The sequence below is a fragment of the Nostoc sp. DedQUE05 genome (genome assembly GCF_034530955.1).
Lineage (GTDB): Bacteria > Cyanobacteriota > Cyanobacteriia > Cyanobacteriales > Nostocaceae > Nostoc.
The window spans coordinates 1-57,671 of record NZ_JAVRCB010000022.1 but is presented as its reverse complement, the minus strand read 5'-3'; the positions used below and the strand labels follow the sequence as shown (position 1 = coordinate 57,671).

26 protein-coding genes and 2 pseudogenes (1 of these 28 running past the window's edge) are annotated in these 57,671 nt (G+C 40.6%); 7 read left to right on the top strand and 21 right to left on the bottom strand.

Annotation, left to right across the window (positions count from 1 at the left end):
* The 8 genes and pseudogenes from RMZ42_RS17710 to RMZ42_RS34740 all read right to left on the bottom strand — a co-directional run.
* Window positions 1-3,975 carry the 5' portion of an AAA family ATPase gene (locus RMZ42_RS17710; RefSeq protein ID WP_322672615.1) on the bottom strand. 1,809 nt of this gene lie to the left of the window's left edge, so 3,975 of the gene's 5,784 nt are visible here — the first part of the coding sequence; its start codon is at window positions 3,973-3,975; the stop codon falls past the left edge of the window.
* A 73-nt stretch (window positions 3,976-4,048) separates the two neighbouring features.
* Window positions 4,049-9,988 carry an AAA family ATPase gene (locus RMZ42_RS17705; RefSeq protein ID WP_322672614.1) on the bottom strand — a complete coding sequence of 1,980 codons (5,940 nt, stop codon included), beginning with the start codon at window positions 9,986-9,988 and terminating at the stop codon, window positions 4,049-4,051.
* Between the two features lie 158 nt (window positions 9,989-10,146).
* Window positions 10,147-16,047: an AAA family ATPase gene (locus tag RMZ42_RS17700; protein ID WP_322672613.1), complete on the bottom strand. Its 5,901-nt coding sequence runs from the start codon at window positions 16,045-16,047 to the stop codon at window positions 10,147-10,149.
* Window positions 16,048-16,120: 73 nt separating this feature from the next.
* On the bottom strand, window positions 16,121-21,985 hold the full coding sequence (locus RMZ42_RS17695) for an AAA family ATPase (protein ID WP_322672612.1): 5,865 nt from the start codon (window positions 21,983-21,985) through the stop codon (window positions 16,121-16,123).
* 75 nt (window positions 21,986-22,060) lie between these two features.
* Complete coding sequence (locus RMZ42_RS17690; protein WP_416211821.1) at window positions 22,061-26,404, bottom strand: ATP-binding protein; 4,344 nt, start codon at window positions 26,402-26,404, stop codon at window positions 22,061-22,063.
* Window positions 26,387-26,866 (bottom strand): annotated as a pseudogene (locus RMZ42_RS34750) (ATP-binding protein); the annotation flags it as partial. The pseudogene RMZ42_RS34750 and the gene RMZ42_RS17690, both read right to left, overlap by 18 nt.
* Window positions 26,857-27,054 carry a PAS domain S-box protein gene (locus RMZ42_RS34745; RefSeq protein ID WP_416211820.1) on the bottom strand — a complete coding sequence of 66 codons (198 nt, stop codon included), beginning with the start codon at window positions 27,052-27,054 and terminating at the stop codon, window positions 26,857-26,859. The pseudogene RMZ42_RS34750 and the gene RMZ42_RS34745, both read right to left, overlap by 10 nt.
* A 199-nt stretch (window positions 27,055-27,253) precedes the next feature.
* Window positions 27,254-27,547: pseudogene (locus RMZ42_RS34740) on the bottom strand (extracellular solute-binding protein); the annotation flags it as partial.
* A 355-nt stretch (window positions 27,548-27,902) separates the two neighbouring features.
* On the opposite strand from RMZ42_RS34740, the gene RMZ42_RS17685 reads away from it, so the two are divergent.
* The 3 genes from RMZ42_RS17685 to RMZ42_RS17675 are packed head-to-tail and all read left to right on the top strand — an operon-like array spanning window position 27,903 to window position 30,725.
* On the top strand, window positions 27,903-28,988 hold the full coding sequence (locus RMZ42_RS17685; protein WP_322672611.1) for a spermidine/putrescine ABC transporter substrate-binding protein: 1,086 nt from the start codon (window positions 27,903-27,905) through the stop codon (window positions 28,986-28,988).
* A 60-nt stretch (window positions 28,989-29,048) separates the two neighbouring features.
* Window positions 29,049-29,942 (top strand): ABC transporter permease, encoded by an 894-nt coding sequence (locus RMZ42_RS17680; protein WP_322672672.1) that lies wholly within the window; start codon window positions 29,049-29,051, stop codon window positions 29,940-29,942.
* Window positions 29,943-29,996: 54 nt separating this feature from the next.
* A complete protein-coding gene (locus RMZ42_RS17675; RefSeq protein WP_322672610.1) occupies window positions 29,997-30,725 on the top strand; it encodes a Uma2 family endonuclease in 729 nt (242 codons plus the stop codon).
* A gap of 54 nt (window positions 30,726-30,779) precedes the next feature.
* Here RMZ42_RS17675 and RMZ42_RS17670 read toward each other — a convergent pair whose 3' ends face one another.
* From RMZ42_RS17670 to RMZ42_RS17635, 8 genes are all read right to left on the bottom strand, one after another.
* A complete protein-coding gene (locus RMZ42_RS17670; RefSeq protein ID WP_322672609.1) occupies window positions 30,780-34,400 on the bottom strand; it encodes a response regulator in 3,621 nt (1,206 codons plus the stop codon).
* Between the two features lie 3 nt (window positions 34,401-34,403).
* The gene (locus RMZ42_RS17665) at window positions 34,404-34,784 is read right to left on the bottom strand and encodes a four helix bundle protein (RefSeq protein ID WP_322672608.1); all 381 of its coding nucleotides are present in this window, start codon (window positions 34,782-34,784) and stop codon (window positions 34,404-34,406) included.
* Between the two features lie 31 nt (window positions 34,785-34,815).
* Entirely contained in the window at window positions 34,816-38,124 is a 3,309-nt protein-coding gene (locus RMZ42_RS17660; protein WP_322672607.1) for a GAF domain-containing protein, read from the bottom strand.
* Between the two features lie 115 nt (window positions 38,125-38,239).
* Window positions 38,240-38,713, bottom strand: coding sequence for a chemotaxis protein CheW (locus RMZ42_RS17655; RefSeq protein ID WP_322672606.1), 474 nt, complete (start codon window positions 38,711-38,713; stop codon window positions 38,240-38,242).
* Window positions 38,714-38,837: 124 nt separating this feature from the next.
* A complete protein-coding gene (locus RMZ42_RS17650) occupies window positions 38,838-39,200 on the bottom strand; it encodes a response regulator transcription factor (protein ID WP_322664528.1) in 363 nt (120 codons plus the stop codon).
* A 494-nt stretch (window positions 39,201-39,694) separates the two neighbouring features.
* On the bottom strand, window positions 39,695-40,894 hold the full coding sequence (locus RMZ42_RS17645; RefSeq protein WP_322672605.1) for a response regulator: 1,200 nt from the start codon (window positions 40,892-40,894) through the stop codon (window positions 39,695-39,697).
* A 606-nt stretch (window positions 40,895-41,500) separates the two neighbouring features.
* Window positions 41,501-42,427, bottom strand: a complete 927-nt coding sequence (gene murQ / locus RMZ42_RS17640) for an N-acetylmuramic acid 6-phosphate etherase (protein WP_322672604.1) — start codon at window positions 42,425-42,427, stop codon at window positions 41,501-41,503.
* A gap of 156 nt (window positions 42,428-42,583) precedes the next feature.
* Window positions 42,584-43,030 carry a DUF3110 domain-containing protein gene (locus RMZ42_RS17635; RefSeq protein ID WP_322672603.1) on the bottom strand — a complete coding sequence of 149 codons (447 nt, stop codon included), beginning with the start codon at window positions 43,028-43,030 and terminating at the stop codon, window positions 42,584-42,586.
* 260 nt (window positions 43,031-43,290) lie between these two features.
* On the opposite strand from RMZ42_RS17635, the gene RMZ42_RS17630 reads away from it, so the two are divergent.
* Complete coding sequence (locus tag RMZ42_RS17630; RefSeq protein WP_322672602.1) at window positions 43,291-49,341, top strand: translocation/assembly module TamB domain-containing protein; 6,051 nt, start codon at window positions 43,291-43,293, stop codon at window positions 49,339-49,341.
* Between the two features lie 14 nt (window positions 49,342-49,355).
* Here RMZ42_RS17630 and RMZ42_RS17625 read toward each other — a convergent pair whose 3' ends face one another.
* Both RMZ42_RS17625 and RMZ42_RS17620 read right to left on the bottom strand, forming a co-directional pair.
* Window positions 49,356-50,183 (bottom strand): Rpn family recombination-promoting nuclease/putative transposase, encoded by an 828-nt coding sequence (locus RMZ42_RS17625; RefSeq protein WP_322672601.1) that lies wholly within the window; start codon window positions 50,181-50,183, stop codon window positions 49,356-49,358.
* 65 nt (window positions 50,184-50,248) lie between these two features.
* Window positions 50,249-51,175, bottom strand: a complete 927-nt coding sequence (locus RMZ42_RS17620; protein ID WP_322672600.1) for a sugar ABC transporter permease — start codon at window positions 51,173-51,175, stop codon at window positions 50,249-50,251.
* 171 nt (window positions 51,176-51,346) lie between these two features.
* On the opposite strand from RMZ42_RS17620, the gene RMZ42_RS17615 reads away from it, so the two are divergent.
* The 3 genes from RMZ42_RS17615 (at window position 51,347) to rtcA (ending at window position 54,740) form a co-directional block, all read left to right on the top strand.
* Complete coding sequence (locus RMZ42_RS17615; RefSeq protein ID WP_322672599.1) at window positions 51,347-52,009, top strand: GIY-YIG nuclease family protein; 663 nt, start codon at window positions 51,347-51,349, stop codon at window positions 52,007-52,009.
* Window positions 52,010-52,192: 183 nt separating this feature from the next.
* Window positions 52,193-53,539: an FAD-binding oxidoreductase gene (locus RMZ42_RS17610; RefSeq protein ID WP_322672598.1), complete on the top strand. Its 1,347-nt coding sequence runs from the start codon at window positions 52,193-52,195 to the stop codon at window positions 53,537-53,539.
* Window positions 53,540-53,684: 145 nt separating this feature from the next.
* Window positions 53,685-54,740 carry an RNA 3'-terminal phosphate cyclase gene (gene rtcA / locus RMZ42_RS17605; RefSeq protein WP_322672597.1) on the top strand — a complete coding sequence of 352 codons (1,056 nt, stop codon included), beginning with the start codon at window positions 53,685-53,687 and terminating at the stop codon, window positions 54,738-54,740.
* Here the strand turns inward: rtcA and RMZ42_RS17600 are convergent.
* From RMZ42_RS17600 to RMZ42_RS17590, 3 genes are all read right to left on the bottom strand, one after another.
* Window positions 54,737-55,534, bottom strand: a complete 798-nt coding sequence (locus tag RMZ42_RS17600) for a Rho termination factor (protein ID WP_322672596.1) — start codon at window positions 55,532-55,534, stop codon at window positions 54,737-54,739. The genes rtcA and RMZ42_RS17600 overlap by 4 nt on opposite strands.
* A complete protein-coding gene (locus RMZ42_RS17595; protein WP_322672595.1) occupies window positions 55,531-56,889 on the bottom strand; it encodes an AAA family ATPase in 1,359 nt (452 codons plus the stop codon). The genes RMZ42_RS17600 and RMZ42_RS17595 overlap by 4 nt, the downstream gene beginning before the upstream one ends.
* A 508-nt stretch (window positions 56,890-57,397) precedes the next feature.
* The coding region (locus tag RMZ42_RS17590) for a hypothetical protein (protein WP_322672594.1) at window positions 57,398-57,671 on the bottom strand (274 nt) is incomplete at its 5' end.

Sequence of the window (57,671 nt, the reverse complement as noted above, 5' to 3'; positions counted from 1 at the left end):
AATGCTGGAACTGATGGATGTAACATTTGCCAATGAGAACATTGTGTCTCTAGTGGAGAAGGGAGTATGGATTTGCTGGAGGATAGGGGCTAGCAGTTGCGGATAGTGTCTTTCCAGATCGGCAATTTTGGCTTTTGCACCCCATTTGGCGTAACAATAGTAAGCTTCTTGTATATAGCCTGCGGCGAATTTTTCTTTGCCCCATTCGAGGCAGAATTTGGCTGCAAGTTCGTTTGCTAAGGCTTTTTCTTGGAGGTAGCCATTGACTTCAGCACCAGAAATAGCGCGATCGAACAGTTCAATTGCTTCTGTTTTTTGTCCTGATAAAACGCTTAAAACTGCATTCACGAGATCGTACTTATGAGCGAAGTTTTCAGGACAACTAGCTGCCCATAGACTCAGTTGCGCTTGGTTTGATTTAACTTTTTGGATGTAACTATTGTTTAAACCTAGACAATGACTCCGGCAGTATTCAGCGATCGCAATAGATTGATAAAAATTGATCGCTGCAACCTGATATTTTCCAGTAATTGTACCAACGAGGTCTTCAGCCCCCTGAGCCGATGCCAATGCCTCCTCATAGCGCCCGTAAAAACAGAGAATTTTAGTTTTTAGGAGCAAATAGTGGCAAATTGCATAATCACTGTTGTTTATCCTACATGCTTCAAGATGCTGCTGTTCAGTCGGGATATCAAGAGCAGGACTAGCTGTAAGTTCAGCAAGCGCAATGTTTAATCCAGAGAGCGTATCCACAGAAAGCTGATAGTTAAGTTTCTTGGCACAAAATTCTAAATATTCAGGAAGATTTTGCTGAATTTCTAATAGATTTTCTCCTGCATAAAATGGATTGAGCAGCTTGTACATCAAAAGATTACCTGAGAAAACCATCTCCCCAGACTGTAGCCCAGCCACTAATCCGCGATCGAAAATCGGCCCTGAGCAACGCAAAGGATGCACCCAGGAAAGCAAATTATTCCCCAGCATATAACAAGCTTTGCATAGATTATCTGCTTGCTTAAATCGTTTGGCTAAACTTTCTGCAAGTACTCCAAATTCATAGCCAGATTGATAGTTGCTCTGATATCCGAGATACATTCCATAGGCGGAAAATCCGTTTCCTGATTCAGCGATTACGCCAAAATTGAGAGATACTGAAACCATCGATAACGCGACGACAAAGTATAGCTCTCCTTTTTGGAGAACATAAACGGGTACGATTAAATTATTCAAGATTTTGATAATCAGGCGTTTTTCTGGATCGGTGGCCTCTGGTTCATCGACGAGCTGCTCTATTGTGCGATCGCCTAATTTCAATTGAATCTCACGTTGGTAAGATTCAAGTTTTTCTGGTAAGTCTATTTCTGATAAATCAAAATTCAAGCAAGACAATGCCTTTTGTCCATAGTGAAGTGCTTGGAGGTATTGACCTTGCAATGTGAACATCAAAATTGCTAGGTTAAAGGCTTCAGCTCTTTCAATTTGTTGTCTTGTAAAGTTAGAGATCGTTTCAATAATGGCTAGAGAAGATTGAAAATCCCCAGACAAATACTTAACTTCTGCGAGATTGAAATAAACATCTAAGGACTTTTCATAACATTGCTGCCAACTATCTGGAGGTAATAAGCTCTCAGCTACCGTAAAGTAGTTAACAGCAACTCCATAGGCAGTAGACTCTTTAGCCTTTCTCCCGGCAATACAGTTTAGCTGTAAAAGTTCTGAACGTTCTTCCTGGGTTTGATGAAGTACAAAGCCCTCATTTAAGTGATTGACGATCGCAAAAATTTTGCTGCCTTGTTCTTCTGGCGAAACATTAGCAAGCAGAAGTTTACCAATTTGGAAATGGGTTGCTTGTCTCAAAGTCTCAGGAATGAGAGAGTAAGCGGCTTGCTGCACTCGATCGTGGAGAAACAGATAATTAACAGTAACGTTATCAACCGCTTCTACATCATGTCCCTTTCCTTGGAAAAACTTGTAGGTTGAGTTTTCTGGAATAACTAACCCATCTTGAAGCGATCGCCACAAGTCTGCTGCTACACTATCTTGAGTAGCTTCACAAACTACTGCTAATGTTTCTAAATCAAATCGATTACCAATGCACGCCGCTAGCTTTAATACTTGCTGTGTTGCTTCTGGTAGCCTCTGCAATCGTCGGATCGTAAATTCTACAACATCATCCGTCAGAGCTAACTGTGTCACCTGGGTTAATTTACACTGCCAATAGCCGGAGGAACGATTGAAAATAATACATTCTTCCTCGTGCAGTCCGTACAAAAACTGAATGGTGAAAAATGGATTTCCTTGAGTTTTTTGGTAGACTAAATGCGAAAGCGGCGCAGCGATATTATTTGAACACTGCAATGTATCGGCAACCAAACTGGTAATATCTAATTCGTTCAAAGCAGCCAACATCAGAGTATTGAGATTGACACCTTGTTTTCTAATCTCATTCAGGGTTAGCATCAACGGGTGGGCTGAAAAAACTTCATTATCCCGATAAGCTCCGAGTACGAGTAGATAGCCTGCTTCTGACTCGCTCATCAACAATTTCAAAAGGTTCAAAGAAGCAGAATCGGCCCACTGCAAATCATCGAGGAAAATCACTAAGGGATGTTCTTTTTTCGTAAATACCTGAATAAATTTGCCAAAGAGCAGATTAAACCGATTCTGAGATGCACTACCAACCAACTCGATTATCGGGGGTTGGGAACCAATAATGCATTCTAGTTCAGGAATGACTTCAATCAGAACTTGTCCGTTTTCACCAACAGCAGCAAGGATTTGCTCCTTCCAGCAAGCTAGTTCTATATCGGATGCGCTGAGGATTTGTCCCATCAAACTGCGAAAAGCTTGGACAAAGGCTGAAAACGGGATATTGCGATTGAACTGATCGTACTTTCCTTTGATGAAATAGCCGCACTGTCGGGTGATGGGTTTGTGGACTTCATTCACCACCGCAGTTTTGCCAATACCAGAGAAACCAGCCACCAGCATCAGTTCAGAACTACCGCTAGCAACACGCTCGAAGGCTTTGAGTAAAGACTGAACTTCATTTTTCCGTCCGTAGAGTTTATCGGGGATAATAAAGCGATCGCACACATCATGCTGTGCAATTTCAAAACTTTCAATCTTACCCGAAACTTGTAACTGATGCAGACAATTTTCTAAATCAAATTTTAGTCCTAAGGCATTCTGATATCTCTCTTCAGCATTCTTCGCCATCAATTTACTGACAATTTTTGATAGTACAGATGAAATGTCTGAATTAATTTCGTGTACTAATGGTGCGATTTTTGCAATATGGGAATGTACCAACTCCATTGGGTCGTTGGAGGCAAAAGGTAACTCTCCCGTGAGTAATTCGTAGAAAGTTACACCGAGTGAGTAGAAGTCTGTGCGATAGTCAATCCCCCGATTCATTCTGCCTGTTTGTTCGGGGGAAACATAAGCAAGTGTCCCTTCTAACACATTAGGATTTACGAGGGTTTGGGTTTCTCTTGGTAATAAAGATGCAATACTAAAGTCAATTAATTTAACTTGTTTGGTTGCGGGATTAATTAATATATTGCTAGGTTTGATATCTTTATGGATAATGCGCTCTTGGTAAAGTAAATCTAAGGTGTCGCACAGAGCGATCGCTATTTCTAAAAATTCTTGTAGAGATTGGAGATTTCCTCTTATTTTCCACTCACTGAGAGAAATTCCACCAAAATCTTCCATGACCAAAGCATAGCCATTTTGGTACGGTTCTAGGCTATAAGTTTGGACAATTAGAGGTGAGTTGAGATTTTTCGCAATGACATACTGATTGCGAAACGACAAGAGTTCGCTGAAATTTGGATAAGGATTTTTCAGCAGTTTGATTGCTACTCTTAAGGAGTCAGTTTCTCGAACTGCTCGATAAACCAGGGTTCTCGAACCGTTGTAGATTTCTTCGGTAATGTTATATCCGGGAATTCTCACAAAAGTGGCTACCATACTGCTGAAGAAGTGATGATTTACAGATATAGTGTTCCCAGATATATCAAGTGATTTATATAAAAGTAAATATTTACACCTTAATTTCGATGATAAATTCACTACCCTGACCAACAACAGAGTTACAACTCAATTTACCGCCGTGGGTTGATTCGACAATTTGACGGGCGATCGCTAATCCTAAACCCGTTCCTTTTCCCACAGATTTCGTTGTAAACAAATGGTCAAATATCTTTTGCTTGACTGTTTCATTCATGCCATTAGCATTATCAGCAATCGTTATTGTAACCCGATCGTCTTGCAATGATGTTTTAATTTTAATCTTGTTAGGATTTTCTTTAATTTCTGCAAAACTTTGCCCATTATTCGACTCATCTAAGGCATCAATGGCATTAGCGAGGATATTCATAAACACCTGGTTTAATTGTCCAGGAAAACATTCAACTTCAGGCAAATTGCCATAATCGGTTATTACTTCAATTGCTGGACGTTGATCGTTGGCTTTGAGACGATGTTTGAGAATTAAAATTGTACTTTCAATCCCTTCATGAATTTTAAATGCCACTTTGTAATCTTTATCAGCGCGGGAGAAAGTTCTTAAACTAGTACTGATATTTTTGAGGCGATCGCACGCCATCACCATTGAATCTATTACCTTTGGTAAATCTTCTAAACTATAATCTAAGTCAATTTCTTCTGCATGGTCAATAATTTCAGCACCCGGATTAGGTAAACTTTCTTGATAAAGTTTCAAGTGTTGCACAACATCAGCAATAGTGGGTTTAGTTTGTTTGAGACTTGCAGCAATAAAGCCCAAAGGATTATTCATTTCATGGGCTACACCAGCAACTAAATTACCCAGTGCAGACATTTTCTCACTTTGAACAATTTGTAATTGCGCTTGTTGTAAATCTTCTAAGGCTGTTCCGAGTGCCTGAGATTTTTCTGTAACTGCTGATTCAGCTTGTTTGCGATCGCTAATATTAATCGTTGTCCCAACTACGCGATAAACTTTGCCCGTCTCATCTTTTAAAGGGCTGAGTGTGGTTAAAAACCAAATTTTCTGGTCATTAAATGTTAAACATTCTTCATAGGTGATCGGTGTTCCAATTTGGAAACAATGCAGATATTTTTGCTCGATTGCTGCAACTTCATTAGGAGCCATTAATTCTTGCGGAGTTTTACCCAGCACTTGAGAAGCAGGTATACCAATCACTATTTCGCATGATTTACTCCATCCTGTGTACTCATACCTACCATTATCCCGGATATCAGTCACAAAAATAAGACAGCCAACACCTTCGTAAATACTACTGAGGAACTTTTCTCGCTCTTGGAGATGATTATATAACTGGGCATTCTCCAAAGAAATTGCGGCTTGAGTGCAGAGGAAATTTACAATAGAAAGGCGATCGCTAGTAAATACGCCTTGAGTCAGTTGATTTTCTAGGTAAAGAATCCCTACTAAACGCCCTTGATTAAGAATCGGGGTACATAATACACTCTGGGGTTGTGTTCGCTGCATATATTCCCCAATCAACCCAATGGTATCTGTTTTGCAATTGTCTATAACAACTGTTTGTTGGGTATTTTTGACGTAATTGATAATTTTTGCAGGAATCTCTTGACAATTAGCGAGTGATTGTGGCTCCAGAATGGTTTGTATTTGGTCATGATTGATAAAGGTAATTGCCCTAACTTGCCAATTATCACCAGATACTTTCTTCAATAAGGGTTCTCCCCGCACGGCAGTGTCCTCATCTTGGGGAAGAATTAGTACAACTTTCTTCGCGCCAGAGTTTTCTAGGATAATGTGGGTCAAGCTGGCAATGAGTCGATCTAATTCCAGAGAACCGGAGATAGCTTGAGCGGCTTTAAGAACAGAGGTAAAATCTAATGTCTGGGAAATACCAGTACTGCCAGTGGTAGAAGTGCGAGTAGATGAGGAAGTGCCGCGAAAGCTAATAGTTTCTAAGGTATTGAAGTTGATTCGTTGCTGTTGCAGAATCGATTGGAGTAGTTGGGGATAGCGTTTTTCTAAGTCTTCTATTTTGGCTTTTGCACCCCAACGAGCGTAGCAGTAGTATGCTTCTTGCATATATGCTTGGGCAACTCTTTCTTTACCCCAATCAAGGTAAAATTTTGCTGCTAGTTCGTTGCCAAGTGCTTCTTCGTTAATGTATTCGTTTTCTTTGGCGAGGGAGATGGCGCGATCGTAATGTTCAAGTGCTTCTGCTTTATTGCCCAACACTCGTTGTTTTTCAGCCTCAACTAAATGCCATTTATGTAGATGATTCATGGGAGCATTTTGCGCCCATTGGTGCAAAGTGGTTTGATGGGTTTCTACCAAAGCGAGAAATTCGGCTTGCTCCGGCTCTGGCTGTGCCAGCAAGAGCGCTAAATACGTCAGGGCTGCATAGAAATGAAAAATGGGAATAAAAATCATGCCTGATACTGCCATCAAATACTGTTTGGCTTGGGCGTTATGGTTTAGGGCAGCCGTGTAGTTACCAAAAAAGTAGGCAAGTATCAGTTTGTAAATATAAGCAATAGCGATCGCCGAGAGATCCTTGTCCTGATAGTGCTTAGGAAGCATTGCTGTTTCATTGTAGGCAGTGCCAATTAAGCAATCCGACAGAATACGGGCTTCCCTCAAGTTCTCCACAGTCTGCTGCATCATATCCAAATAAGTCAGGGCAGAATGTTGTTTTACCTGCACTAAGACAGCCCTGTAACCTGCTATTTCGGGTTCCCAAATGTCCAGTTCTACCCCAGCAAAAAGTTTGGCAATGAAGTAATTGAGCGAGTTGTAGCCAGCGTTGAGAAAATCACCAGTTTCCATACCAGTCGCATAGCCATCTTTCATTGTCAGCATCGTTGCCCTGAGAGATTCCTGATGATGTTGAATCCAGGCCGCAAACAGAAGTAGAATCTTACACTTGAATTCCCCGACATTAAATCGGTCAAGCAAATTCATTGCTAATCGCCCAAAGCTATAGCCTGTTTTCACTTCTGACAAAAAGGCACACAATACCATACCGTGAATCATATACCCCACCGTTGATGCAGGTGCATTCCCAAACTGGAGTGATAAACTCACCATCGTTGCGCTCAGTATGGGTAGTAATCCGGGCATTGCCTGTAGAATCGGTGAAAATAATATTCCTAAGAGTTGCATAGCTGCCTGAGTTTGGCGGTCGCTCATGATAGGTAGATCGACTAATTCTTCAATCCCTCTGCCGCTTTGAAGGCTGGCTACAGTCTGTAGCACTTTGCCAATTTTGGCTTCGTCAGGTGCAGTGGGGAGTTCAACTCCCAATTGAAAGAGTGCATCTCTGCCCACTGCGATCGCTTCTAATATTCTGGTCTGGGCAGTCTGGGCAGCAATTTGAATTTCGTAAATTTTAACTTTGTCTAAAATCGTCTGGGCTGATTTCAACACCTGTACTGCGATCTGTTCCATGCCATCAAAGTCAGCATTCAAGTAGGCGGCTTCGGTGGCGGCAACGTAGAGACTCAGGGTCAATTCATATTGTTCTTGCCAGCAATTCGCTGTAAGTAGCTCAATTCCAGTTTGTAAATAGGCTCTAGCAGCAGCGTAAGCGGTAGAATTTTTGGCTTTATCTCCTGCTGCGAAGTTAAGCCGAGCCAAGGCTTCTCGTTCGCTTAATTGAGTGATTAACTCTTGCCCTAAATTCAAATGTCCAACAATATCAAACAGTTTTTCTTCTTGTTCTATTTGAGAGGAATTTTGGAGAAGTAATTGACCAATTTTGAGATGAGTTGCTTGTTTTTGCCGATCGGGAATTAGAGAATAGGCAGCTTGTTGTACTCTGTCATGTAAAAATCTATAATAAGCTGTCCTTTGTCCTTTATCCTTTGTCATTCGTTCGCTCTTTTCTAATGACCCCTGACCACTCGCCCTGAGCGGAGCCGTACCCCTACGGGGAAGCAAGCTACGCGTAGCGTCTCGTAGAGAAGGAATGACCAATGACGAATCTTGATAAAACTTATAAACATCACTAATCGGTAAAATCAACCCTTCTTGTAAAGCTTTCCATAAACTAGCAGCCGTTTCAATTTCTGATTCTTGCGAAACAATTGCCAAAGTTGCTAAATCAAATTGATTGCCAATGCAAGCGGCTAACTGCAATACATTCTGAGTTGATTGAGGCAGTCTTTGTAATTGAAATATCATGAAATTCACAACATCATCTGTCACCGCTTGCTGATTGATTTGGGTGATATCACATTGCCAATATCCTGATTCAAAGTTAAATTCAATTAACCCATATTGGTGCAGTGCCTTGAGAAACTGGATGGCAAAAAACGGATTACCTTGAGTTTTCTTAAATACCAATTGAGAAACAGGTAATGCCGAATCTTTTGTACATTTCAGTGTATCAGCAACTAATTGATTTACTTGCGATTGACTCAGAGGCGCTAAAGTAATCGTATTAATTGTAGCTGCTGTTTTTTGGATATCATTCAAAGTCAACATTAATGGATGTGCTGAATTGATTTCGTTATCACGATAAGCACCAATTAAGAAAAGATGTTTGGTATCAGCCATTAATAACTGTATTAACATCAACGATGCTGAATCTGCCCATTGTAAATCATCTAAAAACATCACCAATGGATGTTTTTCACTGGTAAAGACTTGGGTAAATTTCTGAAATAATAAATTAAACCGATTTTGGGCGGCAGTTCCTGATAATTCTGTAACAGGTGGTTGCTGACCAATAATTCTTTCTAATTCCGGGATAACTTCAATAATTACCTGGCCATTATCACCTACAGCCGCTAAAATATTGGTTTTAAATTGCTGGATTTGAGCATCGCTTTCGGTTAATAATTGCCCGATTAAATCGCGGAAGGCTTGCACAAAAGCACTAAAGGGAATATTTCGTTGAAATTGGTCATATTTCCCTTTGATAAAATAACCGCGTTTTTTGACGATTGGTTTATGAACTTCGTTAACTACAACGGTTTTCCCAATACCCGAAAAACCAGCCACCAGCATCATTTCTGTCACACCTGTACTAACGCGCTCAAATGCTTGCAGGAGAGTTTCTACTTCTGTTTCTCGTCCATAAAGTTTATCAGGGATAATAAAGCGATCGCACAGATCCCGTTGAGCGATTGGAAAACTTTTAATTTCACCAGTTTCTTGGAGTTGAGATAAACAAGTTTCTAAATCAAATTTCAGTCCTAATGCACTCTGATAGCGGTCTTCAGCATTCTTTGCCATTAATTTCATGACAATATCTGACAATACTTGCGGAATCTCTTCATTTTTAACTTCTTGAAGGGATGGTGGAAGTTTTGCTAGATGACAATGTACCAACTCCATCGGATCGTTTGAATGGAACGGTAACTCACCTGTCAGTAGTTCATAAAAAGTGACACCTAAAGAATAGAAATCAGTCCGGTAATCAATCCCCCGATTCATTCTTCCTGTTTGTTCGGGAGAAATATAACTAAGTGTCCCTTCCAAGACATTGGGATTCATCAGTGTTTGAGTTTCCCGTGGTAGTAGGGATGCAATACTAAAGTCAATTAATTTAACTTGTTTGGTGTCTGGATTAATTAAAACATTGGCGGGTTTGATATCTTTATGAATAATCCGATCGCGATACAATATATCTAAGGTGTTGCACAGTGCGATCGCTATTTCTAAAAACTCCATCAAAGATTCTAAGTTTCTCCCCACTCCCCAATCCTTGAGAGAAATCCCCCCAAAATCTTCCATTACCAACGCATAACCATTTTGATACGGTTCTAGGCTATAAGTTTGGACGATCAGAGGTGAGTTGAGATTTTTCGCTATGGTGTACTGATTGCGAAACGACAAAAGTTCGCCGAAACTCGGATAAGGATTTTTCAGCAGTTTGATCGTTACGGGTAATGAGTCAGTCTCTCGATACCCTCGATAAACGATGGTTCTAGAACCATTGTAGAGTTCTTCGCTAACCTTATAGCCGGGAATATTGACTCTCGTACTAACCATACTGCTAAATCTTTAAGACTCCAGATATAGTGTTCCCAGATATCAAGCGAACCCGTCGCTCCCCGACTTGAAATTTTCAGGATTTAGACTCAAAGAAAATCGGCGCTAATCCCATCCATTCTTTACGAAACGCGGCGCGAACAAGGAGTATCCGAGATTCATACCGGAATTTCAATCGTAAATTCTGTACCCTGACTCAGAACCGAATTAAAACTTAATTTGCCACCGTGGGTTTCTTCAACGATTTGACGAGCGATCGCGAGTCCCAATCCTGTACCTTTACCAACAGCTTTCGTCGTAAATAAATGGTCAAATATTTTTTGTTTAACTGATTCGTTCATCCCTTTGCCATTATCAGTAATGGAAACTTTAATTAGATTATTTTCGACTGAGGTTGTAATTGTAATGCAGTTAGGATTGGCTTTAATTTCTTCAAAGCTGAGTCCATGATTAGATTCATCTAATGCATCAATAGCATTAGCGAAAATATTCATAAATACCTGATTTAATTGACCGGGAAAACATTCTACTTGAGGTAAATTACCGTAGTTTGCAACAACTTGAATCGCCGGACGTTGTTCATTGGCCTTGAGACGATGTTTGAGAATTAAAATTGTGCTATCAATGCCTTCGTGGATATTGAAAGGTACTTTGTAGTCTTGATCGGCACGAGAGAAAGTTCTCAAACTGGTGCTGATGTTCTTTAGCCTGTCACACGCCATAGACATAGAATCAATCATCTTGGGTAAGTCTTCTAAGCTATAATCCAAGTCGATTTCTTCGGCGTGGTCTTCGATTTCATCGCTTTTGTTGGGTAAACTTTCTTGATATAGTCTGAGATGTTCAACAATATCAGCGATAGTAGGTTTCGCTTGTTTGAGACTAGCAGCAATAAAACCAAGGGGATTATTCATTTCATGAGCTACACCAGCAACTAAGTTTCCGAGTGCAGACATTTTCTCAGTTTGCACCATTTGTAATTGTGCTTGTTGCAGGTTTTGTAAAGCAGTTTCTAGCTCTTGTGCTTTTTGTTGAAGTTGGACTTCAGCAACTTTGCGATCGCGTAGCGCAACTTGCTGTTCTGTAATATCATCTGCTAGGGAAGCAACTCCGATTGACTCGCCATCTGCATTTACAAGCGGATTATTATACCAAGCACAAATGATAATTTTACCATCCTTTGTCATATTTTCATTGATACTGTAATTGCCGCCCTCCTGCGATATAATTTCGACGCTGACTCGCTCCATTTCTGCTTGAATTATTTCAGGAATGATGAATTTGAATCCACAACCCAAAGCCTCTTGTTTGCTGTAGCCAAAGATTCTTTCTGCGCCTGGGTTCCAGTCAGTAACGTGATAATTGGTATCCCACTCGATGACTGCTAATGGAGTTTGCTGAACCAATAGCTGGAGTTTTTGCTGGGATGCTTGGAAGACAGACTGGGCGGCGCTTAACTCCTCAAGCGATCGCTCTAATTGTTGGGCATATTCTAAGGAACGCTCATAAAGTCGGGCATTTTCCAAAGAAATTGCCGCCTGAGTACACAGCAAGTTGAGCAGTTCGACGCGATCTTTTGTGAACGCCCCTGTTGCTAAATTATTTTCTAGATATAAAATGCCCATCAATTTACCTTGATGCAAAATCGGGCTACACAAGATACTTTTCGGCTGCTGACGCATGATATAGGGGTCGTTGGCTAAAGTTGGATCGGCACTCGCATCAAGTATCACAGCAGTCTGTCTATCGTGCTTCACTTTGTAAATCAGCTTTAGGGGAATATCTTGACTGTCCTCAACCAGAAGGCGTTGTAACACTACTGGCTGCATCCCCACGGTAATTGACCCTTTAATTAGCAGACGTTCACCTTTGGTATCGCCTAGCGAATCGTTTCGCAACAGCATAAACACGCATTTATCAGCCCCAGCATTTTCAATGACGATTTCAAGCAACGATGAAAGCAGTTTTTCAAATTCGATTTCGCCGGAAAGAGTGTGAGAGGCTTTGAGAATAGCAGCTAAATCTAAAGCAACAGAGACACTACTACTGTGGGAAGTGCCGGAATTCGTGGGTGTAACACTTGCCAATGAGAAGATTGTTTCGCTAGTGGAGAAGGGAGTATGGGTGTGCTGGAGGATAGGGGCTAGCAGTTGCGGATAGCGTCTTTCCAGATCGGCAACCTTGGCTTTTGCCCCCCAACGTGCGTAAGAGTAATATGCTTGTTGCATATATGCTTGGGCGAGTTTTTCTTTCCCCCAGTTGAAGTAAAATTTGCCAGCAAGTTCATTTGCTAGTGCTTCTTCTTGGATATATGTGTTTTCTTTTGCAGAGGCGATCGCGCGATCGTAGTAATCCATTGCTTCATACATCTGCCCCAATACCCGATACTGCTCTGCTTCAACCAAATAAAATTTGTGTAAATGGTTTGTGGGTGCATGGTTTGCCCATTGTTCCAGCTTCTTTTGGTTGTCAACAACTTGTTGGGGGAGGCATTCTTTACCTTGAGCGTTGGGTAACATCGCCAGGTGAGTCAATGAATCGTAAAAGTGAAACACCGGAACCATAAAACAGCCGGATACTCCACTTAAATATTGTTTGGCATCAGCCGCCACTTTGATAGCTTGTTCCCACTCATTAAACAAGTAACAAAGAATTAATTTATTGATATACAGTGTTCCCATTGCGTAAAGATCGTTTGCCTGCTGATGCAAGGGCAACATGATTTGTTCGTCATAGATTACACCTTGAATTTCCCAAGGACACTTGCTCTCGGCGAGTAAATTTAAAACGGATTGGTAAAAGACTCTCAAATAATTATGAGCAACTTCCTGTTTTAGTTGAGCCAATGCCTGATTGTAAACCTTCATCTCTGGTTCTAGGATTGATAAATCTTTTCCGAGAAAAAAGGAAAGCGAACAGTAATTGTAGGCACAGTAGGCAGCATATTCTAAAGTACCCATCTCCAGACCGCTATGGTATCCGTCGAGTAAAGGAGCGAGTGAATTTTGAATATGATGTTTCCAAGGTTTCACGAAGGGATAAACCATGTTAATCGTGCTGGCTTTAAATTCTCTACTTTGGAAGCGTGATAGTAGTCCCATTGCCAGTTCGCCAATGCGATCGCCTAAGTCTATTTCTCCAATAACACACAAAATTACTCCATACCAAGCATAAGCCTGTGCTGATACCGCAGCATTACCGTATTCTACTGATAACCTAATCTGCTTACACACGATTAATGGCAGTAATTCTGGAACCGCTTGATAGACTGCTGCTGTCACCGCCGCTAAAATTCTGATTGTTGCCAGGGCTTGGAGGTCTGTCATTTCCGGCAGTTCCAAGAAATCTTCTAAATGTTGTCCTTTTAATACATCTTGAGTCTGTTGCAAACTTTCAGTAATATCTGCGTCAGTCGGCTCTGGAAACAATACTCCAAATAATTCCAAAGTCGAAAGAGCGGTTTTAATAGCTTTGGGCTGTTGACTCTGGGCTACCTCGGCCAAAATTCTCACTTCATAGACCTTCACTTTGTCTAGTAATTGACGGGCATTTTGCACTACTTCGTCAACTATCTGCTCCATTTGCCTAAAATCACCGCTCAGACAGGCTACTTCTGCGGCTAAATCATGCAGAGCTAACGTTAGTTCATAGCATTGCTGCCAACAACTTGTTGGAAGAAGTTGTATACCTTTAGTGGCGTATTCAATTGCTGCGACGTAAGCGGTTGCAGATTTAGCTCTTTGGGCAGCAACTAGATTTAGCTTTGCTAATTCCTCACGTTCAGTTTCTACAACAATTAAATCGGCTCCTTTATTTAATTGATTGACAATTTCAAAGATTTTTTCCTCTTTTTCTGTCTCGCTCATTACACTTAAAAGCAATTGTCCAATTTTTAAGTGTGTCAGTTGTTTTTGGTCATCGGGAATCAGAGAATAAGCGGCTTGTTGGACGCGATCGTGTAAAAATCTGTAAGAAACTGTCATTTGTCCTTGGTCATTGGTCATTTGTTCGCTTTTGTCTAATGACAAATGACCAATGACTAATGACTCTTGTTGATAAAATTTATAAACATCACCATTAGGTAAAATCAACCCTTCTTGTAATGCTTTCCACAAAGCCGCAGCCGTTTCGATTTGAGATTGTTTAGAAACAATTGCCAAACTTGCTAAATCAAACTGATTCCCAATACAAGCAGCTAGCTGTAACATCTGTTGAGTTGATAGCGCTAGTTTTCGTAATTGAAAACCCATAAAGGCAACAACATCATCTGTAACGGCTTGAGTCATCACTTGGGTAATGTCACATTGCCAACAGCCTAACTCAATATCAAATTGAATCAGATTTTCTTGATGCAATGCTTTGAGAAACTGGATTGCAAAAAACGGATTTCCTTGAGTTTTCTGATAGATTAATTGAGAAAGAGTCCATGCCGAAGTTTCTGCACATTTAAGTGTGTCACCAACTAATTGATTAACTTTGAGTTGACTCAGTGGTACTAAAGTAATTGTATTAATCGTCGCTTTGTTTTTTTTAATTTCACTCAAAGCCAACATTAATGAATGTGCTGGATTTACTTCGTTATCACGGTACGCACCAATTAACAAAAGATGTTTTGTATCAGCCATTAATAGCTGCATTAACTTCAATGATGCCGAATCTGCCCATTGCAAGTCATCTAAAAACATCACTAATGGATGTTCGACACTGGTAAAAACTTGGGTAAATTGTTGAAATAATAAATTAAATCTATTTTGTGCTGCTGTTCCTGATAATTGTATGGCGGGTGGTTGTTCGCCAATAATTCTTGATAATTCGGGAATGACTTCAATAATTACCTGTCCATTTTCCCCAACAACATCTAAAATATTGCTTTTCCATTCCTGAATCTGTGCATCACTTTCGGTTAACAATTGCCCCATTAAATCCCGGAATGCTTGTACAAATGCACTAAAGGGAATATTCCGTTGAAATTGGTCATATTTGCCTTTGATAAAATAACCGCGTTGGCGAACAATCGGTTTATGAACTTCATTGACAACCGCAGTTTTTCCAATTCCTGAAAAACCTGCTACCAGCATCATTTCTGTTGCACCAAGACTGACTCTCTCAAAAGCTTGGAGTAAAGTTAATATTTCGGTTTCTCGTCCATAAAGTTTATCAGGAATGATGAAGCGATCGCACACATCACGCTGTGCAATTTCAAAATATTCATTCTTACTATAAACTTGTAGCTGAGACAAACATTTTTCTAAATCAAACTTCAGTCCCAAGGCACTTTGATATCGATCTTCGGCATTTTTTGCCATCAATTTCATCACAATATCGCAAATAACTTGGGGAATATCTTCTCTATTTTTTAAAATTTGTGGAAGTTTAGCAATATGACAATGCACCAATTCCATTGGCTCGTTTGATGCAAAAGGTAAATTTCCTGTAAGTAACTCGTAAAATGTCACACCCAAAGAATAAAAATCAGTTCGGTAGTCAATCCCCCGATTCATTCTTCCTGTTTGTTCTGGGGAAATATAAGCGAGTGTTCCTTCTAAGATATTGGGATTGACTAGCGTTTGGGTTTCTCGTGGTAGTAAAGATGCAATACTAAAGTCGATTAATTTAACTTGTTTGGTTTCGGGATTAATCAGAATATTGCTAGGTTTAATGTCTTTGTGAATAATCCGTTCGTGGTAGAGTATATCTAAGGTATTGCATAGTGCGATCGCAATTTCTAGAAACTCCTGTAGAGATTTTCCCCTTCCCTTGATTCCCCATTCCTTGAGGGAAATCCCCCCAAAGTCTTCCATCACTAGCGCATAGCCATTTTGATAGGGTTCTAGGCTATAAGTTTGGACTATTAGGGGTGAGTTGAGATTTTTAGCTATGGTGTACTGATTCCGAAAGGATAAGAGTTCGCCAAAACTCGGATGAGGATTTTTCAGTAGTTTAATAACTACAGGTAATGAGTCAGTCTCTCGATATCCTCGATAAACAATGGTTCTAGAACCATTGTAGAGTTCTTCGCTAACCTTGTATCCAGGAATATTGACAAGAGTGCTAACCATACTGCTAAATTTTTAAGATTTCCAGATTTAGTATTCCCAGATGTCTGAAGTTGTTTACTAAACGAGCCAAAAATTACACTGGAAATTCAATCACAAATTCTGTACCTTCACCAAGAACAGAGTTGCAACTCAATTTACCGCCGTGGGTTGATTCAACGATTTGTCGAGCGATCGCCAACCCCAACCCCGTACCTTTACCAACAGGTTTTGTAGTAAATAAATGGTCAAAAATCTTTTGTTTAACTGATTCGCTTATTCCTTTGCCATTATCAGCAATGGTAATTTTTACAACACTATTTGCCAGTGAAGTATTAATTGTAATGCAATTAATATTTGTTTGAATTTCCTGAAAACTGCGTCCAATATTCGACTCATCTATTGCATCAATAGCATTAGCAAGAATATTCATAAACACCTGATTTAATTGTCCAGGAAAACATTCAATTGGCGGTAAATTACCATAGTTAGTTATCACTTCAATAGCTGGACGTTGTTGGTTAGCTTTGAGGCGATGTTTGAGAATCAGAAGGGTGCTATCAATACCTTCGTGAATATTAAATAGCACTTTATAATCTCGATCGGCACGAGAAAAAGTACAGAGTGAAGTGCTGATTTTTTTCAGCCTGTTGCACGCCATCGTCATAGATTCAATTACCTTAGATACGTCTTCTAAGCTATATTCCAAATCAATTTGCTCGGCATGGTCAATAATTTCCTCACTGCTATTTGGGAAAGTTGTTTGATAGAGTTTCAGGTGTTCGGTAAAATCGGCAATGATGGGTTGAGTTTGTTGCAGACTAGCAGCAATAAAGCCCAAAGGATTATTCATTTCGTGAGCAACACCAGCAACTAAATTACCCAAAGCAGACATTTTCTCACTTTGGATCGTTTGTAATTGGGCGTTTTGCAAATCGGTTAGCGCCTGTTGTAATAAGAGCGATTTTTCCTCTAAAGCAAGTTCTACTTTTTGGCGTTCGCTAATATCCAACAAGAATCCATCCCAAACTATAGTTCCATCGGCTTTTTGTTCTATTCGGGCTTGGGAGTGAATCCATTTAATAATCCCAGATGGTGTAATAATTCGCCCTAACCAGTCAAAAGAAGTTAAGGTTTGCATTGAGTCAATAACAGACTGCTGGTAACTTGCGACATCATCTGGATGCATTCTCTCCAAGAGCAACTGCACATTAGCGATCGCTTGTTCGGCTGTAATTTCGTATAGTTCATAACATTCTCTACTCATATAGGTGAGAGACATTGCACCATTAGCAAATATCTGATACTGATAAACAACGCCAGGAACATTATCTACAAGTTTCTCAAAGCGAGAGTTACTCGCACTCAATTCGGCAAGCGATCGCTCTAACTGTTGGGCATATTCTAAGGAACGTTCATATAGTCGGGCATTTTCCAAAGAAATGGCAGCTTGAGCGCAGATTAAATTCAGCAGTTCGACGCGATCGCTGGTGAACGCTCCCATTGCTAAATTATTTTCTAGATATAAAATGCCCATCAACTTGCCTTGACGCAAAATCGGACTGCACAAGATACTTTTGGGCTGTTGACGAACAATATACGGATCGTTGGCTAAGGTGGGATCTGCTGTCGCATCCACCAGGACAACAGTCTGCCTGTTGTGCAAGACTTTGTAAATCAGCTTCAGGGGAATATCTTGGCTCTCTTCAATGGGAATGCGCTGCAATACAATTGGTTGTGACCCCTCAACAATTAACCCTTTGACCAACAAGCGATCGTCTCGCAACAACATCAACACGCATTTATCCGCCCCTGCATCTTCGATGACGATTCTAAGCAACGATGAAAGCAGTTTTTCAAGTTCGATTTGCTCTGAGAGAGTTTGGGAAGCTTTGAGAACAGCTGCTAAATCTAGGGAATCTGAACTGCTGCTAGAAGTGGCCGAACTGGTGTATGTAACGCTCCCCAAAGCGAAGATGGTTTCGTTAATGGAAAGGGGAGAACGGGTTTGCTGTAATATCGCAGCAAGTAGTTGAGGATAGCGTTTTTCTAAATCAGCAACCTTGGCTTTGGCTCCCCAACGAACATAGCCATAGTAGGCTTGAATCATATACTCCTGAGCAATCCGCTCCTTATCCCATTCCAGGTAAAACTTTGCTGCTAGTTCGTTGGCGAGTGCTTCAATTTGGCTAAAGTGATTTTCTTTGGCTGCGGTAATGGCGCGATCGTAACAGGCGATCGCATCTGCGTAATTACCAGAAACTCTTGCCATTTCAGCCCCAAGCAACAGCGATTGATGCAAAAAGTTCTCTGGACAAGTCTGTGTCCAGGTTTCTAGCAGCTGCCGATGCTGCTGCATTACATCCCAGTACTGCTGTTGATTCTCTGGGGTTGCTTGGAGATAAAGTGCAGCTAAACTAAGTGGGTAATAGAAGTGGAATAAAACGATCGGAAACAGACCAAGATTAGAAGCCAGGGTTTTTTCAGCAATTGCAGCAACTTCCAGGGCATCGGCATAGCGACCGTACAAGTACAATAGCTGGAGTTTCAAGAAGCAATACCAATTGATCCCAGCTTCAAAATTATTCTTTTGCCAAGCATCAAGACAGACAATCTGGCGATCGCCGCGATCGACTAGCAGATCGGGTTCTTCTAATAAACCTTGCAGGTGCAACAGAAATTGCTGCTGGAGGTTAAATGTCAGCGTCATGTTCGCGTTATTTACTTGTTGCACATAGCTCAAGTATTTCTCGGTTTCGGCATACACCTCTGATAAGCAATCGCCCTTCAGCAGCATTGTCCAAATCAGACATATTACTGCCCAGATGCCAAACCCAATGTCACCTGTTTCATAACTAATCTGAACAGATTGTTGGTAAACTGCGATGTTTTCCACTAGTGGTCTGTTGTAGGGATTGATTGTATGACCAAAAACGTTATTGGTTTTGGGAATGAACTTGGCGCTATTGAATTGGCGATCGAGCTTTCGCCCTAAAGTAGCGAACTCATAAGCACTTCGATAGTCTCCCTGAATTGTGAGCATCATCCCATACAAACAATAAGCGCAACCCGAACTTTCGGCATTGCCATAGGTGAATGAAGTCTGAACCATTAACAGGATGCTGAGAATTGTCAGCGCTTGATTGCCACCAACATAAGCAGCTCCCCATAAATCGGGGAGGATTGACATACATACTTTCTTCGCCAGATCGGTCATCGCAGGCAGATCGAATAAATCTGCGGGTTGCACAGTTGCCAGTTTGGAATGAATTTCCTGGAGTGTAGTTGCAATTAGCGCTTGCTGACCTGCATCGGTTGCCGGAATGCTCATACCCATAACACTCAAGCCACTCAGTGCAGCTTCATAAGCGGCGAGTAGATTCTCTCCCTGATTGGATCTCAGAGCTAGTTGCAGCCCATAAATGTCTGCTAGCTCGAATTTATTCTCGACGTACTGTAATGCCTGATGGAAGAGTCGTTCTGCCTCGTCAAAGCGTCCTGTGATGTATTCGCATTCTGCACATTCCCGATAAAGCTTAAAAGTCAGGTCGTAGGCAGTTTGCCAACTATCTTCGGGAAGCATTTCCATACCGATCGCACAGTATTTAATGGCTGCTTTATAAGCTGTGGAAACTTTTGCTTTTTTGCCAGCAATCAGATTCAACTGCGCTAACTGATATCGCTCCTCGATCCGATTTATCAAAGCAATTCCATTGTTCAACTGATTAACAATATCAAAAACATTCAGTTCTATAACTTCAGGTGCGGTATTTTGCAACAGCAATTGCCCAATTTTGAGATGAGTCGCTTGCTTTTGGTCGTCAGGAATCAGAGAATAAGCAGCTTGTTGGACGCGATCGTGCAGGAACCGATAGGTCGGATTAACTGTCTCCCCTTGGGACTTTTGGGCATCCTGAAAAAACTTGTAAATCTGACTCGTGGGTAAAATCAAGCCTTCCTGCAAAGCTTTCCACAATGCTGTGGCTGCATCGGTTGGCGATCGTTCTGAAACGATCGCCAATGTTTCCAGATCGAACTGTGCCCCCACACAAGCAGCCAGCTTCAGCATCTCTTGAGTGGTTTGTGGCAACTTTTGTAATTGCTGCGCCATGAATTCAACCACATCATCAGTAAGCGAGAGCAATTTCACCGACACCATATCGCATTGCCAGTGTCCAACTTGCAAGTTATATGTAACGTAGTTTTCCTGATGCAAAGCTCTGAGAAATTGGGTAGCAAAGAAGGGATTGCCTTTGGTTTTTTGATAAACTAACTCTGCCAGGGGTTGTGCTAGAACTGTGGAACAACTGAGGGTGTCGGCAACCAAACAATCGATCTGAGATTGATTTAACGGGGTGAGGGTAAGGGTACTGATAGTTGCCTCAGCTTTCTTCATCTCCTCCAGTGTCAGCATTAGCGGATGGCTGGGAAAGACTTCGTTATCTCGGTATGCCCCGATTGTTAGCAGGGAATCCACTTCGCTTTGACTCATCAACACTTGCATTAAACTCAGTGAAGCTGAATCTGCCCACTGCAAATCATCGAGGAACATCACTAACGGATGTTCTAGTGTAGCGAACGCAGCAATGAATTTTACAAATACCAACTTGAAGCGGTTTTGGGCGGCACTACCATTGAGTTCTGGGGCTGCTGGTTGTTTGCCGATAATCTGCTCTAGTTCGGGAATGACTTCAATTAGGACTTGCCCATTTTCACCTAAAGCACAGAGGATTTTGTCTTTCCACTGCGCTAGTTGCTCATCAGTTTCGCTTAACAATTGTTCCATTAAATCTCGGAATGCCTGTACAAAGGCACTCAACGGGATATTGCGGTTAAACTGGTCAAATTTGCCTTTGATAAAGTAGCCGCGTTGTCTGACAATCGGCTTATGCACTTCGTTGACAACAGCAGTTTTACCAATCCCCGAAAACCCAGCAACCAGCATCATTTCTGTTGCGCCAAGGCTGACTCGCTCAAATGCTTGCAGGAGAGTTTGAACCTCCATGTCTCTGCCATAAAGTTTATCGGGGATGATGAAGCGATCGCACACATCCCTAGTGGCTATTTCAAAATCTGTTACCTTACCATCAACTTGTAGCTGATGCAAACATTTTTCTAAATCAAACTTCAACCCCAATGCACTCTGATATCTATCTTCGGCGTTTTTCGCGATTAATTTGCTCGTAATATCACAAAGAACTTGGGGAATCTCGTGATTTTTGAATTTTGTTAGCGTAGCGCGAGCGTCATTTGGAATTTTGAATCGATCGGGTTGTTTTGCAATATGAGAATGTACCAACTCCATTGGATCGTTTGAATTAAACGGTAATTCCCCAGTCAGTAATTCGTAGAAAGTTACGCCAAGTGAATAAAAATCTGTGCGATAATCAATCCCCCGATTCATTCTACCTGTTTGTTCGGGGGAAATATAAGCAAGTGTCCCTTCTAACACATTGGGATTGACCAGGGTTTGGGTTTCCCGTGGTAAAAGTGATGCAATACTAAAGTCAATTAATTTAACTTGTTTGGTTGCGGGATTAATTAATATATTGCTGGGTTTGATGTCTTTGTGAATAATCCGTTCGTGGTAGAGTATATCTAAGGTATTGCACAGAGCGATCGCAATTTCTAGAAACTCCTGTAGAGATTGTAGATTCCCTGTGAGTTCCCATTCTTTGAGAGAAATCCCGCCAAAATCTTCCATTACCAGCGCATAGCCATTCTCATAGGCTTGAAGGCTGTAGCTTTGGACGATTAGCGGTGAGTTGAGATTTTTAGCAATGGTGTATTGATTGCGAAACGACAAGAGTTCGCCAAAACTCGGATAGGGATTTTTCAGCAGTTTGATCGTTACTGGTAAAGAGTCACTCTCTCGATACCCTCGATAAACCAGCGTTCTCGAACCATTGTAGAGTTCTTCAGTTATGTGATATCCGGGAATCCTAACAAGAGTGCTGACCATAACTGCTCAAAGAGTGAGATTTACAGATATAGTGTTCCCAGATAGATTAAGTGTTTGATAAACAACAGCAAAGATTTACATTGCAATTTCAATGAGAAATTCTGTACCATGACCCAGAACAGAATTGCAACTCAATTTGCCACCGTGGGTTGATTCGACGATTTGTCGGGCGATCGCCAACCCTAACCCCGTACCTTTCCCCACAGATTTCGTAGTAAATAAATGGTCAAAAATCTTTTGTTTGATTTCTTCACTCATCCCCTTACCGTTATCTGCAATGGCAATTTTCACGAGTTTCTCTACTATTGAAGTGGTAATTGTAATTCGGTTGGAATTGGCTTTGATTTCCTCAAAATTACGTCCGTGATTCGATTCTTCTAATGCATCAATAGCATTCGCTAAGATATTCATAAATACCTGATTCAATTGCCCAGGAAAGCATTCAACTTGAGGTAAATTACCGTAGTTAGTGACAACTTCAATCGTCGGACGTTCAGGGTTGGCTTTCAGACGATGTTTGAGAATGAGAATGGTACTATCAATACCTTCGTGAATATTAAACGGTACTTTGTAGTCTTTGTCAGCACGAGAGAAAGTGCGGAGTGAAGTGCTGATGTTTTTGAGCCTGTCACATGCCATAGTCATGGAATCAAGCATTTTGGGCAAGTCTGATAAGCTATATTCCAAATCAATTTCTGACTCATGGTCGAGAATTTCTTCACTCTTGTTTGGTAAAGTTTCTTGATAGAGTTTCAAGTGTTCGATAATATCAGTAAACGTTGGTTTAGCTTGTTTGAGACTGGCAGCAATAAAACCGAGAGGATTATTCATTTCATGGGCGACACCAGCAACTAAGTTACCCAACGCAGACATTTTCTCACTTTGAACAATTTGTAATTGAGCTTGTTGCAATGCCAGTTCTGCTTGCTTGCGATCGCTAATATCCAAAAACAATCCATCCCAAACTAGCGTTCCATCCACACGCCGTTCAATTCTAGATTCGCCGTGAATCCACTTGACGATTCCTGATGGAGTGACGATTCGCCCCTCCCAGCGCCAGTGAGATACAGTTTGAACGGTGTCAGTACTTGATTCCTGGTAAGAAGCCACATCATCAGGATGTACCATTTTGTCAAAAAACTTCGCATCGGCAGCAGCTTGCTCTGGCGTAATTTCGTACAAATTGTAACAGTCAGCACTGATGTAGTTTAACGATAGGATTCCATCAGCACTCATCTGGTATTGAAAAACCACCCCAGGCACGTTGTCTACTAAGTTGTGGAAGCGAGACTGGGCGGCACTCAATTCGGCGAATGACTGTTTTAGCTGTTGGGCATATTCTAAGGAACGTTCGTAAAGTCGGGCATTTTCCAAGGAAATTGCAGCTTGAGCGCATAGTAAATTGAGTAGTTCGATGCGTTCGCTGGTAAACGCCCCCGTTGCTAAATTATTTTCTAGATATAAAATGCCTCTCAACTTGCCTTGATGCAAAATCGGGCTACACAAAATACTCTTGGGCTGCTGGCGTATGATATAGGGGTCGTTGGCTAAGGTGGGATCTGCTGTCGCATCCAGCAGGACAATAGTCTGACTGTTGTGCAAGACTTTGTAAATGAGCTTGTGGGGAATATCCTGACTCTCCTCCACAGGAATTTTCTGCAACACCACTGGTTCTGTTCCCAAAGTCATTGACCCTTTAATCAACAGGCGACTGTCTCGCAACAGCATTAACACGCATTTATCAGCCCCGGCATTTTCGATGACGATTCTCAGTAACGATGCAAGCAGTTTCTCCAGTTCGATTTCACTAGAGATAGTGTGAGAGGCTTTGAGAATCGCTTTTAAATCTAGGATATCTGAGACACTACTGCTAGAACTCGTAGAAGTGGAGGTGACAGTTCCCAAAGCGAAGATGGTTTCGTTAATTGAAAAGGCCGAACGAGTTTGCTGTAATATGGGGGCAAGTAGTTGCGGATAGCGTTTTTCTAAATCGGCAACTTTGGCTTTTGCACCCCATTTGGCGTAACAATAGTAAGCTTCTTGCATATAGCCGGCGGCAACTTTTGCTTTACCCCAACCCAGGTAGAATTTAGCTGCCAGTTCGTTAGCTAAGGCTTCTTCTTGGAGGTAGCCGTTGGCTTTAGCAAAAGAAATAGCGCGATCGTAATAATCCCCTGCTTCATAATTCTTGCCTAATACTCGGTATTTTTCTGCCTCTACCAAATCCACCTTATGCTGGTAATTCATGGGTGCATGATGCGCCCATTGCTGTAAGTGGGTTTGGTTTTCTGTTACACTCTGCAATGCTGCTGATGTTGCATCTAACTGTGGATTCAATTGTGCCAAAGTCAGCAGCGAATCGTAAAGATAAAATACTGGTTCGCTGACTAATCCCGCACCAGCCATAAAATAGCGCCTGACTTCAATAGCATGATTTTTCGCTGGCTCAATTTCTCCAAACAAGAAACAAAGCATTAGTTTATACAAATGGAAAATATACAATCCATATCCATCATTGGTAGACTGTAGCTGCTGGAGAAATTCTGTTTCTTCAAGGGCTTTTCCAGACAAAAAGGTGGTATGTTCTGCAACTCCTAGCAGATTTAAAACCGGTTGCCAATAAATCCGACAATAATTTGCGGTTGTCAATTGATTTATTTGCATCAAACTATGGCAGTAGGCGCAAATATCCTGCTCTAAGGTAGCCAGGGGTTGACTGCACCAAAAAGAATTGAGACAAAAAGTGTGCCCATTATATCCAGCAAGTATCAGGTTTCCAAATTCTAAGGCACTGGTATAACCCTCTTGCAAGAGGGGTAGTGTTTCTTTAATGTGAGATTTGCGGTGTACAACAAATATCCCCAAGATCATCAAAACATCTGTTTTACTTGCTTTGGCATCGAGTTTTGAAATAATCTGGAGTCCTAGGGAACCAAATTGCGATCCTGTATCTACGGCTTGTAAGAAATTGCAGAGAATACTGCCATAGGTCGCATAGCCTAAAGCAGAAGTCGATGTGTTACCGTACTGAATTGAGAGTTTAACGGACAAACTATTCAACAATGGGTACAGCGCAGAGCCAGAGAGGTAAGCTGCTGGGATTATGATATTGACAATCTTCAGAGTAGCGAGTTTTTCTGCATCCCTCATCTGTGGCAAGTGAACCAAATCGGCAATTTGCCTATCTCCAATCAGTTCCTCAATCTCTTGGATTTCCTGTTGAAGATTTGATGGTGTCGGTGTTTGGGGAAAGCTGACACCAAGCTGTTGTAAGACTGGCTGGGCGATCGCGATCGCACAAGTCAATTTACTTTGGGAAATATGAGATTGAATTCTAATGCAGTAGACATTAACCTTTTCTAGTAAGGAATCTGCCTGTTGAATGACAGTATCAATGAACTGTTCCATCGCCTCAAAGTTACCATTTAGCATTGCCACTTCCGCCGCTAATTCATGCAAGGCAAGGGTCATTTCATACTGTTGCTGCCAAGTATTTCCTCCCAACAAAGACAATCCCACTGTGACATATTCACGCGCTGCTTGATAGGCGGTTGAATTTTTGGCTTTGCGAGATGCAATCAAATTAAGTTGTGCTAGTTCCGAGCGTTGAGTTTGTTCGCTAATTAAAGCCGTGCCGTAATTTAATTGATTGACGATTTCAAAAATGCGGTCAACTCTAGCTTGTGCGGAAATCTGTTGCAGCAGCAGTTGTCCGATTTGGTAATGAGTCGTCTGTTTTTGGTCATCAGGAATCAGGGAATAGGCTGCTTGCTGTACTCGGTCATGTAAGAATTTGTATGTAACAATCAGTTGATTTTCTGATGTATCAGCAAGGGTTTTTTGCCAGACATAAAATTTATAAACATCACCAATTGGTAAAATCAACCCTTCTTGCAAAGCTTTCCACAAAGCCGCAGCCGTGTCAATTTCCGATTGCTGCGAAACAATTGCCAAAGTTGCTAAATCAAAAGAGTTACCAATACAAGCTGCTAACTGCAAGACATCTTGAGTCGAGTGTGGGAATTTTTGCAGTTGCAAACTCATAAAAGTTACAACGTCATCTGTAACGGCTTGAGCCGTCACTTCTGATATATTGCATTGCCAACAGCTTAACTCAAAGTCAAATTGGATTAATCCATCTTGATACAATGCTTTGAGAAACTGTGTTGCAAAAAATGGATTTCCTTTAGTTTTTTGATAAATCAATACAGAAAGATGCCATGCTAGATTTTCTGAACATTTGAGTGTGTCAGCAACTAACTGATTGACTGTGGCTTGATTTAATGGTGTTAAAATAATTGTATTAATTGTTGCTTGTAATTTAGCAATTTCATTCAAAGTCAATACTAATGGATGTGCTGGATTGACTTCGTTATCGCGGTACGCACCAATAATGAAAAGATGACCTGTATCAGCCATTAATAACTGCATTAAATTCAGCGATGCTGAATCTGCCCATTGCAAATCATCTAAAAATATTACTAAGGGATGTGATGCACTGGTAAAGACTTGAGTAAATTTTTGAAAGAGTAAGTTAAAACGATTTTGGGCTGCTGTTCCTGATAGTTCTGCTGCTGGTGGTTGTTCGCCAATAATTCTTGATAGTTCGGGAATTACTTCAATAATGACTTGCCCATTTTCACCAACCGCCTCTAAAATCTTATTTTTCCATTGCCCTAGTTGGACATCACTTTCGGTTAATAATTGCTCTATTAAATCGCGGAATGCTTGCACAAAGGCACTGAAGGGTATATTGCGGTTGAACTGGTCATATTTGCCTTTGATAAAGTAGCCGCGTTGGCGCACAATTGGTTTATGCACTTCGTTGACAACTGCGGTTTTGCCAATGCCGGAAAATCCAGCAACTAGCATCATTTCTGTTGCACCAATTGCACTTGGGCGCCTTGAAGTTCTGCTAGTGCTTCTTCTAGATTTTGTTTTTGTTGTTTGAGTTCTTCTTGTGCTTGGTGACGTTCGGTAATGTCTTCTGTCACTGATAAAATGCCGAAGATATTTCCCTTGGCATCGCGTAAAGGCATCTTGCTCGTATCCATCCAAGTTTGCTTCATTAGGCAAGCCAAAGTCCATCGTTTTTTTATAGATATCCAGCGCCTTAGCAAACGCTGGATTGCGAACCAAAGGTTTCATGGTTTCCAGGTCAAAAAATCCTCCTTGGGTTGTTCCCTGAGATTGCAGCCAGGAACTAGTAATTGAGGTAAATAGCAAGTAACCGGCAAAGCGAGGGCCTTTTGCCATACAAGAGCCGTAGTCTGGTGTACCATCATTATTTAAGTCTTTGCCATGAAACTGTTTGGCGATCGCCAGATAATCGTCCCAAGTTGTCGGAGGCTCTAATCCAGCGGTTTTAAGGAGATCGCTGCGATAGTAAACCATGTGAAAATCACCATCCAACGGTATCGCGTAAATCCGCTGTTTATACCTTGCACTCACATCTCGAAAAATAGGAGCAATATCCTGCCATTGCAAGGCTGAGTCAGACTGAACACGATTAGTTAAATCTTCTAGATCGTAGACATTTGGATGATTCCTCCTTACAGTTATGAATCCAAAACTCCTGTCACAGTTTTAACTGGTAAGGTAAGGACAAACCCTGTGATTTTTGCTAGTACAGAAGTGTAGTTCAGCTTGCCACACCGAGTTTCCTTGATAATTTGGCGTTAGCGAAGCTCACCGTTCGCGTAGCGTCTCGTAGAGAAGGTATCGCTCGCTTTGTTAATTTTTATAACTCAAGCTTGATTAAAAACCATACCTAAAACTAGCTAATAGCAGTAACTTATTAACAGTTGCACAGGTAGATACACTTAAGTTAATCTTTAAACTACCTATGGGCACTCCAATTAAAGCCATATTTAGAATCAATCGACAACAATACAAAAGATGATTAACTATTAACTTAATGACTAACAGACGTCAATTTTTGAAAGGGGTGGCAGCACTTTCTAGCTTATCTTTAGGTGGTTGTGGCTGGAGGCTGGCTGAAGTACGTGCTAATTCTAATACCAATAGTCAGCGCGACCAACTTTATATCTTTACCTGGACGCAATATACTGACAATCAATTACTAAAAACTTTTAGCGCCCAAACTGGCATAAAAGTGCTGGCAGATGTCTATGATTCCAATGATGTCATGCTGGCTAAATTGCAAGCTGGAGGCGGTGGCACTTACAGCATCATCAATCCATCTGATTATATGGTGCAGAAGATGGTAGACAAAGGTTTGCTAACAGAAATAAATCACGATCGCTTAATCGGTCTAGAGAATTTATTTCCTCGCTTTCAAAATCCTAGTTACGATCCCAATAACCGCTACAGTATCCCTTTTAACTGGGGGACAACAGGTTTACTTTACAATTCCGAAAAAATAAAAGATGCACCACAAGACTGGGATTACCTTTGGCAAAATCAAGAGCAACTTAATCAGCGGATGACCTTGCTCAATGATGTTCGAGAAGTGATGGGTGCAACGTTACGAATGCTCGGTTATTCTTATAACTCAAAAAATGAACAAGAAATCAAACAAGCTTATGAAAAATTGAAAGTTCTAAAACCTGCGATCGCCCGTTTTGACACCGACGCTTGGCAAAATCAAATTCTGGCCGGAGATTTGCTATTGGCAATGTGTTATTCGGCAGATGCAGTGAAAATCTCTCAAGAAAACCCTAAACTCAAATATGTGATTCCTCGTAGTGGTTCTTCATTATGGACAGACACTATTGTAATTCCCAAAACAGCCCCCAACCAAGCTGGAGCCTATGCTTGGATTAACATGATTTTGCAACCAGAAATCGCAGCCCAAATCACTCAACGCCTGAATATTTCTACGCCGAATAGCGCCGGATTTGAGCAATTACCAAAAACAATCCAAAACAACACTAATTTGTTTCCGCCAGAGTCACTGTTAAAAAATTGTGAACGTGTTACACCTGTAGGAGAATTTGAAGAGGTTTACGATCGTTATTGGACTCAATTAACTAGCAGTTAAAAGAGTTAGGAGTTAAGAGTAGAGACGCGATTAATCGCGTCTGTACAGGAGTTAGGAGTGATTAATTTGGAAAAAAATGATATTTCTCAAATAGAAAAATTGCAGCATCCCGTTAGAAATTGGTTGCAACCCTTGGTATTGCTTGCACCATCTGGGATTTGGTTATTACTTTTGTTGGTGCTGCCAGCTTTGATTATTTTCGAGTTAAGTTTAGTTGCAGATATCCGACCGGGAGATTTGGTTAATCCCAACGGATTCAAAAACTACATCCGAATATTTGACTCCCTTTACGTGCAAGTAATTTGGCGATCGCTATTTTTTGCGTTTGGCACTACGATAATTTGTTTAATTTTGGGTTTCCCCGTCGCCTATTGGATTGCTCAGATAGCACCGCAGCGTTGGCGAAATTTACTGCTATTAGGCTTTGTTCTACCTTTGTGGACTTCTTCCTTACTTCGTTCTTATGCTTGGATTACAATTCTTCGTCCTTCTGGTTTATTAAACAGTTTACTTAGCAATTTAGGCTTGCCTACTTTGCAATTACTTAATCAGAGTCAAGCTGTATTTATTGGTATGAGTTACAGCTTATTACCTTATATGGTTTTAATTTTATATGCTTCTCTCGAAAAGCTAGACAAGCGGTTGCTAGAAGCTGCGGCTGATTTAGGTGCAAATCCGGTGGAAACTTTTTTCCAAGTAACCGTACCGCAAATTTTTTCGGGAATTGCGGCTGCTTCCATGCTTGTATTTATCACAGGATTGGGGGATTTTGTCGATCCAGAATTACTCGGTGGTGCTTCTAGTATGACGGCGGCGCGATTAGTTTATAATCAGTTTCTTGGAGCAACCCAAAATTGGGGATTTGGTTCAGCCTTGAGTATGACGTTAATTTTGCTTGTTAGTATTGCGATCGCACTTTTAATTAAGTTTGGGGAAGCTACACCCAAACGTTAAAATTTTGGTCACTCATTTATAATAAAGGCATCAAACGCCAGCGAGACAACGGTTATGCTCTCACCCGATCTCAAAAATGCGTTACCAACTACCGATGAACTTCCCTGTTCAGACGATACCCCAGTGGATAACGAAGATCAAAACTTTTTGCCCAATATTTTACTCTTCTTACTTAACTCCATTTGGGCAAATCGCATGGATTGGTACTTCGGAGTAGATATGGGAGTGTATCACACCACAGGAGTAAATCCCAGAGTACCTGTAGTCCCAGATGCTTTTTTAAGTCTGGGAGTAGAACGGAAAAAGGGTGGTAAATCACGCAAAAGTTACGCAGTTTGGGAAGAAAATGGGATAGTTCCAATATTCACATTAGAAATGGTATCCCATACTCCAGGAGGTGAATACGACGAAAAGCTAGACATATATAGAAAACTCGGTGTATTGTACTACGTAATTTATAACCCTGAGTTTTGGCGACGCGACCAACATCAACCCTTGGAAGTGTATAAGTTGCTCAATGGAAACTACCAATTACAAATAGGTGAACCTTATTTGATGCCAGAGGTGGGTTTAGGTATTGGGCGACACCAAACTGTAATTGGCGGCATACAACAGGAGTTTTTATGTTGGTATGACGAGCAAGGAAAGCGCTATTTGACAGATGCAGAACAGGCACAACAAGAGCGATCGCGGGCTGAACAAGAACGGCAAAGGGCTGAACAATTAGCGCAATATTTACGTTCTCTGGGTGTAGATCCAAATAATTTACCTGATAATTCGTAATGACGCTCGTGGACTCGCTACCGCTACGCTAACGTAATTCGTAATTAAAAATTGTTAATTATTTTTCACTATAAGTAAATGATCTAAAGCATCTATATTATTGTTAATTAACTCCTTAATTTTAGAGATAAACTCATGCTCTAAAAAAGGTTTAGTTAAGTAAGCTTTTGCACCTAATTCTTTAGCAAGCTGGCGATGTTTTTCAGCGCTGCGAGATGTGAGAATAACTACAGGTATTTTTGCTAAATTTGGGTATTGGCGGAAATTGCTCAATAACTCAAAACCGTTCATTCGTGGCATCTCTAAATCAGAGACGACAACTTGAATTTCAGGATGTAACTGCAATTTTTCTAGAGCTTCTACACCATTTTGAGCTTGTATTACTTGATAGCCAGATTTTTGGAGAGTTAGAGAGAGAGTTTGCCGGAGACTAATTGCATCATCTACTACTAAAACAACTTTTGGTGATTTATAATCTGGCTCTTGGGAATAACTGAGTTGGGTTTCTATAGTTGTTGTAGAAGTCGATGCCGCAAGTAATGGTGTAGATGAAAAAGTATGCCCTGATATTGGTAAAGCTTTTATATTTGACGGAGAAGCTACTGGTAGCGCCCTGATATCAAGTGTTGTTTGTTGGATTTCGCTAGATTTGATCAACAACAAAGCATCAATTACTAAGATGAGATTACCATTAGCTAAACTACTACAACCATAAATGTATTTTGGCGGTGCGATCGCATTTCCTAAAGGTCTGATTACCAGTTCTTGTTCGCCGATTATTTGGTCAACTTCTAAAGCAACCTTTCCCTGATTTCGCTGTAGCAAAAGCACCGGATTCTTTGCTATGTTTTGGTTTTGATTATTTGAAATATTGTATGGAGTCTCATTATTAGTGAATGAACTATTATAATTAATCAATTTTGAAAGGTGACGAAGACTGACCATAGTCTCATCATTATCTATATTCAAATGTAAGACTTTTTTACCTTCAATTTCTTTAATCTGTTGTTCAGAGGGAATCAATATTTTTTCGATACTGTCCAACATCAGACCATAAACAACACCTTTGGCTTGAACTAGCATTAACTTCTCTGTAGTCATAGAAAAAGGAATTTTTAGGATGAATATTGTTCCTTGGTTGGGTAAGGATTGAACTGAAATCGAGCCGTTGAGCGCGTGCATTTGAGTACGCACAATATCTAAACCCATACCGCGCCCAGAAATTTCACTTACTTTCTTTGCAGTAGTAAATCCAGGCGAAAATATCAAATCTAAAAGTTCAGGTTCAGCCAGACTAGAAGCATAGTTTCTAGTTTTTTCTTCAGTTTGTATGGGATAAAGTTCGACAGCTTTTCTGCGAATTCTATCTAAATTCAATCCCTGACCATCATCTCGAACTTCGATAATAGTTTGGCTACCCTGATGATAAGCGCAGATTTCGATTAAACCTTCTTCTGGTTTACCAAGCTCTCGGCGAACTTGGGGAGCTTCAATACCGTGGTCAAAAGCATTACGCACTAAGTGTAACAAAGGATCGTAGAGCTTTTGGGCGATCGCTTTATCTACCAATACTTCGCTACCGGTAAGTTTCAATTCAACAAGTTTGGCATGAACATTCCCCAATTTATTTACCATGTGGGGGAAACGATTCAGAATATTGCCCAAAGGCGACATTCGTGCTTCGACTAAGCTATCTATAATATTAAGAGTTAAATTCTCTTTTTGATCGCTAATTTGAGTAGCTTGTGTCAGAAGCAAGTCAAGAGATTCTGTAGTTTCTTGTAGTTGCAGTGTCTCTTCTATTGCTTCATGCAATGTCATGTGAAATTCTGTATATACATCCATTTCTAAAGAGTCAAAATCCACTGCAAAACTTTGCGTTTGTCCTGATGTAATATTTTGTATTTGTAAAGGTAAATCGCGTAACTCATTTAAAGTTGTTTGGTGTCTAGTAAGTTGCTGTACTAATTGCTCAATTATTTCTTTGACTTGTTCATCTTGTAAACTACGCCGTTTTTGGGAAATCAGCAATTCTCCTGCTAGATAATTGAGGTGTTGCAGTCTCTCTGTATCTACCCGAATAAATGAAGGTTGGCGAAAGTTTTTAGTTTGATCGTACTGTGATTTCTCTTCTATTTCTTTGTTGATTTGTGTAGCTATCTCAGGCATGACTTCAATAGCTGTTTCCGAAACGTCTATAATTATCTGCTCGCTGACAGTTAATGAATCAAGTTTTACTGAATAATTATCAGTCTGGGTTGTTACGATTTCAAAAGCAAGATTTTGTCTAGTTTCTTCTCCCCATATTGCTTCTAACAAATTATCAGTTGATTGATAAGATACAATCTCTTTAATCACTAACAGGTTTTGTAACTTGGGACTATCAAGCCAATTTTTCTCTTCGCTAGTAACAGGAGGATAATTTTTATATTCTTTTGCTAATTTGTGAATTTGGTTTTGTAATAATTTAATTGCTGAAAGGTGGCTATCAGATGCTTTCAGAGAATATTGAAACTTTGCAACTGCAAATAGGATAATTAAGATTATGCCACGTCGATAAATACAAAGACTTTGACTATCTTCTTCATCCTGAACAAAATCAAGAAAGTCTTTCAGCCAGTTTTCGATATAATTAAGCAGATTTTTTGTTTCTAAGTTGGGAACTAGTAAAGTCAAACTGAGTTCCGCTTCTGGTATTTGCATCTGGTGATTAAACCAGCCATAAATGTAGCGAATTACTTTTAAATAAAACTTGGCAGTTTTTGGTTTTACAGATTCGCTCTTATTGTTATCAAATGTAGTGAGAAATTGATAAAATTGTTCTTCATCAATGATAAATTTATCATTGAATGAATTATTTACTAATTTTTCAGATAACTCATTATTTTCCACTACTGCGAGTTTTCGTAAACCTGATGAAGGTTCTCCACCAGATGTGCGATCGCCTTCTAATACTAATTTTTTTGCTTGTTGTAAATCTGCAAGGGCAATTTCTGCAATTTGCTGTACCTGACTGGGATTTGCTTGCAATGCTGAGAGAATAGTTTGGGAAATTTCTCCCAATCCAGGTAAATTTAGAGATTCTGCCAAGCCCAGAAATACTTCAGCTTGAGAGTGTAAAAACTCGATAAATTCATCATTATTTGGTGGATTATTAATAACGTCAGCAATACTGTTTAGACGTTGTTCTACTCCTACTTCAAAAACAGATTGCACAATATCAAACCCCAATTCTTCAGAAGTGGGGATATGAGATTCAGCACCAAATGCATCACCCAGCTTTTCTTGCAACTGCGCGAACACTGAAGTTGCTCGATGAAGCAGTTCTTCATCATTAACAGTACTCCCTATTAGCTCAGTATTTAATGCTATACTCAAACACTCATAAGCTTGTAATAAAAGTGTTTGTAATTCTGCATCAACTACCACTTTTGGGTTGTATAAAGCCTTAAATACATCTTCTAAAAAATGGGCGATCGTCTTAATTAATTCTAGCCCAACGTTAGCTGCACCACCTTTCAGTGTATGAGTAGCTCGCATTAGATTGTGAATTTTAGCAATACTATAATCTTCCGACAAGCTAAATAGTTCTTGTTCAATAATTGTGACTAATTCTGGGGCTTCAGCTAGAAAGTAGATGTAACCTTGTTGGCGAATTTCCTTATCTGTAATCATATTTTAGATTTTTGATTTTAAATTTTGGATTTTAGATTTGTTGCGTAAAGTTTTAATTGATGCAACTGTCATTGCCAGAATTTCGGTATTTTCTAACATCAAGCTTTTCACTTTTTCCAGTGGTAATAAACCAACCTCAACAACAAGTTCCATCCAATAAAGACTTTCATCGGCTTCTTCCTCTACCAAACTGAGTTTAGCAATGACATCGGCGGTTGACTTACCACGACAAGCTGACCGATAGTTAGCTCCCACAGATGTTGCTGAACGGATTAGCTGCTTGCCAATTACATCTGCCGTTCTGCTCTGTGGGAGAGCTTCTACTAAGCGGATTGCTCGCAATGCTAGCTGCTTTGTTCTCCGCTTAAAATCCTCCTCATTCATAATCCAAAATCCAAAATCTAAAATCTAAAATTCATTTGACTTTAAACTTACTAGCAGTTGTTAATAACTCTTGCGCCATTCCTGATAGCTCTTGGAACACGGTAGCAATTTCTTGAGATTCAGCAAAAGTTTTATCGGCAATTTCTGCGACATCTTGCATTGATTTAGTTACTGTTACAGATTGCGCCATTTGTTTTTGAGTCGCTGCGGTAATTCGCTCGATTAACTGACTAATTTCGGCAGTTGCAGAAACGATCGCATTTAAGTTTTGGCGAGTGTCACTAACAAGATTTGTACCTTCTACTACCTGCTGAATACCAGTTTCCATCGCTACTGCAACTTCTCCGGTTTCTGCTTGAATCTCCTGAACTAATTTTTCAATTTCGATGGTTGCTGCTGCTGATTGGCGAGATAAAGAACGGACTTCATCAGCCACAACTGCAAAGCCTTTGCCATATTCACCAGCACGAGTAGCTTCAATGGCTGCATTCAAAGCGAGTACGTTTGTCTGTGTGGCAAAATTACCAATCAAATTCACCACTTTGGAGATTTTTTGCGAAGATTCGCTGAGGCGTTTAATCTTTTTGCTGGTTTGAGCAACGGTTTCACGAATTCCTTGGATTGCTTTTACAGTTAGGTTCATGGCAGTATCGCCAGACTCTACAGTTTGATTGGCTTTTTGCACTGCTAGTTGTACTAACTCAGCATTCGCTACTACAGCTTGAGTAGAGTCCACCATTTGTTGAATGTCACCTAAAGCTGCGGTAATGTCCTCAGACTGTTGTTGTGCTAGATTGGTTAGTCCCGCTAATGAAGACTCGCTATTGCTAGAAGTTTGGGCAACTTGTTGAGCAGCCCCTTGTACTTGAACAACAATTTGCCGCAGTGCTTGCAGAGTATTATTGTAAGCATCAGCGATCGTGCCTAGTTCGTCTTCTGTAATCGGTGCGCGTACTGTTAAGTCGCCGTTGAGAGCGGGTCTAAGGGCTTTTAAGAGTTGAATAGATCGTTGTTGTAGTAACTCCTTGGCTGCCTTTTCTCGTGTTGCTGCTTCTGCTAATTTTGCTGACTGCGCTTGTACTTGTTGCAAATATTCGGTATGTTGTAATGCCAATCCTAATTGGCTGCCAATACGTGCTAACAAAGTAACTTCTGATTCTTCCCAATCACGAGTTCCCGAATTCTGATAAGCTGCCAGCAATCCCCACAATTGTTCGCCAGCAAATACAGGAACAATTACATAAGCTTTAGCTTCAAATTGCTCTAAAACTTCAATGTGGCAAGGAGAATGACCTACCTGATAAATATCATTTACAACAAAGTTTTCTCCTTGGGCATATCGACCTCCTTGAGTTTCTTGTAAGTGGGTATCTTCCCAGACAGTTTTGATATCAGGGCCTACCAGTTTTACCCAAAGATGACCTGCTGACTCGGCGACAAATTCACCACTCCAGTTAGGATTGAAGCGATACACGGCGACGCGATCGCATCGCAGTAATTGTCTGACTTCTTGAGTAGTTGTTTTGAAGATTTCTTCTACATCTAAAGATTGCCGGATGCGGTTACTGATCTTGGTAACAGCTTTCTCTTGTTCTGCTATTTGAGCTAGTTTCTCAGATTTAACTCGCACTAATTCCAAATAGTCTATCTGTGATTTAGCTAAACTAAATTGCAAGCTAGTCTGAACCAAAAAGTTCACTTCCCAGCTTTGCCATTCACGGGAGCTAGAGTTTTGATAAGCTGCCAGCAATCCCCACAATTTATCCCCGAAAAATATCGGAACAATGATATAAGCTTTGGCTTCAAACTGCTCTAAAATCTCAATATGGCAGGGAGCTAGCCCTACTTCATAAATGTCATTAACGACAAAGTTTTCACCTCTGACATACCGACCTCCCTTAGTTTCTTGCAAGTAGGTATCATCCAAAACGGTTTTAATATCAGGGCCTACCAGTTTTGTCCAACCAGTACTCACAGACTCAGCCACAAATTCACCACCCCAGTCAGGGTTAAAACGATAGACAGCAACGCGATCGCATTGTAGTGATTGACGCACTTCTTGAGTGGTTGTTTTGAAGACGCTTTCTACGTCTAAAGATTGTCTGATGCGGTTGACTATCTTAGTGAAAACTTTCTCTTGTTCAACTATTTGAGCTAGTTGGTTAGATTTTTTCTGCACTTGTTCGAGATATTCCGCTTGTGAGATAGCTACACCAAATTGCAACCCAATTTGAGTTACAAAGGTTTCTTCCCAAGGTTGCCAATCACGAGGCCCAGAATTTTGATAAGCTGCTAACAAACCCCATAATTTTTCTCCAGCAAATATGGGTGCAATGATGTAAGCTTTCATTTCATACTGCTCTAAAATGTCAATGTGACATTGAGAATGGCCCATTTGATAAATGTCATTAACTACAAAGCTTTCACCCTTGGCATAACGTCCTCCTTGAGTGTCTTGTAAGTGGGTATCTTCCCAGACCATGTAAAAATCAGGGCCGACCATTTTTATCCAGCCATTACCCACTGACTCAGCAACAAACTCACCACTCCAGTCAGGTTTGAAGCGATAGACACCGACGCGATCGCATTTTAGTAATTGGCGTACTTCTTGAGTAGTTGTTTGAAAAAGCTTATCGACATTTGATACCCGCAGAATTTTGTCGATGACTTTAGCTACCGATTTTTTTGCTAGTAGCCGCTGTTGCTGTTCTTTTTGGAATTCAAAGCTTTGTAATTTGTAAATCAGTTCTGTTGTCAGTTGAGATAGTAGGCTAATTTCTACTTCTTGCCACTGCCGCTTTGAGTAGCAATTATTGACTGCTAGTAAGCCCCACACTTTACCTTCTACTACAATCGGTAAACTCAAACTAGCTTTAATTTGAAATTTATCTAGCAGTTGCTTTTGATAAGGGGTAAGTTGAATCTGATTGATATCGTCAATAACTACAGCTTCTACATAGTCTTGATTGGTATATAGACCAAAAATAATTCCGGGAATATTTTCGCCTAAAGTTGGAGTCCAACCTAATGTTCTTGATTCGGCTAAAACATTACCTGATTCTCGCGAAGTAAACTGATAAATTAAGGCGCGATCGCAGCCAATCTTTTCTCTAATTTGTGCTACAGTAATTTTAAGTAATGTATCAATGTTTGGGGCTTGGCGCATGTGAGTTGCGATATCTTTCATCTGTCGCCGCCAAGTTTTGAATTCTTGAGCGATCGCACTTAACAAAGATATTTCACTACTAGCAATATTTGCTATATTAGCGTTACCATTCTGATTTTCTAATTCAGAAATTAAATGATCGTTATCATGGCTGTTGTTATACAAAAATGTCATTTGATTAAACCTCAAAATTGTGATGGGTAATAAATGGATATGTGGCAAGCGATATTTATCTGGTATTTGCTGATTAAAAATTAGGAGTTTTCAAAAATTACATCTTACTAAATATTCAATTATGAATCCCCCATGCTGGAGCTTGAAGAATAGTTTTCGCATCCAAACTAAAAATTATATTCTCTGAATCATTAATAAAGTATCCCTGTAAAAAAGGTGATAGTTTAGGATAAAATAATTCAGCAGTTACAGGTTTCATTTCTTTAGTATCTAGCCATTCAATATCTATTAGCTGTCGTACCAAAAGTCCCAAATACTTACCCTTATTTTCCAGAACAATTGCCATCATTTTTGAAAGTAAATTTGGCCCTTGCGAAATAGGAGGATAACCTAACATTCCCTCTAAATCAACTAACCAAAGCATCTCACCACGCCAGTTATAAATACCTAAAATGCTGCTTGGCATCTGAGGAACACCACATACTTCTGCTAATGATACTTGCAAAACTTCTGTGATGTGTTGTAGAGAAATGACGGCTGTATCATTTACTCCCAAATTAAAACTTAAAAACTTTTGCTGGGTTTCCAAAGCTATCGATCCTTTGTCCTTGATGATTTATCTCTAGCCACTATTTGCATTTATTGTTGATTTTTGGAGATATTCTATCTAAAAAATAGTAACTTCTATGATTTGTTGACTTATGAGATTTTTACTAATTAAGTAATCGCTTTAAAATTACCACTAGTTCGTCGCGATCGATCGGTTTTGATAGATAACCATCAGCGCCCAACATATTACCCCAAATTTTATCTACATCACTATTCTTTGTAGAGCAAAAAACCACAGGTATCTTGCTAGTATCGGGATTATTTTTCAGTTCTCGGCAAATTTCAAAGCCACTTTTCCCTGGTAAAATTACATCGAGAAATATTAAATCTGGCTTATTTTTATCTATTTTGTCTTGAGCCTCTTCACTACTAGTGGCGCTAATCACAGAATAACCTGCCTGTTGCAAGTAACGGCTGATTATTTCCATATCTGTTAAGCCATCTTCAACAACTAAAACAGTATTCATGGCAATTACTCGTTAACTTTTTCTCAAAGTGTAAACAAAATATACAAATCCTCAATGATTCCTCAAAAAGACATGGAAGGGACTAGAGACTAGCCCTAACCCCTTTGCCCTAACCAATATTTCACAAATCAAATAGGACTGCTATAAATACAATTTTTTGTATTTGTTTAATTTTGATTCAATCTTTATTTATCAACCTCAGAAAAAGTACGTAATAAACATTATCTTAGATAAAATTTTTAATATAAAATAGTTTGACAAAATAATTTAAACTTTCAAGCTTGGATTGAATTTTCAAACTTGAAACATGATTGATAACGAAAAAATTAAAGGTGATTTTATATCTAAAATTCCAACCTAGTTGACAAATAAATAATTTGAACAATAGACTTCATCTAAAGTTTTTTTACCTCAATAACTTAATTCTTACTGAGGTATAAAAGCCTCTAAATTTTGAGGAATAATTCAAAACCAAAAATTACTTCTAAGTCTCTCTAATTACAAACCTCTAAACTAGACTTTCTCTTATCGCTGGATACGCTTTGTGTAGGTAAATATTTACGTATTATACTCATTACCTTATCAGCCACTACAGGTTTAGTGAGAAAATCTGTAGAACCAACTACTTTGGCACGAACTCTATCTAAAAGGCCATCACTGCCTGTTAATATAATTATTGGTGTGTTAGAAAAGGTAGATATTCGTCGTAGCTGAGTACAAATTTCGTAACCACTAGCAACTGGCATAATCAAATCCAAGAAAATCAGGTCTGGTTTATCCTGAATTAAAGTTGGTAGAGCTTGTACAGCATCTTGAATTTTGATAAATCTCAATCCATTGGAAGTGACAATATCCTCTACCATTTTGCATACTTGAGGGCTATCATCGACGCAAGCTACTAGTGGAGCAATTCGCTTTTTTGCTTGGGTGGTAGTAGAGTTATTATTAACTTCAGTAATTCTTAAAGGCAAATCAGGTACTTCTATCAATTCGATGATTCCTTTAAGGATATAAGGAAGCAATGAACGGGTCAGTGGCAATACACTTTGCTTCATTTTCATGGCTAAATCTCGTAGAGTGAATTTGCCATTGATTAAATTCACAAAGTTTTTGTAGACAGATGGACTTACCATCTGCTCAAGTTGTTCTGGTCGCCGTAGAATTGGTGCTAAGTCAGGAGAAAAATTTGCTAAACCTGCCTCTGACCAAATTTTCCATGAGTCTTGCATGTGCTTTACAGACATTTCTGAACTCGTGAAGCTCATTGGGGTTTCTAAGATAACTTCTTGGTTGCGATTGCAACTTAGAGAAGCAAAGTTTCCTTGCAAAGCTAGGTCAAATAATAGTTCTGCTATTGTATTTTCCGCAATAGATTGAATCTGTTCTCTCTGAATTTTCTGTTTTTTATAAAATACTTCTATCAGTTTATAGTCCCAGTAATCAATTGATAGGTCTTGCATCGGTAACTGCAACTTATCAACATCAATCTGGGGACAATTCTGGGCTATATGTCTACGCCAACGTCGAAAGGGATGAGTTCCTCCTGTTGCCCAAACTATCCGTCCCAGTCGATAGTAAAAAGTCCATTGGCTGCCCTTGGAACTCTTAATATTTAATTTGCCATTGTATTGCAACTGAGTACAAGTTTTAAATTCATTTACTAGGTTATTTGAAATAAGTTCTTGATGGGGCATAGTTTGTTCCTTTTATTAAAAAGCTAGCTATTAAAAACCAATACTAGTAGAGCACAGCGTAAATCTACCTACCATGTCAATTAACCAGACAAGCTTCTTAAGTCACTTGTCAGAGGTAGGCAACACTTCCGTCACAGTCTTCTAGCTATATAGCTGTGAATAAGTGCAAATGCATTTGGTATATAGCAGTCTAAATCAAGATTATTAAAAGCAAGACAGATGTTAACATGACAAAACTATTGCTAGTAAATAATTTATCTAGCATAGAGTCTTTATTGGCAGAGTTTACTTTTCTGCTAATATTTATGACTAAAGTAGGTTGCCATAGTCGAGATTATGATGTATTTATATATCATTTTAAGAATTTTCATACTGAATCATATCCGTATAAATTCTGAATTTTAGTTTAAAAAATACTAGCAGTCTCTAAAGAGTTTTACTTTTGTTATTCACATTGACAACATAGGTTTAAATATTTATTTAAATTTACTATTCTTAATTATGCTAATTAATTTCAGTTTTTCTAGGGAATATTATTCTTAAAAAAAGGCGTGCTACTAAAACAAGTAGCAGCCAGATTATAAAGTATTTATTTAGACAATTTATTCAAGGTTGCTTGTGGTTTTGATAGCTGATAATAGCTGCCCGGAGATTACTTTGGTGTTCTGAAAGAAGGCGATCGCCCTCGTCTTTTTCCAAACCAGTCCAGTGCATCAATAACGCCAGCTTAACCCATTTACCACTACGTTCTAGTAAAAAACCAGCAGCTTCCCGACTTAAACCTGTGAGGTCTTGCAAAATTCGCAAAGCGCGATCGCGTAATTTTTGATTTGTTACTGCTACATCCACCATGCGATTGCCATAAACTTTGCCTAGTTTAACCATTACGCCGCTAGAAAGGATATTTAAAGCTAATTTAGTAGCTGTACCCGCTTTCAGGCGAGTTGAACCGGCGATTATTTCTGGCCCTGTTAATAAGCGAATGTCAATATCGGCATCAAAGCTAACTTGTTCAGCAGGAACACAGGCGATAAAAATAGTTATGGCTCCTCGCTGACGAGCAGCATGAAGCGCACCGTGGACATAAGGCGTTGTCCCACCAGCAGTAATGCCAACTACGACATCTAATTGGGTAATGTGCCGCCCAGCGATCGCAGCCTCACCATCTTCAATACTGTCTTCTAAATCTTCAGAACTGCGTACTAGTGCGCCAGCACCACCAGCAATAATCCCCTGTACCAACTCTGGGGGTGTACAAAAAGTAGGTGGACACTCAGCAGCATCTAACACCCCTAACCTGCCACTTGTACCCGCACCGATATAAAATAGGCGTCCTCCGTGACGCAAACGCTCTGCGGTGCGCTCAATTGCCTCTGCTAACTGAATTCTCGCTGCTGCAACTGCTGCGACAGCCTTTTGGTCTTCGTCATTAAACAACTCCACCAATTCTAGGGAACTAAGCTGGTCTAAGTTCAGACTATTAGGATTGACCAGCTCAGTTAAAAGATGCCCGCGTTCTTGCAAATTTGTCATTTGTCATTTGTCCTTTGTCATTTGTCATTTGTCTTTTGTTCTAGCCTACGCCGCCCTTTCTTTGGGCATCTATCTATGTCCGTTGTCATTAGTCAGTTAGCGACCAATGGCTAATCACCAATGACTAATGACTAATGACTAATGACTAATGACTACTTACAACAACCCTTCCAATTTGCGACGCATCTTCTCTAATTCAGAATCAGACAATTCTGGTTCTTCTAGCGGCTGTTGATTGAGAGGGAAAGTGTCTTCAACAGTATCCTCCTTCTGGGCATCTTCTTGCCAGTCAGTTTTTTCGACGTTAAGTTCTGGGGGAGTTACAACTAAATTGCTGTTTTCTGGGATGATTTCCCATTCATATCCAGCACTTTCGCAAAATTCCTTGATTTCTTCAGCATCCATCGGCTCCGGTGTGGGTGCGGGGAAATCCTGAGCTTCTAACATCAGGGCAAAGCGCGTCGCATCGTCTTCTGACTCGAACATCAGAATTTTATTGCGTAGCTTGCCGCCTTCGGCATCGCCTTCCCGAATTGTGTGAATCCCCTCATTTTCCGTTCGAGCATTAAAAATTAACACAAAAACACGCATTGGTGTAATCATCTGTCCTTTTTAAGGTTTATTCATATTAAAGTTCGAGATTGTGCCTCAAGGAAAGTCACAGGAATAATTTTCACTCTATTCAGATTTTCCTGAAAACGCCAATATTATTAAGCATAAGTATTGGATCGATAAAATACCGTAACTCAACCAATGGGGTCTTGGGTTTAGTTGGCGTATCCTGGAAATGGCATACTGAACCAATGTGCCAGTTAATGCTTGTGTGTGCCAGCGAGATCCGGCAATTAATACAGTGAAAGCAAATGACTAAATCTACCAATCAAGATATTCATTCCCCCTCCCCTATCCGCAAACGTTTGTGGTTGCTGGTGTTGAGCCGGGGTAGCATTGCCTTGAGTGGACTTTTGCTGTTAGGAGTTCTCGTTGGTATTTGGCGGTTGTGGACTTTTGTCCAAACAGAGTTAACGCCGTTGGCACAACAAAGTTTGACTACTACACTCAACCGTCCGGTAAAACTGGGAAGAGTCACACAATTTTCGTTGACAGGAGTACAGTTTGGGGCTTCAGCTATCCCAGCCACACCCACAGATGCAGATCGGGCCACAGTCGAATCTGTAGAGGTGGGTTTCGATCTGTTACAACTAATTTTTAATCGCCATCTAAAGCTAGATGTAACCTTAGTCAACCCAGATATTTACATTGATCAGGATGACCAAGGGCGTTGGGTTTCCACTACCATTACGTCGTCAGGTGGAAGCAGTGCAATTAAAACCGATTTGGACTACCTGCGGTTTCGTAATGCCAAGCTGGCCTTGATGCCGGATGAGAGAGTAGAGGGAGATGAGGGCGTAGAGGAGCAGGGGGGCAGCACTTCTCTACGAGAGGCTGCGCCAACGGCTACGCTCAGTGACCGGGGAGCAGCACTTCGGCTACGCTCAGTGACCGGGGGGCAGGGGGGCAAGGGAGAATACCCAAATTCTAATTCAGTACTGGATAAACGCCCTGCTACCGCTAACAACACTCAGCAATTGCCGGTGCTATTTTCTCAACTTAATGGATCTGCTCAACTTTTAGCAAATAACCAGTTGATCCGGTTTGAAGTCGGGGGTCAAGCAGACAGTGGTGGCAATATTTCCATTCAGGGAGAGACACGTTCTAAGGTGCTAGCAGGGACTTTCCAGGTGCAAGCACAAGATTTTTTGGCTGAGAATATTACTCGGTTGATTAAGTTACCAATTAACTTACAGGCGGGTCGAGCCAATGGCGATTTGTTAGTTCGGTTGACACCAGGACAGCCAACTCTATTGTTTGGCAACGCTACTGTGCAAGGGGTAACGCTGCAAATACCCAAAGTTCCGCAACTGTTGAGCAATAGCCAAGGAAACCTCCACTTCCAAGGAACTGAGTTGCAGTTAAATAATGTGACTAGCAACTACGGCAAAATTCCTTTAGTAGCTACGGGAATTGTCGACACTCAAGCAGGCTTGAAGTTAGCAGCGCGTGTAAATGCGGTGAGTTTGGCGAATGCCCAGGAGACTCTCAAGGTAAAATTACCTGTAGCGATCGCTGGACAAGTACAAGCTTCTTTGCAAATTACCGGATCGACAAAAGAGCCAATACTCTCCGGCTCAGTTGCCACAATCCGAACTGCCAGAATTGACAAAGTTGATTTTAATAGCATCAGTAGTAAGTTTGAGCTTGCTACTAGTTCCTCTTTAATTACCTTAAAAGATATTCAAGGTAAAGCCAAAGTTGGTGGTGAAATCACGGGCGCTGGTACAATTAGACTTGGTAAAAATCCGCGACTGGATTTAAATTTCGCTGCCAAGAATGTTCCAGGGGATGCGATCGCAAATGTCTACGAAACAACACCTACCTTTCAAATCGGCAATGTCTCTGCTACAGCTCAACTAACTGGCGCTCCTACCAATGTCCAAACCGTGGTACAGTTCCAAGCTCCTAATGGAACTTACCCCGGAACTGGTGAAGTTGCGATCGCTCCAAATCGCACCGTCTCTTTCCGTAATGTGGCTCTGAATATAAGTGGTGGTACAGTTCGGGCAACTGGTAGTTATTTTAATGAGCGTTGGCAAGCTGTGGCTGTTGCCTCTGGCGTAAAATTAGAACCCTTTGTAGACAAAAGTCAACTGCAAAATGTCTCTTTGGCTGGGGCACAATTCAATGGTCGTCTCATCCTCTCAGGCAGCACAGCACCATTTGCAATTGCCACAATTCGCAGTGATGGTGCAGGAGTTCAAATTGGTGGCGGTACAGTTGCAGTTTCTAATATCCAACTGCAAAACCAAAGTTTCTCGGCTCAACTGGTAGCTAATGGCGTGCGGTTGGGACAAATATTGAAACAGTCTCCCCCAGCTTTAGATAATCCTTTGGCGGGAACGTTCCAAATCGCAGGTAGCAGAGATGATTTCAGCCTGAAAACCTTCCGTGGCAGTGGTGAGGGTCGCCTTGCTATTGGTGGCGGTACGGTTACAGCCTCTAATATCCAAGTAGCGAATGGTGTATATCAGGCACAAGTTCAGGCTAAGAATGTGCCTGTGCAGAAGTTGGCAAAAGTACCCAAGCAGTTCCAAGGAGCATTAAATGGTCAGTTCAACGTAGCGGGTTCTGTTGATTCTTTTAAACCACAAACGATCCAAGCCAACGGTCAGGCGCGGATAAATGTTGCAGATGGAACTATTACAGCCTCTAATATCCAAGTGGGTAATGGTGTATACCAGGCGCAAGTTCAGGCAACCAATGTACCTGTGCGGCAGTTGGCAGCAGTACCACCGCAGTTTGGAGGGAAGTTAACTGGTCAAGTAAACGTGGCGGGTTCTGTTGAATCCTTCCAACCGCAAACGATCCAAGCCAACGGTCAGGGGCGGATAAATGTTGCGGGTGGAACTATTACAGCCTCTAATATCCAAGTGGGTAATGGTGTATACCAGGCGCAAGTTCAGGCAACCAATGTACCTGTGCGGCAGTTGGCAGCAGTACCACCGCAGTTTGGAGGGAAGTTAACTGGTCAAGTAAACGTGGCGGGTTCTGTTGATTCTTTCCAACCACAAACTATCCAAGCTAACGGTCAGGGACGGCTGGATGTTGCAGGTGGAAATATTACAGCCTCTAATATCCAAGTGGGTAATGGTCGCTATCAAGCTGTAGTTGATGCTGCTGGTGTGGAATTAAATCGGCTCAATCAGCAATTACGAGGTCAGTTTGGCGGTCAATTGCAATTAGCCGGTACGCTTGGATCGTCCAAATTAGCTGATGTGCGTGCAGCTGGACAGGTGCAATTATCTCAAGGTATCCCTGGTTTAGAGCGACCTCTGACGGCTGCGATCGCTTGGAGTGGTGAAAGGCTGACCATTGAGCGAGCCACTGCTCCCGGTTTAAGTGTGACTGGTAACATATTAGCCAATGCAAAATCAGCAGGGATACCGGAAATTACTGCCCTAAATCTCAACGTCCAAGCGCAGAATTACAACTTAAAACAGTTACCGATCAATCTTCCTAATCAGGTTGCTGTGGCGGGAAATGTAGATTTTAATGGTCAAATCACTGGTAAACTGCCCTTACCAAATGTCGTAGGACAAATCAACTTACGAGACTTGATTGTTCAAGATATTGCTTTTGAGCCGTTGTTAACTGGAAACATCAATTCAGAACAGGGACGTGGTTTGAGTTTAAACTTGGCGGGTAATAGCGATCGCTTGAACTTCAATTTAGATGCCAATAATCGCCCGAAATCTTTCTTAGTCAAATGGCAGCAAGCATCAGCCACAGGTAATGTTCAAGGGAATGATTGGGCGCTGAAACTTGCCAATTTCCCCTTACAAATATTGAATTTGACTCCGCCACCGATTACTCGCCTGGGTGCTGGTAAGATAGCTGGGTTGTTAACTGGGGATTTGCTGTTTAATCAGCAGACATTTGCCGCTACGGGAAATTTAGCGATCGCTAATCCGCAAATTGGCCGGGTTAAAGGCGATCGAATAGCTGCTCAATTCCGCTACGGTGACGGTAAAGCTACACTCACTAGTAGCGAATTTGTCAAAGGAAAAAGTAGCTACGCCCTTGTTGGGACTGTGGCTCAAAGCCCTAAAGGGCCTAAATTACAAGGTAAATTGAACGTCAAGCAGGGTGAGATCCAAGATGTTCTGGCTGTAGCCAAGGTATTTGATTTACAAAATTTGCCAGGTGGTTCGGCAGAAATTTACGGCACCGCAGCGGATCTGACTACCAACCCCCAAGGAACGCCAAATGAACCCTTATTAACCCAAATCCAACGGTTTTCTGAAATTGAAGCTTTGGTGGCAGAACAGGAAGAACAGCGACTTAATTCCACTCCAATACCAGATTTGGCAGACTTAAAGGGGACTTTCAACGGGGAAGTGGCTGTAAATACAGCTACAGCCAATGGATTATCAGTGGATTTTAATTTGAACGGACAAGATTTTGCCTGGGGTAAAAAGGAAGAACGAAATCGTTTTTATACTGCCGATCGAGTGATTGCCGAAGGTAGCTTTGAAAATGGTGTTTTGAGTTTGCGACCATTACGAATCCAGTCTAAAAACAGACTGATTGCCTTTACAGGTAACGTTGGTGGTGATGAACAATCTGGTCAGTTGCGGGTGAATAATTTTCCGGTACAACTATTGAATAATGTTGTCAAACTACCAGTTGGAATCACAGGTAATCTTAACGGTACAGCAGCTTTAGCAGGCAGCATTGCTAATCCCCAAGCTAGAGGGGAATTGCAAATCACCGAAGGAATACTAAATCAGAGCAAAATAGAGTCAGCAAGAGCAAGTTTCAGCTATGCCAACGGACGCTTAAACTTTGGTAGTACTGTAGCAATTGCTGGCCCAAAACCTGTTGATATTACTGGCAGCATCCCTTATAAATTACCTTTTGCTTCCGTCGCACCAGACAGCGATCAAATCAGTTTGGATATGAAGTTAGAAAACGAGGGATTGGGGCTGTTAAACGCATTGAATAATCAAGTGTTATTTGAGAAAGGTGAAGGAGAAGTAGACCTCAAAGTGCGGGGAACATTGCAAAAACCCCAAGTACAGGGAATTGCTACTGTCAATGATGCTACTTTTTCAGCCCAGGCTTTGCCACGTAAGCTGAGAGGTGTCACAGGTAGAGTTCTGTTTAATTTTGACAGCATCTTAGTAGAAAATCTTCAAGGTAGATTTAGCCGTGGGACGGTAAAAGCCGCTGGTGAAATTCCCATCTTCAACAATGAGAACGTAACTATCAAAAATCCCCTGACTGTTAATCTCGATCAGTTAGCGTTGAATCTCAAGGGACTTTACCAAGGAGGCGCTAGTGGCAATTTGCAGATTACTGGTTCTGCCCTTAACCCCATAATTGGCGGTAGAGTAGATTTATTTGATGGTAAGGTATTGCTGGCAGAATCTACCGACGCCACGACATCTGAAAATGGTAGTATTGGCGTATCACCCACAAAAGATAATAAGCAGAGCAAATCTGAAATTGGGAATGGGGTAGGAAATACTAACGCCAGATTTAATAATTTAGATTTGGAACTAGGTAAAAACGTCCAAATTACCCGTGACCCTATTCTCAACTTTCGTGCCAGCGGTAATCTCATCGTTAACGGCTTAATCAATCAGCCGATACCCGATGGCACCATCCAGTTAGAAAAAGGAGGGGTAAATTTATTTACTACCCAATTTAACCTTGCTCGTGGCTATAAACACACTGCAACTTTTAGTCCTTCTCAACCCCGCGACCCCAACTTAGATATTCGGCTATTTGCCAAAGTACTAGATGTAACTCAAAGTAATGACTTCAGCCGAGTAAATTCTACAGGTTTATCAGCGTTAGAAAGTGTTCGAGTCGAAGCTACTATCAACGGTTTAGCTAGCAAACTAAATGAAAATTTAGAATTAACAAGTAGTCCATCACGTAGTCAAACCGAAATTGTTGCTCTTTTAGGAGGTGGATTTGTAGACACCCAAGGACGTGCAGACAGTACTTTAGGCCTGATTAACATCGCAGGTTCGGCTGTATTTAACAATTTTCAGTCAGCTTTTAACCAGATTGGGAGTACCTTTGGCTTAAGCGAACTGCGGATATTTCCTACCGTGATATCTGAGAATCCCGAAGCTGGAAGAAGCAATTCAACTTTAGAATTAGCAGCGGAGGCTGGGGTTGACATTTCTTCCAAAATATCCGTTTCCAGTATTAAAATTTTGACAACAAACGATCCCTTCCAATGGGGTATTAATTACCGGATAAACAATGAATTTCGCGTGCGTGCCTCCACTAACTTAACCGATGACAGTCGTGCTGTAGTGGAATATCAAAAGCGATTTTAAATAAATCTCTTCAATTACGAATTACTTCCTGTTCCCTCTTCTCCTTGCTTCTCAATAGCTTGTCGTACCTGTTTAACATCCAATTCTAATGCTTCAGCAATTTGCTCTATACTTAAACCCAACTTAAGTAGACGGGGTATAGTATTGAGTTTTGTTTCTTTGCGAACCTCTTCTTTTACTTCCTGCTTTGTTTCTTCTTTTACTTCCTGGTAAAATTTAGTTTGTCTCCAATCGGTTAATCCAAACATTGCTTCTAACTCCTGTTGACTTTTGTTTACAAATTTGTAGATAAGCATTCTCTCTACTAATTCTAAAAGATTGCTACGGTTAGCTTCATCCGTTCGTTGTACTTGTTTTATCAAGTTTTTCGCTTGCTGTACGGCTCGATCTTCGGCTGCAACTACTAACTTAATTACGTCTAGCCCAATCGAAGATGATGGTACATTATCTAATTCGTCTAAATAAATTATACGAATTTGCTGTGGAGCTAATGATGTTTGATAAATGAATGGTATACCTGGGTCGAGACTACGTTGAGCAAAAAGTAATACTGCTTGCCAGCGACGTTGAGGTTTATATTGATTGATATACAGGAAAGCTTCTGTGATTATTCGCCAGTAAATATCATCATCGCGCTGAAACTGTACCTCAACAAAATAGATTGTATCTTCTGGAAATTCAGGTTTGGGTAAGAATAAGCCATCGATGCGACGTGCTAGTTCTTTGATTTCTACTGAGGTAAATTCGTAGTGTAATGCTAAAGCTTGCGATTGTTCCAAAAGTTCAAATAAGACACCTGGAAGAGTTTGGAATAAGGTGTAAAAAATCGTGTCTGTTTTCATGCACTCTCGATATTTGAATATTTTCAGATTATCGGGGCTGAGAGAAAATGATTTTTATAAATTTATTAAATTGTGATATCATCACCTTGCTGATTAATAGCTAATCGCAAAACTGACAATCCTAAAATTATCAAAAATAGCACTAGACCAATTGTGCAAGCATAGCTAATTTCCAAGTTATTGAAGGCTTGCTCATATAAATAATAAACAATCGTTTTTGAGCTACTGAGTGGGCCTCCTTGAGTCATAATGTAGACTTCTTCAAACACTTTGGTCGCAGAAATAGCCGAAATTACTGCCACTAAGGCTAAATATGGCTTCATTAAAGGTATGGTAATATCCCAATGTTTGCTGATACCATCAGAGCCATCAATGGCTGCGGCTTCGTACACATCAGCGGGAATTGATTGCAACCCTGCTAAATAAATCACCATGTAGTAACCCAATCCTTTCCATACGGTGACAGCCATGACGCTGGCAAGAGAAATTGGTACAATGCCAAAAATTTTTGCTGGGCTAGTTAGCCAAGGAATACCTTCTGGAAAAAGACCTAAAGCTTTAAATAACTGATTCAGTAATCCGTTTTCTGCATACAGCCATTTCCAAGCTATTCCTGCAACCACCATTGAAATTACTACTGGAGTGTAGTACGCTGCTCTAAACCAATTCATTCCCCGCAGTTTCTGATTTACCAAAATTGCCAGTACTAAGGGAGCGATTACTAAAATTGGTACTACACCTACAAGATATAAAAAAGTGTTTTCCAAAGTTTTCCAAAAAACTGCATCCTTCCAAAGCTTGAGAAAGTTGGCGAAACCTATCCATTGTGGCGGCTGGGCAATGTCTTCATAGCTGGTAAAGCTCAGGTAAAAGGCTTGCAATGCAGGCCAAAAGACAGTTAAGCCTAAAAGAACTAAGGCGGGTAATAAAAATAAATAAGGGGTAAGTCGCTGTTTGATGAACATCCAATTTTTAGGTATCAATTGATTCATAAGAAGTTTAATAGTTGTTTTTGCTTTGTCAGAACGAGGATTTGGAGATGTGAGTAGATTTAAGCTTCAATATTTTAAGGGCATATATTTGCTTGTGTAAGCATTGGCGTAACCTCTCGTAGAGAAGTTCGTCGTAGACATCGCTAATTAATAACTTGGAGATCAATTGCAATGGAAACTCAGCACAATCCGCCAATTGAACATCAAAATGTCCCCATAAACCACCGTGGACTGCATGATTTTTTGTATAGTTCTGACAACGAACACGCCGCCATTGAGGTGAGTATAACTCCTGAACTGGCAAACAATGGTACTGAAATCATTGGCTTTGAGGCTTGGAGTGTAGCTGCTCAGAACGCTAAAATTACCGGAGTTTACGCAGTATTAGATGCAGAACGTCACACGCAGTACATTGGCTATTCTCGGAATGTGTTGCTTTCCCTAAACGGCCATCTTCGCCAAAATGGCAAGCAAAAGTGTGCTTTTGTACGCGTGCAAGCATTCAAGTTTCCCAAGCGTCAAGAAATGGAAGATTTGCGAGATGCGTGGATAGCAGAACTTGAAAGTACGCCACCTGGTAATGCAACTGATTGCAGAATGTGGGCTAGTACGGTAGGTGAAGCGACTAAGGCGGTAATGTCAGAAGCCCAACTTCAAGCCTACGAAGAGAAAAAGCTAAAACTGCGGAAAGCAATGGCTGATACAACCCTTTCTAAAGAGTTAGAAACAATAGATGCGAGTGAAGCCGAACGTCAACGTCAACTTGAAGCTGCTGTGAAAAACGATGACTGGAGTGTAATTATTGACGCACAGACACAGGAAACTAAGTATTGATTTTTGTCTGCTTGAGTGCGCTATCTGACTTTTTGAGTAAGTGGCATGAAAGTTTTGTGAAAGATGAGAAGATTTTAAAACGCAGAGGGGCGCTGAGGGAAGCGCAAAGGTTCGCAGAGGAGTGAATTCTTTGCGTTCCTTTGCGTAAACCTTTGCGTTCCTCTGCGTTAAAAAAGGATATATATGACGACAAAATTAGATGCTCTGATTAATTTTCTAGAAGGTATAGAAACTATTACTGACTCTACTCAAGTCGCAAAATTATCCCAGGATTATCACACTTTTAGCCCTGTGTTAGTGTCGAAATTAGAGGGAAAAGTTGGGGATATCGTAGTGCGTCCCGCTAATGAAGCAGAGGTTTTAAAAGTTGCAGCTGCGTGTGCAAAACATCGTATACCTGTAACTGTGCGAGGTGCGGGAACTGGGAATTATGGGCAATGTGTACCGTTGCACGGTGGCGTAATTTTGGATATGACGCGGCTGCAAGAGATTCTTTGGGTAAAACCGGGAGTGGCGCGGGTGGAAGCTGGGGTGAAGTTGGCAGCTTTGGATAAAAAAACACGAGAAATTGGCTGGGAAATTCGTATGGCTCCCTCTACGTACCGCACTGCCACAATTGGCGGATTTATTGCTGGAGGAAGTGGGGGTATTGGCTCGATCCAATATGGTATGTTAGCCGATCGCGGTAATATCTTAGCATTGCGAGTGGTAACTATAGAAGATGAACCCCGTGCGATCGCATTACGCGGCGATGATGTCCAAAAGGTAAATCATGCTTGGGGAATTAATGGCATCATCACTGAAGTCGAAATTCCTTTAGGGCCAGCTTATCCTTGGGCAGAAGTGATTGTCACCTTTGATGACTTTATGACAGCAGCAAAGTTTGGTCAGGCAATTGGTAATGCTGATGGCATGATTAAGAAGTTAATTTCTGTATTTGCATCCCCAATTTCCCAATATTTTCACGTAGTACAAGAGTATCTTCCTGAAGGAAGTCACTCAGTATTTTTGATAATTTCTGAACCGAGTTTGGAATTCTTACCGGCTTTGGTGCAGCAATACGGCGGACAAATTACCTATCAAAAACCAGCTGAGGAAGCAGCTAAAGGTACACATTTAGCAGAATTTTCCTGGAACCACACTACCTTACTTGCCCGGAGTGTAGATACTGGGATTACATACTTACAAAGTCTCTTTCCTAATGATTGCAGTTTGCAACTAGTAGAGCAGATGTATAATTACTTCGGCAATGAGGTAATGATGCATTTAGAATTTTTTCGGGTGAATGGTGTCGTAGTTCCTGGTGCATTGCAACTTGTGCGCTACACCACAGAAGAACGCCTCAATGAAATTATCCGCTATCACGAAGAACAGGGTGTGAGTATTGCCAATCCTCATACGTATATTATTGAAGACGGCGGCAGAAAATTTATCGATCCTGAGCAGTTAAAATTTAAAGAAATAGTCGATCCTTATGGGTTGATGAACCCCGGTAAAAGCAAGGTTATTCAATTCCATACTCAAAATTAGCAAACTACAGAAACACATATCAGAAATTTCTCTGTATATTTGTGTAACCTCTCTCTAAAAAGCTAGCTGTTAGGCGTTTATAATTTGTGGTTTGATTTTAACAGCCGTGGGGATAACCCAAAATCCAACATTCCAATAATCGCCCATGATTGAAATTGACGGTTCCTACGGAGAGGGAGGCGGACAAGTTCTTCGCACTTCCTTAAGTCTAGCCGCCATTACCGGCGAACCCATACGAATTACAGGCATTCGCGCTGGACGCAAAAAGCCAGGATTAGCAGCGCAACACTTAACAGCAGTTCGGGCGGCGGCGAGAATTTGTAATGCCCAACTACGAGGTGATGCTTTGGGTTCAATGCTGCTAGAATTCATCCCAGGTAGTGCTGTGCAAGCGGGAATTTATACCTTTGATGTTAGTAAAGCACAACAAGGTGGTTCTGCGGGTGCGATCGCTCTAGTTCTTCAAACAATTCTCTTACCTTTGGCACTAGCATCTGGCAATTCCTTGGTGACACTAAAGGGTGGAACTCATGTGAACTTTAGCCCGACAGCGACGTACATTGAGCAAGTTTATCTGCCCATACTGCAACGCATGGGTGTAGAAGCCCAAGTCAAGTTAGGCGCTTGGGGGTGGTATCCCCAAGGTGGGGGCGAGGTAGAGTTACAGGTAGATGGCGGTGGTAAACTCGGTGGGATCGACTTGTTGGAACGGGGCGATTTACAACAGGTGCGAGGACTAGCAGTGGTGACGGAATTGCCTTCCCATATTCCGCAACGGATGGCTAATCGTGCGGAGAATTTGTTACGGGAAGCTCATTTAAAGGTTACTGTACAGACTTTACGAGAAAGAGGTGTGGCACCTGGGGCGGGTATTTTTTTAACTGCTGAGTATCAGAATAGCTTAACTGGCTTTGGTGGATTTGGGCGTTTGCGGTTGTCGGCGGAAACAGTTGCAGAGATTGCTTGTCAGCAACTGCTTGAGTTTCATTACACCGGCGCACCAGTGGATGAACATTTAGCAGATCAGTTATTATTGCCGGCCGCTTTAGCTTCACAAGAAAGTCACTATCGAGTGGCTGAAGTGAGTAGGCATTTGACAACAAATGCAGCAGTTATTGAACAGTTTGGGCTGGCGGAGATTAGAGTAAATGAAGCTGAGAAAATCGTGTCAGTTATTCCTGTAATTAGTGGATCAGATTAAAGACTAAACACTTTCTTAAGAGCCTTTATTTTTGTAGTGTCAATGCCACATTCAAGTTTAGAGATAGTATTTAAGCTTTTCCATTTGCCTTTACTAGCACTGAATATAACATCAGATGATTTTTCTATATCAATTGCTTCAAAACCATCTATTTGGAATTTTGATAAATAATTCAAACGAGTAAACACTTCATCTCTTGATGCAGATTTAATACTCACAATTTTTGGTGGTGGTAAAGGCTCTGGCTCTGGTGATGGTGAGAAAAAGAATACTTTGGCAAGAGTATCCAACTTTTTACCTTTAGTAATTCCACATTTCAAGGTAAGAATAGGGTTAAAGTTAGACCAAGTTTTGCGATTAGATTCTGTAATTCGGTTTGTGGCAACAATAGGATCTACGCCTTTTAATGCACTACTTGGTTCTGATATTAAGTATCTGAGTGCAGCTAGAATAGTATCTCGTGATGCTGTATTCAAATTTACTTTAGGTAAAACTTCTCTGGCTAAAATTTTGGCTTGCTCAATACTTTGAGATTCTGGTGAGATGACTATGCACCATACCCGCTCTAATTCAGCTTGTTGAGCAACTGCATATACAAAATGATTACTAACAACTTGATATTGATAGTCAGCAATTTCTTTAACAATAACAGGAATCCAATTTCGACCATCAGCTTGTAAAATAGACTCTGCTGCTGCTTTGATGATAAATTCCGATTCAGAAAACTGCTCTCCAGATTCAATATCAGTCAACTTCAGATGCATTAGTTTGCCAATATTATCAAAATCACTCATAAAATAAAGTACTCCTTAGCTAGACCACGATAATATTCAGCAGCTGTAGAATTTTTGAAAGCTGCTGGGATTCGAGAAAATGCAGCATTTGCTACAATCGCATAGCTTGGCAGACTATATATGGTTTTGTCAATGTTAGCTCTTGTAGTCTTTGGCCAAAAGTAAGGAAGTAAATTAAACTTAGATACTTGCATTTCTCTTGTAATAATGGCTTCAATTTCCTGAGTTGCTGTTTTAAGTTGAGGAGGAGTGATACTTTCACCATTAAAAAATATAGGTAAGGCGATTGGCCCACCATCTCGTCTAGCTGCCTTAACTTTTGGTACTAACTCTTTAATTACTTTAGCTGCATTATCTAGAGATGCTAAATTATTGTGTTTGGTAGGTATTAAAACCACATCACAGGCGTAGAGACTACTTTGACTAAAAAACATCCAATTTGTTGGACAGTCAATAAATATATAATCATATTCATACACAAAAGCTTTTAGAGCATCTTTTAACCTAGCAGACCCCTTTTCAATTCTTGTAGCTAAGTCTTGCTCTGTCAAATTTTCCAGTTTGGGATCTGCGGGAATAACGTCAAATTGTAATAATTTTCCAGATTTAAATTTGACTGTAAATGGTTGAACTGTATCGTGAATGTTTAAATATCTATCGGATAGACAATCATATAAACTAATTTTTCTTACTTGTAGACCAAGAGATTTAGTTAAATCTCCTTGCTGTGGATCAAAGTCAATTACTAACACTCGCTTTCCTTGTTGTACAAGAGTAGCTGCTAGATTAACAGTTGTTGTAGTTTTTCCCACACCTCCTTTGTTGTTGTAAACACAAATAGTTAAAGCTTTGGGCGGATTGTGAATTAAATCTTTTACATTGGAAACAATAGCATTAATATTATCTTTTTTAATTAAAATACTTTGAGTTGCAGGAAATACAACTTTTCCATGTCGCCGAAATAGCTGAATATGAACTGAATTAGTAATAAGACCCCATTGAGATGTGTTGCACTTAGAAGCGAGTAAATATCTTTTTATTTGCTCTCTAGTATTTATGTATTGAGGAGTGTCTTCTGATAAATTAAATTTTGCTCCTGCTCCTGTTGCTGGTGCTTTGACTTCAATCAGTAAATAGGGATTGACCCTAGACAATGCAAAAATATCACTGTCAACATTCTTACGCGCAGCAAAATCTACTGTCCCATTCCCCGTAGTAAATTCTGAAAAATGCTCTTGCTGATTAAATCCAAGTGCTTTTATTAGAGGTCTGACAAAAATATCACTGATGTATGCCTCACTACTTTCATCAGGCAAAATGTTGTCTAAAATGTGGTTCCAGTCTGTAAGTAGCATTGCTTAATAAGCAAACGGGAACAATGACAAAACCGTTTGTTTGATTAATTGAATCAAATTTGCCACTTAATCAACCTCAGTATTTATAACTAATTGAATTGATTGCTATATTAAAGCTTGTCCCTAAAAGCGATCGCTAGCAATACAAAGATGAAGCACAAGTTAATATACTAGGTTAAGCAAAATACCTTGCAGTACTAACACTTTGCCTATATTCCCGTTGACAAAATTATGCGTGGGTGTATAGCAACATAGGAAATGCCTCATTTCTAATAGCTGAAATGAGGCAAAGGAGCTTATATAAGTAAAAACAGAGAACTTTTGATACTCACTCTAGGACATTTGCAATCAATCCTGTAAAGCCAGATTTGTTGTAAGAATAAGCAAATGACAAATTTACAAGGCGATCGCAAGTAGAGTTAAAACTGAGTTTAGTTGTTCTTGATATTTACTATTTAATTAAATATCGAACATAGCCTTGGAATTTACCTCTGCTAAAGGCATATATTTAGGTTAAGTTAGTTTGCGATCGCAAATACAAGGGACTGGGAATTGGGTACTTGTACTGAGCGACTTGCCTTGAGCGAAGTCGAAAGGAATCGAAGTATTGGGTATGGGGCACTAAATACAGAGAAATTTTTTGTTGACTGTGGTTATGCCCAATCGGGTATGAGACTCTTGCATCTAGTAAATTCTGCTCTAGGATGAATGTTTGAACTTTCTGGATGAATGTTTGAACTTTCTGGACGAATGTTTGAACTTTCTGGACGAATGTTTGAACT

What these genes read in the sequence shown, in the direction of transcription:
- RMZ42_RS17610 (WP_322672598.1), top strand. Translation starts at nt 52,193, where the DNA reads ATGACGACAAAATTAGATGCTCTGATTAATTTTCTAGAAGGTATAGAA.
- RMZ42_RS17695 (WP_322672612.1), bottom strand. Translation starts at nt 21,985, where the DNA reads ATGGTCAGCACTCTTGTTAGGATTCCCGGATATCACATAACTGAAGAA.
- RMZ42_RS34745 (WP_416211820.1), bottom strand. Translation starts at nt 27,054, where the DNA reads ATGAAGCAAACTTGGATGGATACGAGCAAGATGCCTTTACGCGATGCC.
- RMZ42_RS17630 (WP_322672602.1), top strand. Translation starts at nt 43,291, where the DNA reads ATGACTAAATCTACCAATCAAGATATTCATTCCCCCTCCCCTATCCGC.
- murQ (WP_322672604.1), bottom strand. Translation starts at nt 42,427, where the DNA reads ATGACAAATTTGCAAGAACGCGGGCATCTTTTAACTGAGCTGGTCAAT.
- RMZ42_RS17665 (WP_322672608.1), bottom strand. Translation starts at nt 34,784, where the DNA reads ATGAATGAGGAGGATTTTAAGCGGAGAACAAAGCAGCTAGCATTGCGA.
- RMZ42_RS17635 (WP_322672603.1), bottom strand. Translation starts at nt 43,030, where the DNA reads ATGATTACACCAATGCGTGTTTTTGTGTTAATTTTTAATGCTCGAACG.
- RMZ42_RS17670 (WP_322672609.1), bottom strand. Translation starts at nt 34,400, where the DNA reads ATGATTACAGATAAGGAAATTCGCCAACAAGGTTACATCTACTTTCTA.
- RMZ42_RS17660 (WP_322672607.1), bottom strand. Translation starts at nt 38,124, where the DNA reads ATGACATTTTTGTATAACAACAGCCATGATAACGATCATTTAATTTCT.
- RMZ42_RS17645 (WP_322672605.1), bottom strand. Translation starts at nt 40,894, where the DNA reads ATGCCCCATCAAGAACTTATTTCAAATAACCTAGTAAATGAATTTAAA.
- rtcA (WP_322672597.1), top strand. Translation starts at nt 53,685, where the DNA reads ATGATTGAAATTGACGGTTCCTACGGAGAGGGAGGCGGACAAGTTCTT.
- RMZ42_RS17650 (WP_322664528.1), bottom strand. Translation starts at nt 39,200, where the DNA reads ATGAATACTGTTTTAGTTGTTGAAGATGGCTTAACAGATATGGAAATA.
- RMZ42_RS17690 (WP_416211821.1), bottom strand. Translation starts at nt 26,404, where the DNA reads ATGGCTGATACAGGTCATCTTTTCATTATTGGTGCGTACCGCGATAAC.
- RMZ42_RS17700 (WP_322672613.1), bottom strand. Translation starts at nt 16,047, where the DNA reads ATGGTTAGCACTCTTGTCAATATTCCTGGATACAAGGTTAGCGAAGAA.
- RMZ42_RS17705 (WP_322672614.1), bottom strand. Translation starts at nt 9,988, where the DNA reads ATGGTTAGTACGAGAGTCAATATTCCCGGCTATAAGGTTAGCGAAGAA.
- RMZ42_RS17620 (WP_322672600.1), bottom strand. Translation starts at nt 51,175, where the DNA reads ATGAATCAATTGATACCTAAAAATTGGATGTTCATCAAACAGCGACTT.
- RMZ42_RS17685 (WP_322672611.1), top strand. Translation starts at nt 27,903, where the DNA reads ATGACTAACAGACGTCAATTTTTGAAAGGGGTGGCAGCACTTTCTAGC.
- RMZ42_RS17625 (WP_322672601.1), bottom strand. Translation starts at nt 50,183, where the DNA reads ATGAAAACAGACACGATTTTTTACACCTTATTCCAAACTCTTCCAGGT.
- RMZ42_RS17615 (WP_322672599.1), top strand. Translation starts at nt 51,347, where the DNA reads ATGGAAACTCAGCACAATCCGCCAATTGAACATCAAAATGTCCCCATA.
- RMZ42_RS17675 (WP_322672610.1), top strand. Translation starts at nt 29,997, where the DNA reads ATGCTCTCACCCGATCTCAAAAATGCGTTACCAACTACCGATGAACTT.
- RMZ42_RS17600 (WP_322672596.1), bottom strand. Translation starts at nt 55,534, where the DNA reads ATGAGTGATTTTGATAATATTGGCAAACTAATGCATCTGAAGTTGACT.
- RMZ42_RS17595 (WP_322672595.1), bottom strand. Translation starts at nt 56,889, where the DNA reads ATGCTACTTACAGACTGGAACCACATTTTAGACAACATTTTGCCTGAT.